The sequence below is a fragment of the Alkalimonas amylolytica genome (genome assembly GCF_900107845.1).
GTDB classification, from domain to species: Bacteria; Pseudomonadota; Gammaproteobacteria; order Enterobacterales; family Alteromonadaceae; genus Alkalimonas; species Alkalimonas amylolytica.
Genome location: NZ_FNRM01000008.1, coordinates 57,672 through 115,342 on the forward strand (window position 1 = coordinate 57,672; position 57,671 = coordinate 115,342).

The window sequence follows — 57,671 nt, forward strand, 5'->3', positions numbered from 1 at the left end:
CGACCGGGTGCAGGCTCAGGGCGGCGGCCTTGGCTGGGATCACGCCAGCGCGCTGCAATTGTATGGCACCTTTACCATGCTGGTGTATGTCACGCCCTTGCTTGGCGGCTGGCTGGCCGATCATATCACCGGCCAGCGGCTGGCGATTATTCTTGGCAGCATTTTGATGGCCATTGGTCAGTTCAGTCTGGCGCTGCCTCATGCCTGGCTACCTGGTTATGAGCTGCATGCTTTTTATACTGGCCTGGGCTTTCTGGTCGCCGGTAACGGCTTGTTCAAACCCAATATCTCCACCATGGTCGGCGACTTGTATCAACCGGGAGATAAGCGGCGTGACGGCGCCTTTACCGTGTTTTATCTGGGCGTAAACCTGGGCATGTTTCTGGCTGGGATCTGTGTTGGTGTGCTGATTGATCAATTTGGTTACCAGTTGGAAGTCGATGGCGAGCTGGTGCAGGTGCGTAACTATCAAGCAGGATTTTTTCTGGCCGGCATTGGCATGTTGATCGCATTAGTGCTGCAAATGACGCTAGCCAAATCCTTCCTCGGCTCCATTGGCATCGAACCGGCAGCAAAAAGAGAGCGCCGCTTGCAGCAAGAGTTGCGCAAAACACCGCTGACCAAACAAGAAGTCGACAGACTGAAAGTGGTGCTGATCATGGGGCTCTTTACCATTATTTTCTGGGCTGGTTTTGAGCAGGCCGGTGGACTGATGAACATCTATGCCGACCGTTTTGTTGATCGTACCCTTGGCGGTGTCGAGCTAAACCCGGCCTATTTCCAGTCGTTAAACCCACTGTTTATCATGATTTTTGCCCCGCTGTTTGCGGCACTTTGGATGAAGCTCGGCAAACATGATCCCAACTCCCCGGTCAAGTTTGCTATGGGCCTGGTGCTGCTGGGCATTGGTTTTCTAATGATGGTAGCGGCCACTCTGCAGTACAGTGAGGATCAACAATCCAGCCTCTGGTGGCTAGTGCTGGCTTACTTGTTTTTTACGCTGGGCGAGCTTTGCCTGTCGCCGATTGGGCTGGCGATGGTCACTCGTCTATCGCCGCTGCGGATGGCCTCGCTGATGATGGGCGCCTGGTACTTTTTTATGGCCGGTGCCAACAAGCTGGCAGGCTTGATTGGTGCCCTGATAGGCTCTGGAGAAGCCGCAACCGACGAAGACATGGTCGCGAATGCCTTTGCTATTTTTGGTGGCTTTACCCTGGCAGCCTTTTTAGCAGCACTGCTGCTGTACCTGATGTCCGATAAGCTGATTCAGTGGATGCACGGTGCCGAGCTCTCTCGGGCAGCTAAAGCATCTGCAGTCGCTATGCCAGAACCCAGCAAAGCACCCTGACATACAATGGAGATCATAAGGACATGGTCTCTAGTACTTATGGGTTAGGCTCTATCCCAATCACCCCTCCTAAGTTCCGATAGCGGGTATATCAAAACAAAGCAAAAATAAAAACTTAATTCAATTAATACAATGACTTGATTACCTTCAGCTAGCAGGCTAAGAAAAATTGTGCCTGATTGTACCCAAGATACCTGCACAAAAAATCACCCACACAGACTATTGTATACAATATTTGATATGCTAAAAATAATACGTGACACTGGCCTTACCGTAAAAATAATAACTAATAAGTAGGAAAATCACCATGAGAATAGCATTTAGATATACAGCTGCGGCCTTTATGGGAGGAGCACTGCTATCAGCAACTGCCGTTGCGCACCCGCACCATCCTCAAGCTGAAGCCAGCTTCCCTTCCCATCCTGAACAACGAATGCAGGAATTAAAAGCTCAACACAGCCATAGCAATACCGAAGTTCAGCACCCGAGGCCACCCCGGCAACTCTCACCAATCGAGTTTCAGCGTATACAGGCGCAGATTGATGCCGAGCGGCGCAACACTCGCCTCCCAGCACACCTGGTGGCAGAGACATCACATCTTTCTGAAACAACGTCGGCGCTGCGACGGCCGGCCTTGCGCAGTTTCAGCATCACAGCTGCCAGCTGCACTCACCCATCGCAATTGCAACACCTAAGTGGTGATGCTCTGGTACAGGCAGTCAAGTCGGCTGAGCTCAGCAGTTGTCTCTACGGTATGTACAATGCGTCTCTGGTAGGCACAGCCCTTTTCTCCGATGCCAACCTTAACAGCATCGTGCACGCCATGCTGCAGCTGCTGGAACACTACGATGCCAGCTCAATGACTGAAAGCTCCGAGTTGGAAAAGCTGGTTACTTTCCTGCGCGCTGTGCATTGGGCTGAATCGTCAGCGGGCAGCAACCGGGTTTATCCCGCCTCGTACAAAAATCACCTGCAGCTCATGTTCGATCAGTACTTTGCCGGCGAGCACTTTGTGCAGTTTAACGGTAGCAGCAGCCGCAATTTTATGGTGCGCTACGAAATGCTGATCCTGATCAGTAGCAGCAACAGCGATCGACTGCGCTACTTACCCCGTTTCAGTGAGGCCATCCAGGGCTATGCCCATACCGTCTCCAGAGCGAACAACTGGGGGGTCGGTTATGAAGAAAGCGGCATGACCCAACTCCTGACCCATTATTTTAATGCGTTAACCAACACAGGCCCGGCATTGGAAGCTACGCTAGTTAATCACCCGGAAATCATCACCAACCTGCGTGATTTTGTGCTCAGCGACGGTCTCTGGTTGGTCGGTCATACCCGTGAGTATCAATGGTCGGATGCAGTCACAGAGCTTGGCCGTTTTCTTAAACTGGGCGGCAGTTTTGCCGAGCAAGTCCGGCCTGCTATGCAACATATACTCAGCAGCTACAGCTTTGATGGTATTGGTGGCAATGGCTGGGTCAATGCACAAAATATGGTCACGTATTATGACGCAGCCAACTGCCATTTGTATGGTGATGCCTGTGACTTTGATTTAGAAACAGCAGTACTATCCGGCCACCATACCTGCAGCGACAGCCTGAAAATCCGCTATCAGGAGCCCATCAGCGCCGCCAACCTGGGGCAAATTTGTCAGGATTTGGCGCTAAAAGAACTGGAGTTTCATCAGGAGTTTGGCACCAGCCCGGACACGCCGGTCGCTAACGATTACAACACCGATTTGGAAGTGGTGATCTTCAGCTCCTCTGGTGATTACCAAAACTATGCCGGCACTTTCTTTAACATCAATACCAACAATGGTGGCATGTACCTGGAGGGAACTCCGTCCGATCCGGGTAATCAGGCACGCTTTATTGCCTTCCAGGCCACCTGGCTGCTGCCAGACTTTGTGGTATGGAATCTGGAGCACGAGTACATCCACTACCTGGATGGTCGCTTTAACCTTTGGGGCGGCTTCTCCGATACACCAAGCAATGCCGTTTGGTGGTCTGAAGGACTGGCAGAGTACCTGTCACAACCGGTCAACTACCCCAATGCGCTGAGTGTGGCCGCCAGCAAGCAGTACCAATTAAGCGAATTGTTCCAAACCACCTACAGCCATGGCACCCCACGCATCTATCACTGGGGCTATCTGGCCAACCGTTACATGATGGAGCAGCAGCGTGATGAAGTAGACAACCTGCTGTTGCCAAGTTTCCGGGCACCGAAGTATGCCATTGTCGAAACCCCTTGCCTGTTCAACTGGGGCTGGCGCGCCAAGCCGGAAGCCGAAGCCAATGGCTGGTACTGGCTGTACGACGACAGCGCCTGGGGTTCTGGGTACTGGGTTTGGACCTGTGGTCAACAACTACCGGATGACATGCCTGAGGTACCGGACTTTACCCCTTACGATGACATCCTGGCACTTTGGGGCACCCGCTTTGATGCCGACTTCCACGACTGGCTGGATTGTCTGGTGGCAGGCCAAGGCATCTGCGAGCGCAATGCGTATCATCCGGCCGATCTGGATCAAAACGGTGTGGTTGATATGCGCGATGTGGAATTGTTCCGCCTGTGGCTGCGACAGGGCCAGGCACTGAGCTCTGAACTTGATTTTGATGGCAATGGCGTGATCGACCAACGCGATGTGCGGGCCATGATGAATTTGTGCGATCTACCGCGCTGCCAAATTGCCAACTAATACGAACTAGTAAAAGGAAGAAGATATGAAAACCTTACTAACTGCTCTGCTACTGACGCTGTCGTTTCACAGCCAAGCAGCCTTGATCAAACTCGAAAGCCTGCACAACAGCTATCAGGTGGGCGACACCATAGAGCTGCAACTGAGTGTCAGCAATCTTAGTACTACCCTAGGCGGGTTCTTCTCAGAGCTTAGTTACGCCAGCAACAGCCTGTCTCTACTGGGCTGGCAGTTTGGTAACGGCTTCGATGATGGCTTTGGCAGCCTGCAATTTGCCGACCACGACGCGCTGGCAGGCCTGTTAGCGCTGGATGAGTATGCCGATCCCTTCGCCGATGAACAGCTGCTGGCTGCCAACCAGGGCACGGGCTTTGTGCTGGCTACCCTGCAGTTTGTGGCATTAAGCGCAGGTGATTTCTGGTTCAGTTTCAATCCGGATTGGAGCGGTGCTCTGAGCTTTGACAATCAGTTTATTGCGGTCAGCTTCAGTGATCTACAACTTCAGGTTCATCCGGCATCTACACCGGTACCAGCACCAGCAACACTCTCATTGCTGCTTGCTGGTTTGTTGTTCCTCAGCGCCCGTAAACGCTGAGAACCGACAGGCATTCGGCAGGCCTGGCTGCCGGATGTCTGTCGCTTACTAAAACCAGGCCCATGATAACTAACAAGAGTTAATTCACAGGAACATCACCATGAAACTACAACGTCAGTACCCCAATAAAATCAACCTAACCATTTCATTGCTCACTCTGAGCTGTTTTGCGGCTATGGCAAGTGAACCGCAAAGCGTAGAGGAAGTACAAAGTTCAACCCCTCAGGTGCAATCAGCACCCAAGGTATCAGACCAACAGCATATTATGGCGCCGGTTGAGCCTAAGCCCATTGAAGCCTTTCGAAACCCGGATGATTTTTACAAAGCCCATACGCTGGACCAAGCCAAGCGCTTTCAGCTGGATACCAGTGAGCTGAAGGCTCAATCAGAGATGGAAGCTCTGAATACTTGCACAAACTCGATGCTGCAAGGCTATGGCAATCAAACAGGTAACGCACTGGTACAGCATATTTTAAACAACCCAAGTACCTGTATTGATGCTTTATTTAATGGTGGCAGCATTGCTTTTAATGCGTTTTCGGCCAACAACATGTACAGCGTAGCTCAGCAAACAGCACAACTGGCGAGCCAATACAACGGCACATCCGGCACCGAGATAGGCAAGTTGTATTACTTTCTGCGAGCCGGCTACTACGTTCAGTTTTACAATCCCCAGCAAATTCCGTCCTACCCCGCTTGGGTAAGAACCTCGGTTCAGTCCGCACTGGATAACCTGGTAAATAATTCCTCTTTTTACACCAACAGTGATTTTAATGGTCGTAATATCATTGATGCGCTCACCCTGATTGACAGCGCAGGCTTAAACGCTCGCTACATTTATGTGATTAAAGAGTGGCTGCAGCGATGGAATCAAAGCTATGCGCAAAACTGGCATATGCGATCTGCGGTAAACTCCATTTTTACCATTTTGTTCCGCGGACACCAAAACTCAGACTTTGTGCAGGCAACCCGCAATGATACCGTACTGATTCAACGATTAGGAACTTTCGCTCGCCGCGATTGGATGCTTAATAGCCAGGCGTCTTTCTTACAGGAAAATGCTGCTGGTGAACTGGCCCGCTTCATTCAGTATTCAAATGCGCCTATCTACAACACTGTTCGTAGCGAGCTGCAATCTTTGTTTAACCGTTACAGCATGAACGGTACTGGTGCTGCTGTTTGGCTAAGAGCCGCAGCATCCGTCGATTTTTACGGTGCTTGTGCCCAGTTTTCAATCTGTGGGTTTCAAGAGCAGCTCGAACAACAGGTATTGAGCATCAATCACAGCTGCAGCCCAAGCATGCGCTTCAGGGCACAGGACATGACCTGGCAGCAGCTGAACCAATCCTGCAATAAAGTACAAGCTGAGGAAGAATGGTTCCACCAATTTTTGGTGACAGACAATCAGCCTGTTGCCAACGACTTGAATGACAGCCTCGAGATGGTGGTATTTGACAGCAGTAATGATTACGGTTTGTATGCAGGGATCTTTTTCGGTATTGATACCAACAACGGTGGCATGTACCTGGAGGGCAACCCGGCAGATCCGAACAACCAGGCCCGCTTTATTGCTTATGAAGCTGAGTGGTTACGTCCTGATTTTGTGATTTGGAACCTGACCCACGAAATGGTGCACTACCTGGATGGCCGCTTTAACATGAAGGGCGGCTTTGCCGATTACCGGATTGGCACCCATAAAACCGTGTGGTGGATTGAAGGCCTGGCAGAGTATGTCTCTAAGAAAAATCGCAATGACCATGCAATTAACCTGGCACGAACCAAACGCTTTGCTTTAAGCGACATTATGGCCAACACCTATTTTAGTGGTACAGAGCGTATTTACCACTGGGGTTATCTGGCAGTGCGCTATATGTTTGAGCGGCAGCCAGAAACCGTCAATCAGATTTTGACGAACTTCAGGACCGGTCAATACGATACCTATTTAAGTGCCATCAACAGCATTGGCAGCTCTTTTGATCAGGATTGGTACAATTGGCTGGAAACGGTTGATAGCAACGATAATCAACCAGAGATCACTATTGGTGGCGGAGGCGGAACCACTCCTCCCCCAGGAAACGAATTGCAACCTGGTGTGCCGGTAACCGGGCTTAGCGCTGCTCAAGGTGAGTGGCTGAAATACACCCTGGATGTGCCAGCCAATCAAAACCGATTAACTGTGGTACAAAGTGGCGGCAGTGGTGATGCTGATCTGTACGTTCGCTTTGGTCAGGAACCGACTTTGCAGCAATACGACTGCCGACCCTACCGCAGTGGTAATAATGAACAGTGTGAGTTCACCAATCCTCAGCAAGGTCGCTGGTATGTGTATACCCGGGGTTATAGTGCATTCAATGGCGTTAGTCTGGTCGCTAACCTGACAGGGCAGCCAACACAACCAGATGCCTGCAGCAGCCAAAACCCGGTAGATTATGTGCAAATTGAAGCAGGCCAACAATACTGTATTGTTGCAGGCCAAAATGGCAACTACAGTTATTTCTATCTTTACAATACGGTTGCCAATGCCCGCTATACCTTTAATCTGTATGGGCAGGGTGATGGCAATGCTGACTTGTATTTCAGTCGCAGCACCTGGCCAACAGCAGCAAATTATGAGTTGCGCTCAGTGTCATCAGGCCACCAGGAGCAAATTACCACAGGGCAACTCCCGGTTGGCTGGGCGTATATAAGTATCCATGCCAATCCGAACCGGCCTCAAACAACACTGGTAGTCACTCAAAACTAACGAGCGTTCTTAAACGAAGCCGTTTTGAAGGCAACTCCCTTTCATAGGGGGTTGCTTTTCAAGTTGGACAAACAACAGTGGGGACGGTATTTGTACAAGCACCCCACATAATAAGCAGGAAGCTCCCGAGGATATGATGACAGGAGAATTTGTTTGATGCGTACTTTTCTTTTTGTTGCCGCTTGTGTTTCAGGCGTCACACTCGCAGGGCAGGAGCCAGAGTCTGCTGCTGCCTCTTTTTGGTCACATCTAAGCCAGCATTGTGGTCAGGCTTTTGAAGGCAGGCGCGTGATTGCCAGGGATGATCGCCCGGATTTATTGCAAGGTGATGAGCGTTTAATTGTGCATTTCAGGTCGTGCACAGATGATGTCCTGGCGCTGCCTTTTCATATTGGCATGACTGATGGCAGCTGGGATCGCTCCAGAACCTGGCTGTATAGTTGGCATGGTGAACAACTTGAATTGCGCCATGATCACCGTTTGCCTTCAGGGGAGCCGGATCATGAAGGCTATACCATGTATGGTGGTGTTTCCATCGAGCAGGGGACGGCGGAAGTGCAACGCTTTTTGTACACAAAGCGCACGGCTGACGATGGTTCGGCACTAGGTTGGCAAATTGAGATTGTGCCTGGTGAGCGTTATACCTATGGCAACTTCCGTGGTGGGGATTGGACCTGGCGGCTTGATTTCGACCTGAGCCAACCACTGGCAGAGGTGCCGCCAGCGCCTTGGGGCCACGAGTAAAGGCTGACCTAACCACCGGTCCTGGATCCGAAGTGATAGATCACACCAATCGATAATATAAACGGATCCTGACCGGCTCAATTTCTTGGGAATTGTCGTGGCCACCACCCGCTGTTCAGCAGCATCAATTAATAGATAAAAAGGAACAGACTCATGAGAGCAGCGATACCCTCTGTCCTTGCCTGCCTGCTGCTGGCCGGGATCGGAGCAGCTACCCCGGTAGCAGCAAAACCTGAAACCGTCGCCGACTGGCTGGTACAAAGCAGCGCTACCGATTGGCGCGATTTAGACCTGGAAAATACCTTGTACCTGGAGCTGCCAACCGGTCGGGTGGTCATCGAGTTAGCCAGCGAGTTTGCGCCTGAGCATATCCGCAATATTAAAGCCTTGGTGCGTGAGGGCTTTTACCGGCAACTCCCCATAGTGCGAGCGCAAGATAATTACGTGGTGCAATGGAATGAGCCCAGCGAAGCGCCCCCTAAAACACTCACAAAGGCCAGTCGCAGCATCGCGGCTGAGTTTAGCGTGACACTTCCCAGCTATTTTACCTTTACACCCTTACCTGATCGCGACGGCTATGCCCCAAAAACCGGCCATGTGAACGGCTTTGCTATGGCGATGGATCCTGACAGCAAACAAGGCTGGTTAACGCATTGCTACGGCGCGGTTGGCATTGCCCGGGGCAATGCGATTGATAGTGGCTCCGGTACGGCCATGTATGTGGTGACAGGTCATGCTCCCAGACATTTGGATCGCAACATTACCCTGGTAGGCACAGTACGTCAGGGCATGCCATTATTATCCAGCTTACCCAGGGGCGAAGGAGCCATGGGCTATTATACGTCAGCGGATCACTATACTTTCATTACAGACATCAGGTTGGCAGCAGACCTGCCACCGGCAGAGCGCAGCACATTGCAAGTACTGCGTATCGATACGCCAACCTTTCAAGGCGTGGTAGAAGCATTGCGCAATCGCGGAGGGGACTGGTACCAAAGGCCCGCAGGGTATATTGAGCTGTGCAATATTGCCGTGCCGGTCCGCGAAGCGCCACAGTCGTAGCCGCTCTGCCTCAGTACCTGCAGCAGCAAATGCAAGTCAATGCCAAGACGCTGGACACCAACCCGAACAGCCTTTCAAGTTGGACAAACAACAGCAAGAGCGTTATTTTTAATAGAAAGAAGTAAAGTGTGCGTCGTGTATGAAGACTATCCTGCTATTATTTGCGGTAGTTGTATCGCTGCTCCCCCTTTCTGTAAGTAGTACCGTCGACGACGGCCTTCAATTCACGGATTTTGAAAAAAAAGTCTGGTCGAAAGTCATGTCCTACCAAACCAATAGACCAGAGGACATCTATGATGCACTTCTGCCTTTAAAAGACGAGGCTAGGTCCCAAAAACAGCTCGAGCTTGTGTCTATGCACCTTTGCAGGCTTTGGGCCATACAGCATCTACACGTTCCCGGTTCAGGAACTTCTACAGGAGATTATGAGTTCTCCGAACTATCTTCAGCGGCTGCGGCATACTATCGCTGTCAGCAGGCAAAACAAGTAAGCTTAAATCAGTTGCATCAAGCTTCCGAGCTATCCCACCTAGCCTACCATAGCTTAAGTGACCACGATTTACCTGCCTTACGTATCTGGATTGCTTACGACTACATTGAAACTGCAACAGAAGCAGGAGCCTTTGATGATGCAATCATGGCTGCACAGCTTTCTATACAAATAGCAAAAGCGAATGATTTAACCGAATGGGAAGGTGAAACGCTTGCACGACTTGCTTTAATCCAGAGTGCCTTAGGGAATTTCGAGCAAGCCTTATCGACCAATAGTGAAGCCATGCAACTGATTAAACAGCCAGATAATCTTTTTGAGACGCGGGCAAACCGGGCTTACATTATGATGACTGCAAACCGCTTAACCGAGGCAAAAGAAATCTACCGTGCTCTTTTGAATCAGCACAAAGGTATCGATGACTTTAAGTATCTTATTGCCGGCATAAACCTTACCGGCATTTATTATTCACTGGGCATGAACGATGAAAACCGCAAGCTAACTAACGAATTACTGGAGTTAGCTACCCACTACCCTGGAAGCTATGTATTGGCCTATACAAAGGTAGCCATGGCCAATACCTTGCTTCAGCAAGGAGACAAGGAGGCTGCAGAGTCAATGTTCCTTGAAGCCCGCTTGTGGTTTGAACAAAACCAGGTGCTTGAACCTTTGTCTCGCTTTTTATCTGACTGGGCCAATAACCTTTATAGATCAGGGTTCTACCTGGAAGCTTTTACTGCACTGCGCGACAGCATGAAGCTAACACAAGACATTGATGCCACCAGGCAAAAAGAAAATGCCACACTAACCAATGCATTGATAACAGCTGAGCAGCAAAAAAGGGAGTTACTTCTTTACGAACAACAACAGCAACAGCGTGAAGCTAAACTGGTGCAAAAACAACTCGAGCTTCGCTTGACACTCAGTATCCTGACAGCAGCATTTTTACTTATTTTTTCAATCGTTATCGCTTATAAACGGGTTCAAAAAACAAATCAGCTCCTTTCAGAAAAAAACGAGCACCTGGATTATGCTAGCAACCACGACCCCTTGACGAATGTTTATAACCGTCGTTATTTTGAGAAATTTTTACTCACTAAAGAAAATTCAGAAGCTAAAGCTCTTGTTCTTCTTATCGATATTGATCACTTCAAAAAGGTAAATGATGTATACGGCCACAAGGCTGGTGATGAAGTCCTGATTATTGTTAGCAAAAGGCTTGCCAGTCGGCTAAGGAATACCGAATGCATTGTACGTTGGGGTGGAGAAGAGTTTCTCATTTTCATTAATAAGCCAGACCAGAAGGAGCAATGCATTCAAATCATTCAAAGAGTTTTGAGTGAGATAAATGCATATCCTATCTACGTGGGTAAACAAGCAATATCAGTCACAATATCATTAGGTTTTATGGTAGTGACTATTGAAAAAATTGCTGACTTCGAAAAAAGCTTAAAAGAAATAGACTCCTTTTTGTATCAAGCCAAACAACAAGGTCGTAATCGCGCTATCGGTTGCCTTGATGAACAAAGGGAAGTGCTGGTTATTAAAAGCAATGCGGCACATCCCTAAGTAAACACTCTAAGCACTACCTACTTTCAGATCGAACCAAAATAGTATTTATTTCATTGGCAGCTTCGAGAATATGCTGTTGCAGCAGCTGGCAGGCACCTTCAATATCTTTGCTCTGACAAAGCTGCAACAAGGCATGGTGTTCTGGATCGGCTTTGGTGACCCCACCAGCTAACAGCAAATGAAAGCGAATGTAACGATCAGAGTTGATCATCAGGTTGTGCACCAGTTCAACGGTTTTGTGGCGACCGGCCGGGCGATAGAGTGTTAAGTGAAACTCGGTATTAAGCTCACTCCAGGAAATGATTTCATCGCTTTTTTCAAAAGCGGCCGTCATTTTCAGTCGCACCCGATCGGCTGCCTTGAACACCTCATCCGTCATCAGCGGAATAGCCCGGCGCAATAAATCACACTCCAGCAAGGCCCGAAGTTCAAATAGCTCGGTCACCTGCTCTGCCGACAAGCGCGTAGCCGTAGCGCCTTTATGGGCTTCAAACTCGACCAGGCCTTCAGCTTCCAGTTGCAACAAAGCTTCACGTACCGGGATCCGGCTCACATTCAGCTCCTCAGCCAGAGCCGCCTGGCGCAATGGCTCGCCAGCTTTGATGCTACCTGACAGGATGCGCTTACGGATTTCTTCAACCACCACCTGAGTGCGGGTTTTATATTCTACGGTCATGCACGTCTCATCTTCTTTCAAGAATGATATGCAGTATATCAAATAAAATGAATGCTGCAGCTTTAGTTATCCGGCAGCAAGACTTGCCTTATTCAGACGCAGGATATATTGTATACAATAAATGATATGGAGGAGCTATGCGATTAGCGAAATTACAGACCCAATTGAGTGCCGGCCAATCGTTGCTGATCACGGAGCCATCAAATATTCGATATCTAAGTAGCTTTACCGGCAGCGCCGCCAGCTTGTTGCTAACGCAAGAACAAGCTTTTCTGATCACCGATTACCGGTATACCGCCATTGCCCAAAGCCAGTGTGCGGGACAACCTCTCACCATTATTTGCCGGGATCGCGCTCACGAGCCGTTCGCCGCCTGTATTGAGCGACTGCAACCAAAACAACAGCAGCTATTTTGTGAATTTGATCATCTGACCGTTGACTTGTTTCAGCAACTGCAGCAATGCATGCCAGCCGTCTCGTTGCAAGCGGCCCCGAACTGGCTGGCGCAGATGCGGGCCTGTAAAGATGCCGGGGAGCTTGCAGCCACCCGGGAAGCCGTGCTGATTGCCGAACAAGCGCTTGACTGGTTGCTACCACAAGTACGATTGGGCATGACCGAGCTGCAACTGGCCACCTTGCTCGAACAAAAGCTCTTTGAGCTGGGTGCCGAGGCCCTGGCATTCCCAACCATCTTGCTGTCGGGGCCACGTTCCGCCTTGCCCCATGGCAAACCATCGGATCGCGTCTTGCAACACGGGGACTGGCTGCTGCTGGATTTTGGTGCTCAGGTTCGGGGCTATCGCTCCGACATTACCCGCACTTATGTGCTGGGGGCTGCCAGTGCCAACCAGCGCGATTTTTACCAGACCGTATTACAGGCCCAGCTGGCAGCACTGGCGGTTGCAGGCCCCGGAGTCAGTGGCCATGACGTCAATGCAGCAGCCCGGCAGGTGCTGGCAGCCTCCCCCTATGCGGACTATGCAGGTGAAGGCATTGGCCATGGTACTGGCCTGGTGCTGCATGAGTATCCGCTGATGCGCGAAGGCTGTGAGGCCCTACTGCAACCCGGTATGGTGGTCACCATAGAGCCCGGTTTGTATCAGTCCGGCTTTGGTGGTGTGCGCATTGAAGATGACATTCTGATTACCGATTCAGGTATCGAAATCCTGACCAAAAGCACAAAGGAGCTAAGCATCTTATGCAATTGATTCAAGCAGACAGCATTCATCAGAGCATGCAGTTTCCCAGCCTTATAGCCAGTTTGCGTCAAAGCTTTGCCGGTGATTTTGGTATGCCGCCACGGCAGCTGTTGCCACTGACAGCAGGGCAAGCAGAAGCCTTTGCCTTGCTGCCTGCCTGGGATGAAAGCGTGATTGGCTGCAAGCTATTTACCTACTTCCCGCAGAACCCGGCCCAAGGCAAAGAGCGCTTGCACGCAAAAATCATGCTGTTCTGCCGGGAAAGTGGCGAGCCGCTGGCACTGCTGGACGGGACAAGTATTACCCTGTGGCGCACAGCCGCTATTTCGGCATTGGCTGGCTCGTATCTGGCCAATCCGGCTGCCAGTACCCTGGTACTTTTTGGCACCGGCAAGCTGGCACCTTATCTGGTGAAAGCCTATATCAGTATCCGGCAGTTGGACGATGTCTACATCGTCGGTCGGGATCTGACTAAAGCGCAGCAATTGGCCACCTCGTTGCAGGCAGATTTGCAAACAGCGCATCCAGGATTGCGTATTCAAGCTGCTGAGCGCTCTGCCAGTTTGCTGCAAAAAGCCGATATCATCTGCTGCGCCACTGCGGCTACTGAGCCACTGTTTCCAGCCGACTGGGTGCAGCCGGGTACTCTGGTAGATGCGCTTGGCAACCACCATGCTGATTGCAGTGAAATTGATACCCGGCTGGTGGTTGATGGCCTCTTGTATGTCGATAGTCGCGCCAATTGCCTGAATGAAGCAGGTGAAATCTTGCTGCCCCTGCAGGCAGGACAAATTCAATTGCAACACATCCAGGCCGAACTGGCTGAGCTATGCAGCAAGAATACCCTCTGCTGGCAAGCCGATCGCATTCAGGTGTTTAAAGCCGTTGGTACAGCGCTGGCAGACCTGGCAGCAGCGCGCTTGATGCTGGAATTATCCTAACAATTTACCAACTGCGGTACTGCCCTACTGCGCCCGGTTCCAGTCGGGCGTTGTTTGCTGCTGCAGATGGCGCAGGAAAAAGTCAAACTGGCGACGCTGTACATAACGGATAGGCCCGCTGGAGCGCCCGACACTGTGTTCACCACCCGGAACAATCAGCAAATCAAAGTCTTTCTCTGCCCGGATCAGTGCATCCACCAATTGCATGGTAGAAGCCGGATCGACATTGCTGTCCTGCTCGCCGTTGATAATCAGCAACTGCCCTTGCAGCAAGTGCGCCTGCTCCACCACCGACGAAGCCGCATACTGAGGCCCCACCGGATAGCCTAACCACTGCTCATTCCAGCTAATTTTATCCATCCGGTTATCAAAGCAGCCGGCATAGGCTACACCGACCCGGTAAAAATCCGGATGAAACAACAAGGCAGCTACTGTGCTCTGGCCACCAGCCGAAGCACCATAAATGCCAATACCGCCCTCAATGCTGTACCAGGGAAAAGTCTCAGCTGCCGCCTGATGCCAGAGAATGCGATCGGGAAAACCGGAGTCGACCAAATCTTGCCAGGCGACATCATGGAACGCCTTGGAGCGGTTGGCCGTGCCCATGCCATCGATTTGCACCACAATAAAGCCCAGATCCGCCAGCGCCTGCATGCCAATCACTTTATCGCCGCCAGAGTGAAAACCAAAAGGCCAGAAGCTCTTTGGCACAAAGCTGTCGTGTGGGCCAGCATAGATGTTTTCAATCACCGGGTACGTTTTGTCCGGGTCAAAATTCTGTGGCTTTACGATTAAACCCCAGATATCGGTTGCACCGTCCCGGCCTTTGGCAACAAATGGCTGTGGCGGTCGAAAGCCAGCAGCGGTCAGTTGGCTGATATCGGCCTGGGCCAAGGTTCGTAGCAAAGCGCCATCACTGCTCTGGCGCAGCTCAGCCACATAGGGCAAATCCACCCGTGAATAGCGCACAATAAAGTGCTGACGATCCGGCGACAGCACCACGTCATGGTGGGCATTGCGCTCTGTAAGTGCTGTCAGGTTGTCGCCATCCAGATCAATACGGAACAGGTGCTCATAGTACGGATCCTGCTGTGGATAATAACCACTGGCGGTAAACCAAATCTGGCCTGCGGTTTCATCGATTGCCAGTACCTGCCGCACCCGCCAGTGACCGCGGGTCAGCTGCTGCAGCTGTTTGCCGCTACGATCAGTACGGTACAAGTGCGCCCAGCCGTCACGCTCCGAGAGCCAGACCACGCCTTGCTCGCCTAGTTGCAATGGCTGATGAAAAGCTGCCCACAGATTGACAAAGGTTGGGCTGTCCTCCGTCACCAACGCAGTGGCCTCAGCATTTTTGGCATCCACCCGGATAATCCGCATCCGCTGATGCCCCCGCTCGGTGTAGCGAAAGGTAAAAGCGCTGCTATCCTGCTGCCAGGCCATTTGGTCAATGCGGTAGGGATTGGCAAAGAGTGCATTTGGGATATCAATGGCAGTTTTGTGTTGCAGTTGCACCAGCACCGGCTGATCCACATCCACGGCATCACCAGGCTTTGGGTACAGCTGCTGAATGACTTTGGGTTCCAGTTGATCCTCGGGAGCCGACAGCACCCGGGTCACATAGCGTGCCGTACCAGGCTGAACCCTGACCAGCACCAGTGCCGAACTATCCGGTGCCCAACGGATCGATTGTGGATCATAAAAGTTGCTGCCATCCCCATCGTCGGTCTGAAACAGCAAACGGCCCTCAGCATCCAACAGCAACAGATTATGACCACGCACCTGAGCCTGGTAGCGACCATCCGGCGACCAAACCGGACTATCATCCGCATCTTGCTTTAGATCCCGCACCACGCCAAAGGCGCTGCTTTGCCGTGGCGCTGTAATATCCCGGCAATCTGCCGTGTGCAACTGACACTGCCACCGCGCATTGTGCAGGTAAAAGGTAATGGCCTCCCCCCGGTCGGCGTACTGAAACTGTTCAAAGGGAAGATCCCTGGCCTGGTAGCTTTGTCCGGTTACCGCCGATAAACCACTTGCCAATTTGTTATGATCAAACGCCAGTTGCGGTGCTGAGTCCCGCAACGACTGACGGAAAAAATAAAAGCCCCCATCTACACTTAGCTTGTAATGAAAAGCATCACCATCTTCGGTCCAGGTGGGTGCCAGCATCAAATCCCGGGTGAGTGGCAACCAGTGATCACGTAAATCCAGGGCCTGCCCGATGCTGGCTCTATCAGGCGCGGCCAGGGCTGAGAACCCTATACAAAACAGAGCAGCGCTGAGCAATCGACTGAGTATCCTGGTATCTTTCAGCGAAGTGTCCTTCATGGTCGTCGTTATCTCGTTAAAGGTCCTGGTAGCTTCAAACAATAGGGAATATTGTATACAAAATCAAGTCAATTATCAGCGAGCAGCCGAATGACTATACAACCAGCTTCATTTTTATACAAAAACACCTGGTGTTGAGGACGTTAAAGGATGAAACTTTTATGAATCGGAATGAGGAAGATAATAAATACATTAAATAACAATGATTTAATTTTATAGTGAGTTTCTAACTGCTTTAAAAACTGCTTGTCAACATCCGAACAATACGATAAGTTGTATAGCATTGAAGCCATACAACATAGAGCAAGCGATGAGCCTGAACCTCATTCACCACCACCATCATCATTACTGAGCCGTCCGGCTTTGTCGGAGGGCTGATGTTTGGTTCCTCCGGTGGCAGCTTGCATAAACCCCGGGAGAACCCGGGGTTTTTCATTCTTATTTTCGGAGCACCACCATGACGTTCAATCAACATTCCAGCCGCCTGCGCATCGCCATGCAAAAGTCCGGGCGTTTGTCACAAGAATCACAGGCCTTACTTGGCAGCTGCGGACTAAAAATTAATCTGCGTGAACAACGGCTGATCGCCCATGTCGAGAACATGGCCATTGATATTCTGCGGGTGCGTGATGACGATATTCCCGGCCTGGTGATGGATGGTGTCTGCGATCTGGGCATCGTTGGCGAGAACGTGTTGGAAGAAGAGTCGCTGCAGCGCCAGCTCGATAACGAGCCGTGCGATTATGCCGTGTTAAGCCGGCTGAATTTTGGTGGCTGTCGTTTGTCCATTGCCGTGCAACAAGAGTCTGCCTACGATGGCCCAGCCAGTCTGAACGGCAAAACCATTGCCACCACTTACCCGCGTTTATTGAACCGCTATTTGAAACAGCAAGGGGTTCAAGCCCGAATCGTCACCTTAAAAGGTTCGGTCGAAGTAGCCCCTCGGGCCGGCCTGGCCGATGCCATCTGCGATCTGGTGTCCACCGGCGCGACGTTAGAAGCCAATGGCTTAAAGGAAGTCGAAGTCATTTACCGCAGCAAGGCCGTGCTTATTCAGCGCAAAGATCTGGCAGACGCTGCTCAGTTGAAGCTGATCAACACCCTGATGCCACGCATCAATGCGGTGATGCAGGCCAATGAAAGCAAGTACATCATGTTGCACGCCCCAAAAGCCAGATTGGACGACATCATCGCCCTGCTGCCCGGCGCGGAAAACCCGACTCTGCTGCCCCTGGCCGGCAATGACGATCAGATGGCAGTGCATGTGGTCAGCAGCGAGACCCTGTTCTGGGAAACCATGGAGCAATTAAAATCGCTTGGTGCCAGCTCCATTCTGGTACTGCCGATTGAGAAGATGATGGAGTAAGGCATGACGCAGTGTCTGAACTGGCAGCAACTCAATGCTGACGAACAAGCCGCCGCTTTGGCCAGGCCCAGCCTGCCCGATTCAGCAGCACTAAAAACGACGGTAGCTGGCATTATTGCCGAAGTGCGTCGCGATGGCGATGCAGCCCTGAAGCGCCTGAGCGCACAATTTGATGGGCTGGCCGACAATGCCTTGCTGCTGTCCAAAGCACAGCGCACAGCATTAATCGCCCAGCTTAAGCCGGAGCGCAAAGCCGCCATTGAGCTGGCCTATGGCAATATCCGCCGTTTTCATGCTGCCCAACAACCGACCGATATTCAGGTGGAAACCACGCCGGGCGTGTTTTGCGAGCTGCGCCAGCGGCCAATTGGCTCGGTCGGGCTTTATATCCCTGGCGGCAGTGCGCCCTTGCCATCCACCGTGCTGATGCTGGGCGTACCGGCGCAACTAGCTGGCTGTCCACGCACCGTGCTGGTGACGCCTCCGGGCAGGCCTGCGGCTGCGGATATTGCTCCGGAAATTGTCTATGCCGCTGAGCTGTGTGGTATTCAGCAGATTTTCACCATAGGTGGCGCTCAGGCCATTGCCGCCCTGGCTTATGGCACCGAGAGCATTGCCAAGGTTGATAAAATTTTTGGACCAGGCAATCGTTATGTGACCGAAGCCAAACAGCAAGTCAGTCAGGATGCCGCTGGTGCCATGATTGATATGCCGGCCGGCCCTTCCGAAGTGCTGGTGCTGACGGATGACAGTGCCAATCCGGCTTTTGTCGCAGCCGATTTGCTGTCACAGGCCGAGCACGGCCCGGACTCACAAGTACTGTTAGTCAGCACCAGTCAGTCGTTGATTGAGCGGGTGCTGCAGCAGGTCGAACAGCAGCTGAAGATCCTGCCGCGCGCTGATATTGCCCGTCAGGCACTCAGCCACAGCCGGGCCATTTATACGCCCGATCTTGCCACAGCCGTAGCGGTGACCAATGCCTATGCGCCGGAACATTTGATTGTACAAACCCAGGATGATGAAGCACTGCTGCCACAATTTAACAGTGCCGCCAGCATTTTTGTCGGCCCCTGGACGCCGGAGTCCGCTGGTGATTATGCCAGCGGCACCAACCATGTGCTGCCGACTTATGGCTACAGCCGTACCGCCTCCAGCCTGTCGCTGACGGATTTTTTCCGTCGCTTTACCGTGCAAAAACTCACGGCTGCCGGCATGCGTGCCATCGGTCCGGCCATTGTCACCCTAGCCGAAGCCGAGCAGCTGGGTGCTCATGCGCTAGCGGTGTCTCTGCGCTTACAACAGCTCGATTTACAACAACCTGACTTACAGCAGCAGGGCTCAACACAAGGGGAGTCTTTGAATGAGCGTTAAGATATCTGAACTGGCCCGCACCTGCGTGCAAGCCATTGTGCCCTATGCATCAGCCCGGCGCAGCATGAGCGGCGGCGCCAGTTGGCTCAATGCCAATGAAAATGCACTGGCAACCGACTACCAGCTAAGCGGGCAGTTTAACCGCTACCCATCCTGCCAGCCAGCTGCCCTGATTGAAGGCTATGCCCGCTATGCCGGTGTTGCCCCCGATCACGTACTGGTTAGTCGCGGTGCCGATGAAGGCATTGAGCTGCTGATCCGCAGTTTTTGTGAGCCGGGCGAAGATCGCATTGCTATCTGCCCGCCGACCTACGGCATGTATGCCATCAGCGCCGAGAGCAATCAGGTGGCTTCGGTGATCGTGCCGCTGCAACCGGATACCAGCCTGGATGTCGAAGCCTTGACCCAGGTAGAAGCCAAACTGGTGTTTATCTGCAGCCCGAACAACCCAACCGGCGATCTGATCCCGCGTCAGCAAATCCTGGCGGTGCTGGAGCACTTTCGCAGCAACGCCCTGGTGGTCGTGGACGAAGCCTACATTGAGTTTGCCATGCAGGCGTCTGTAGTGGATTTACTGCAACAGTATCCCAACCTGGTGATCCTGCGGACCTTATCCAAAGCTTTTGCATTGGCCGGCTTGCGCTGTGGCTTTACCCTGGCGGCCCCGGAGGTGATCAATGCCTTAAAGCAAATGATCGCCCCCTACCCTATTGCCGAGCCAGTGGCGCAAATTGCCGTGCAGGCGTTATCGCAGCAAGGCATTGCCCGCATGCAGCAAAGCGTCGCCACTATCAATCAACTGCGCACTGCATTCAGTGCCTTTGCCAGCGAGTTGCCAGGTGTTTCACGGGTTTGGCCAAGCCAGGCCAACTTTGTGCTGCTGCAGGTGCCGGATGCCGCGGCTTGTGTCAGCGCGCTGCAACAGCAGGGCATTTTGATCCGCAACCAGTCAGCGCAGCTGGGTTTGTCCGAAGTGGTACGGGTCTCGATTGGCAGCCCGGATGAAATGCAAGCGCTGCAACAGGCCATGCAGGACTATTTTTGTAACCCGGGTGTCCGCACCCCCATTTCACAGGAAACAACGGCATGAGTGGCCAACCGATCCTTTTTATTGACCGCGACGGCACCATGGTGGAAGAGCCCGCCATCGACAAGCAATTAGACAGCCTGGAAAAACTGGTGTACGAACCTGGCCTGGTGCCCGCTCTGCTGAAGTTACAGGCAGCCGGTTACCGACTGGTGATGGTGACCAATCAGGATGGCCTCGGCACGGACAGCTTCCCACAGGCTGATTTTGATGCCCCTCACAACAAAATGATGCAATTGCTGAACTCGCAAGGCATCCAGTTTGACGATGTGCTGATTTGCCCGCACTTTGAACACGAGAACTGCAGTTGCCGCAAGCCCAAACTAGGCCTGGTCAAAGATTACCTGCAACAAGGCAAAATCGATTTTACCAACTCCTACGTCATTGGCGATCGGCACACCGATGTGCAACTGGCTGAAAATATGGGTCTGCCTGCCTTTTTGTACCAGCGCGACAGCCTGGGCTGGAGCGAAATCACCAAACAGCTGTTAAGCCGTGGCCGCACTGCAACGGTGGTGCGCACCACCCGCGAAACCGATATTCGCGTGACGGTGGATCTGGATAACCCAGGCAACAATCGTTTTGATACCGGTGTCGGCTTTTTCGACCATATGCTGGAGCAAATTGCCACCCACGGTAACTTTTCGCTGCAGGTCGAGGTAAAAGGCGACTTGCACATCGATGATCACCACAGCGTGGAAGACACAGCGCTGGCACTGGGTCAGGCGCTGAAACAAGCCCTTGGCAACAAGCGTGGCATCAACCGCTTTGGCTTTGTGCTGCCAATGGATGAGTGCCGGGCTGAGTGCGTGCTGGACTTATCTGGCCGGCCGCTGTTTGTTTTTAACGGCAAGCTCGGTGACGGCATGGTCGGTGGCCTGACTTTGGAGATGGTACCGCATTTTTTCCGCTCCATCAGCGACGCCATGCTGATGTCGCTGCACCTGAGCATTACCGATGGCAATAAACACCACCAGGTTGAAGGCTTGTTCAAGGCCTTTGGCCGGGCCTTGCGCCAGGCCATTGCGGTCAGTGGTGAAGCCCTACCCAGCTCCAAAGGGGTGCTGTAATGAGTGCTTTGGTGATTGTCGATACCGGCTGCGCCAACATCAGCTCGGTGTATTTTGCCTTTAAACGCCTTGGCGTAGACGCCTTGATTAGCAAAGATCCGCGTGCCATCAAGGCTGCCAATCGTATTGTCTTGCCTGGGGTTGGCAGTGCCCGCCAGGCCATGCAGAACCTGCAGCAACGCGAACTGATAGAAAGCCTGCAGGCAGTGCAGCAACCCATGCTGGGCATCTGCCTTGGTATGCAGCTGCTGACTGCCCACAGCATGGAAGGGGATGTGCCCTGTCTGAACCTGATCCCAGGCGAAGTGCTGCCCCTGCTGGCCGATGGTCTGCGTCTGCCCCATATGGGCTGGAATACGCTGCACAGCATTGCCGAACACCCGTTAATGGCTGGCATTGATGGCAGCGACTACTTCTACTTTGTGCACAGTTTTGGCGTGGCCGCGAATCGCTACAGCCTGGCGCTGTGCGACTACGGCAACGATTTTTCGGCGGTGATTGCCAAAGGCAATGTAGCCGGAGCTCAATTTCACCCGGAGCGCTCTGGCAAAGTCGGTGCCCGTTTATTGCAAAACTTTATGGAGTGGCAACCATGATTATTCCTGCCATTGATTTAATCGACGGCCAAGTAGTAAGGCTGTATCAGGGGTCCTACGACCAAACCACCGAATACAGTTTCAGCCCGCTCACCCTGCGCAATCAATACGCTGCTGCCGGCTCACCCATTTTGCATGTGGTGGATTTATCCGGTGCCAAAGACGCCAGCACGCGCCAGTTAGCCTTGCTGACCGAGCTGATGACCGAAACTCCGCTGCAAATTCAGGTCGGCGGCGGTGTGCGCTCGGAGCAGGATGTGCAAGAGCTTTTGGCAGCGGGAGCCAGCCGGGTGGTGATTGGCAGCCTGGCCATTCGTCAGCCCGAGTTGGTGCAAAGCTGGCTGAAAAAGTACGGCGGTGAGCGCATCGTGCTGGCGTTGGATGTGGCCATTAACGCTCAGGGGGAGAAAACCTTGCCCAGCCATGGCTGGATTGAAGCATCCAATGTCACCTTAGAGCAGGTACTGGATGGCTTTATTGCCGCCGGCGCCAGGCATGTGCTTTGCACCGATATCAGCAAAGATGGCACCTTAAGTGGCTCCAATGTCGCCCTGTATCAGGAGCTGACCAAGGCCTATCCGCAAATCGCCTGGCAAGCATCCGGTGGCATTGGCTGTCTGGCCGATATCCGGGCCCTGCGTGGCTCTGGCGTGGCCGGCGTGATCCTGGGACGCTCGTTACTGGAAGGCAAGTTTACCCTTGAGGAGGCCATTGCATGCTGGCAAAACGGATAATTCCCTGCCTGGATGTGCGGGATGGTAAAGTAGTGAAGGGAGTACAGTTTCGCAACCACGAAGTGGTGGGCGATATCGTGCCCCTGGCCGAGCGCTACGCCAAAGCCGGTGCCGATGAACTGGTGTTTTACGACATCACTGCCTCGAGCGATGGCCGGGTGGTCGATAAAAGTTGGGTGCAACGCATCGCCGAAGTGATCGACATTCCGTTTTGTGTGGCCGGTGGTATCAAAAGCGTCGAGGATGCCGGCCGCATTCTTGAAATGGGTGCTGATAAGATTTCAGTCAACAGCCCTGCCCTGCTTCGACCCGAGCTGGTTCGCGAGCTGCACGATACCTTTGGTCAGCAGTGCGTGGTGGTGGGTATCGACAGTTTCTTTGATGTCGCCAGTGGTCAGTACCAGGTGTATCAGTTTACCGGCGATGAAAGCCGCACCCAAAAGACCCGCTGGCTGACCAGCGACTGGGTGCAGCAGGTGCAGCAACTGGGCGCCGGGGAAATTGTACTGAACTGCATGAATCAGGATGGCGTGCGCAAAGGCTACGACATTGCCCAGCTGTCGGCCATTCGCGCTTTGTGCCAGGTGCCTTTGATCGCCAGTGGTGGCGCCGGTGCTATTGGCCATTTTGCCGAGGTGTTCCAGCAAGCCGATGTCGATGGCGCCCTGGCGGCCAGTGTGTTTCACAAAGCGGTGATTGAAATTGCCGATTTAAAGGCGCAGCTGATTGCTGCTGGGGTGTCGATTCGGCCTTGATACTTATTAAAGCAACAAGAGCAGACTGCAGGCCTCGGTGCAGGGATAACCGGATGGTGTTTTTCCGGGAACCTGAGACGCCCGGACGGCGTCTCAAGAGCGCCCAGGGATGGGTTTATAGCGTTTCCCGGAAAAATCACCACTGGTCAGCCCGGCTAGAATGCATTGGTGTTGGCAACAAGAGCAGACTGCACACGGAGACGCCGTGAATACATCCCTGTAGGCTCTGCTTTGGCATCCATGCCAAAGAAGCTCCGCTTAGCAGCCAGCTCCTGTTGCTCGCAGACCTCGGTGCAGGGATGGCCGGGCTACAGAGCACACTACGACTAAACACAACAGATACTGAGAAACGACCATGAATAAAGACACCATCAGCCAACTAAAATGGCCCGACACCGGCCTGCTGCCAGCCATTGTTCAGCACGCCATCTCCGGCAAAGTGCTGATGCAGGGCTATATGAATCAGCAAGCGCTCAGCCACACCCTGAGCAGCGAAAAAGTTACTTTCTTCAGCCGCAGCAAACAACGGCTCTGGACCAAGGGCGAAAGCTCAGGTCATACCCTGGACTTGGTTGCGATTAGCAGCGACTGCGATGCCGATAGCATTCTGGTGCTGGCCATGCCCAAGGGCCCTACCTGCCATGTTGGTACCGAAACCTGCTGGCACGATAACAGCAGCAACAGCCCACAGCTGAGTTTTTTGTACGACTTAGAGCAGGTGATTAAAAGCCGTAAAGATGCCGATCCAGCCAGCAGCTACACCGCCAGCTTGTTTGCCAAAGGCGTGAAGCGCATCGCGCAAAAAGTCGGTGAAGAAGGGGTTGAGTCGGCCCTGGCGGCCATGGCCGGCGATAAAGAAGAGCTGGCCAATGAAGCGGCCGATTTATTGTTTCACCTGCTGGTATTGCTACAAAGTCAGCAACTGGAGCTCAATGATGTGTTGAAGATCTTGCAGCAACGGCACAAATAAAGCGGCAAGAAGCGGTACAGTGGCAAGCAAGTGATACAACCGCAGGGCTCTCAGCTCTGAAATGGTTGCATAATGCTATAGCTCAAATAGTTTGTCTGCGCTAGAATTCATTAGACATGACTAAAAAACAGCCACACCTGCATCGTGAGGCAAACCTTATTCAGATGCTGGATCCACTTTCCAGTGACTGGAATCAGGCATTGCCAACACCGGATAACTCGGCTACCCATGAATTGGTAGCCGCAGCGGATTTTTCGCAATTAAATACCTTGTTTGAGAATTTTCTGGAAGTGATGGGGATCCCCATTGCTTTACTGGATTTACAGGGCAAGGTTCTTGCCTCGTCACGCTGGCAACGTGCCTGCATGCAGTTTCACCGCCAAGCCCCTTCTACCTTAAGTCGCTGCCTGGAAAGCGATAAAGATTTGGCCCTGCAGCTTGAGCAAGGCAAGAACTACTCTGTCTATCGGTGCCGAAATGGTCTGATTGACTGTGCCACCCCCATCATGTTGGAGGGGCTTCATATCGCCAATCTATTTATTGGCCAGTTTTTTACAGCTGAACCCGATCTGGATTTTTTCACCCAACAAGCAGAGCAGGCTGGCTTTAACATCGAGGACTACCTGTCTGCTATTCGGGAGGTGCCTATTGTCGATGAAGCCAAGCTGCCTGCCATACTGAACATGCTCTCTGCCCTGGCCCTGCAAATTAGCCAGCTCAGTTTACTGAACAGCCGCTATCAACAAAGCTTGGTGCACACGGAGCAGCTGGTGGCACAGCGCACGCTTGAGCTGACCATGCAAAACGACATTCTTGGTCAAATCAGTGAAGGTGCAGAGCTTTCTGCCGTACTGCACCATTTGGTACTTCAGGTAGAAGAATTGCATCCTGGCGCCATCTGTTCCATTTTGCTGCTGGATAATGATGGTATCACTTTGCGCCATGGTGCGGCCCCTTCCTTACCCGACACCTACAATCAGGCCATTGATGGTGTGCAGACAGGCCCAGGGGTAGGCTCATGCGGTACAGCAGCTTTTAGCGGCAAGACGGTGATTGTCAGCGATATTAAGAGCCACCCCTACTGGCAGCCTTATCTGACATTGGCAGAACTGGCTGGCGTGAAAGCGTGTTGGTCTGAGCCGGTGAAAAATGCCGAAGGCAAAGTGTTAGGCACTTTTGCCATTTACCATCGGGAGCCTGCAGCGCCATCAGAAGAATTGCTCAGTAAAATCAAAAGCTACAGCAAACTGGCTGAGCTTGCTATCAGCCGCAGTTTAAACAGCCAGCAAATTCGGCGACTGGCGTTTTACGATAGCTTAACCGGCCTGGCCAATCGACGGCTGCTGGAGGAGCATTTGCTGCAAGCCATCGCAGTCAGTCAGCGCAGCCAAAAATTTGCCGGCCTGATGTTCATCGATCTGGACAACTTTAAACCGGTCAATGATCTCTTTGGCCATAAGGTTGGTGACTCCTTGCTGGTGGAGGTCGCCAGCCGACTGCAGCAGGCCGTGCGAAGTGCCGATACGGTGGCCCGTTTTGGCGGCGATGAGTTTGTGGTTCTTATCCGGGAAATGGATGCTGACGAATCCAAAGCCCGGCTGCAGCTGGAACACTTGGCCGAAAAAATTCAACAACGGCTGCAGCACCCCTACCCCTTACCCAAAGCCAGAATGCATCAATGCAGCAGCAGCATTGGTCTGGTCCTTTTTAAAGGAGAAAGCAGTGGCGATGAGTTACTGCGCCAGGCGGATTCAGCCATGTATGCTGCAAAAAAGCAGCAAACACAAACCAGTTGGTATGAATAAAAAGCAGCGGCTGCTAAAAACGAAAGGTGACCTTAGCTGGTCACCATAATAAAACCGCTGACTGTGGCGCCAAAGTTTACTGCTTTAAACGCCACAGCAATACTGGCAGACCAAGCAACATCAAGATCAAGGTAGCCGGCGCTGGAACCGGGGTCGGCTGTTCTGCCGGTGGAGGGATAAAAGTTTGTATATTTAGCTGCATAGCGCCTGCCCAAACTCTGGTTGATTCCAGGGTCGCCCCATCACCTATCTGAAATAACATGTTAGGCGCCAACCAGTTGCCTTGAATATTGCTGGTACCAATATTTGCAGCAGCGAGATGACTGTATTCATCGGCAGTATTATATCGATGAAAATTGAAAAACACCTTATTTGGGTTAATGCCATGCAGCAGAATACCCCCCCCATCCATTAAAAAATAATCAGCAACATTGAAAACAAAAATATCATCTCCACTGCCATAGATTTCTACCGTTTGATGAGCCATCAGAACTGGATTTAACTGAAAAACATTCAAACCGCCTGAGCCATGGTAGCCATGCAATGATTGAAGACTTGTTTGCTCCCCCCCCAGCGCCTCAAGCTGCTGGGACAAACGAAGTAGTTGCTGATTAAGCTCGCTGAATTGATGCTCTTGCCACTGCTGCCAACCACCGTCGAGCTGGACACTATCCCCTAACACGCTGTGCATTCCTGCAGCATAACCATGGATATGACTACCAGCGCCAAACTCAGGATTTCGGGCAGCGACATTGCCATGGACATCACTCTCAGAACCAAAACCTAAATAGCCTGCTTGAGCGCTGTGGCCACTTGCCCCAGCGAACAATGCGAAGTCACTGAGCATAGCTGTATCAAAGACGCTAGCTGAAGACGTAGCTGTTGTTATAGATAAAACTACCGCACACAATCCCTTTAAAAGCCTCATAGAGGATCTCCTTTTAAACCATAACACCTAACGCCATTAGACAGCGCTGTCATTTGATCAAATGATAAACAATACCCAGATTAAATCCAACATATTTTGTTGAAATATTAAGCTATCCTTGGTTGCTATTTAACTTTCAAGCAACTGACCAGCTAAGCGCACAAAGTCTGATGACGTTAAAATCCCCAGCAGTTGCTCGTTTTCATCCACTACTGGCAGGCAACCATGCTTATTTTTTAAAAAATAACTGATGACTTCAGCCAGCGACTGCTGTGGCTGCACGGTCGCAAAGTCGGTATCCATCAGCTCACCAATAATTTGCTGTTTTTCTTTGCGCTCCAGCGCACTGGTGCCGTATTTAGCCAGCAGCCCCATCACGGTGGCAATCATCTTTTTTTGCGTTAACACACCAACCAGCTTGTCTTGTTCATCCAGCACCGGGATATGGCGGATATTTTTAGTACGCATCAGGTCATGCGCATCTTTGAGCGTTTGGTCACGGCGAACAAAAAGTGGGTTGGCGGTCATCAGCTCAGCCACATGTTTTGCAGTCATCATTCAAGCTCCCTAAGCATCCCAGTCATCAGCATAGCCAAATTAGCACAGACTTTCCCGAAGCAGATCAAACTTTTGCTTCTTCTGCTACACCACTCGCCTTTTTGTTTGTTGTTTTAGTCAGACTGCTACCAAGGGAAGCGGTGATCACCATGGCAATCGCCAGCCACTGCCAGAGGCTGAGAAATTCCGACAGCAACAACAAGCCAGCCATAGCAGCGACAGCGGGCTCTACACTCATCAGTACACTAAAGTTTTTCGAAGGTAAACGCTTTAGTGCCACCATTTCCAGAGAGTATGGCAGCGCACTGGACATCACCGCCACCAGCAGCGCGAGCGGCAGGATCTGCCATTGAAATAAGTCGGCACCGGCACTAACTACCCCAATGGGAAAAAGATAAAGTGCTGCTATGGTCATGCCCAGCGCCACCGTTGCCCCCCCAGGCGCCAAATTACCTGCTTTTTGACCAAACAAAATATAACCAGCCCAGCAACCTCCGGCGGCCAGTGCCAGCATCACGCCAACCGGGTCCAGCGCATCAGCACCGCGCATATCCGGCATTAACAAAAGGACTCCAGCCAGCGCAAAAGCCACCCAAAGCACATCCAGTTTGCGCCGTGAGGATAACAAGGCAACTGCCAGAGGACCGGTAAACTCCAGCGCAACGCCTACCCCCAGAGGAATCCTTTCAATCGCCATGTAGAACAAGATATTCATACCACCGAGACAACCACCATAAATAATCAGCGCTTGCCATTGGCGTCCTTGCGGCCAGTGCCGCCACGGCCTGAATACCAGCCATAAAATCAGGGCGGAAAAACCAACCCGCAGAGCGGTGGTCCCTTGCGGACCAATGACCGGAAAAAGTTGTTTGGCGATGGAAGCTCCGGATTGAATGCAGATCATGGCCAGCAGTACACTAACGATGGCAACAAGTAAGGTGCTCAGCTCGGTCTTTTGCATGTATTCATGATCTCAGAGACGGAATGACGAGAAAAGGGACATTATACTAAACTTCCGTTGTCAACACGGTATGGTTTTAGCAAACATTTTGGCTCCCCCAGTGTTTTGAAGACTTTCTTTAGCTTAGCAGGTACTGCGTCTTTCATTTTGCAACTACTTATGTTGTATTAGCTTTAAGCCTACCGACAAGGTAATACTATATGCTGACAACGTCTTCCTGGTGGCTAAAAAATATGGCGGAAACGTTTCTCTGGCTTGGACTACCGGCCAGAGATTTATTTGAGCAAGCCAATATCCCGTTCCGAACCCTGGAAAATGCCTCCAACCGTTACCCACAAGACAATGTGACCCAATTGTGGAAATTGGCCGAGCAAGCCAGCAAGGATGTCAGTATCGGCTTAAAAGCAGGCAACAACCTGAGCATCAGTACCATCCCTGTGGTTGGCTTTGCCTTGCTGGAGTGTCAAAACGCAGAGGCAGCCATGGAGCTGCTAATCCGCTACCAAAAGGCCATTGGGGATACATCGAGTGTCAAACTACTCGCCAGTTCGTCATCACAGGCCCAGCTGTTATTCGAGCTGAATGCCGATGGGCGTCCACTGTCCAGGCACAGTTATGAAGCTGCGATGGCATTTAGCATCAAGTTGGCTCGAACCATCAGTGGGCATGAGTGGGCACCCTTGCAGGTCCAACTGATGTCAGCCCAGCCAGATGAGCAAACTGCACAACTTCACCGGACGATTTTTCACTGCGATGTCCTCTACAATCAATCCAATTACAGCCTGATGTTTACCAGGGAAATAAATACCAGACAAACCAGGGCCTACCTTCACCAGGCACAAAACAGCGATCATCGACCGCTGACCCGGCTCATCCAGTTGATGTTGGAGGAATCCTTACCATCCGGTGAAGTGAAGCGGGAGTTTTTCGCCAAACGACTGCATATCAGTGAAAAGACTCTACAACGTAAACTGCAAGGTGAAGGGAGTTGCTTTACCGATTTAGTGGATGAGGTGCGAAAAGCGCGTAGTGCAGCATTGCTGACAGCTTCGCATCTATCCATCACTGAAATTGCCTTTCTTTGTGGTTTTAGTGAACTGAGCGCTTTTCATCACGCCTTTAAGCGCTGGTTTCAGCAAACACCAGGGCAATACCGGCAGCAAAACGCAAACAGGGCTGACTAACCGCCAGCCCTGCCTGTTTTATTCAAAGTTATAGCGAAACTCAAGACCAAGTTGTCTTGGCTGACTTTGGTAACAGCGTGCCATGGAGTCACCTGTTGTCGGGTCCACCAGACCTAAGGTGGTATTCAGTGGTTGATAGGTCACTGCCTGACAGTACCCCTTATCCAACAGATTTTTTGCAAACAGCGTGAGATCCCATGCACCTAAATCATCAGAAATACCAAGACGAAGATTCACCAGGCCATAACCAGGGCGCATGGTTGAAGGGTTATTATCCGTTACCCCAGAAGGCCGACGCTTGCCAAGGTACTGATACTCGCCCCGTACAAACCACTCTTTGTTTTGACCAAAATAATCTCGCCACTCCATCGAGTTGGAAAATTGCCACCGGGGCGAAAAGTTATTCGGGGTTCCTGTTAGATCCTGCTGTATATTGGAAGGAAAGCCGGGCAAGTTGGTACCATCCCTGTAGTCCAGAAACTTGGAATCCAGATAACTGCCACTCAACATAACAGATAAGTTATTGGTTGCGTAAAGATTAGCATCCACCTCAACCCCTTGCTGGCGAAGCTCAGCAGCATTTAAAACCACGAAAGTCACACCATCAAACCGGCGATCCTGAAAATTTTTAAGGTTGGTACGAAACAGGGTTGCGTTCACTGTACCTAAGCCTAAAAACCAGGACTTGAATCCCCACTCCAGGTTGGTAACCGTTTCAGAGTCAAAGACTCGCTTGTCCCCCAGCACTTCGGAGCCAGACTCGGTATTAAAACCACCACCTTTGTACCCGGTGGAGGCAGTCAGGAAGGTCATAAAGTCATTGGTTGGCGCATAACGCAGAGTGGCCAGCCAGGTCACTTGATCGTCTTTAAATGCAAGCTCAGAACTTTCATTCACCCGAAGGTTAATGCCAAAGGGATTTGTGGCTGTGCGCGGGCCGGCAATATTGTTTCGGACATCATTGACGAAGTAGCCTGTTTTATCATCATTGGTGTAACGCACCCCGACAATGGCAGATACCTGGTCTGTGATATCATAGGTTCCTTGCGCAAAAACCGACATACTTTTCACATCCTGAGAAAAATTACTCAGAATCGCCTGCGTCTGGGGTCCATTTAAACAAGCTCCAGCCGCTGCTCCCGCGGTATTTAGCGCATTACCAAAGGCCGTTGCTGTATCGACCCCACCGGACAGGTTGGCTCTAAACACTGTATTCCAGACATTGTTGTGTAAGGCCAGGGAACAAAAGTCCGCCCCCAAATTAAACCACTGATCAATATCGTATGATTCCTGATAGTAGTAGAGTCCGGCAACATAGTTAAATGGGCCATCGAATGAAGAGAGCAATTGAAGCTCCTGCGAAAAGGTTTGTGCTGCATAGTCAGTCACCCGGGGCAGCAATTCTGCAGGTAAGCGAATGGGCGTTTCATAGGTGAAGTTATTCCACTTTCGCATGGCAGTGATGGAGCGGTAGCTGTATTGCCCGTGATCCCAGGCTACATCGAGCGACAACCCCCGCTGTTCATCCACTGCATCGTCCTCGTGGATCTGATTTAATCTGCGGTCAAACTCATTCGACACATTGGGGAGCGGTCCGGTAAAGCCATTAACCAGTTTATCCGGCGTTATCTCCGGATCCAAAATAAACGAAATCGCACTCAAATATCTCGGCTGCACAGAGTCTGCAATCACACTGCTGGCACTGCCATTATTGTTAATTCGCTTCCAGTCAGCCCGCAAACTTGCATCCGCTTTCCCTATTGGAAAAACCAGCGAGCCTCTTACCCCAATGTCCTGCCAACGTCCAATATCCGTTTCAGAATATTCGCTATAGGCAAAGCCATCTTGCTTGGAGTAGTGCATCGACATTCGCCCAGAAACCGATTCATTTAAGGCCCGGTCCAGGGTAACTCCGCCATAACGCAAAGAGTCCGAGCCAATGCCAGCCCAAACTCTGGTGGTATTATCACCAGCGGCTTTTGCGGTGCGTATATTCAATGCGCCCATGGAGGCATTGCGTCCAAACAAGGTTCCCTGAGGGCCCCGCAGCACCTCCACTGCCTCAATATCTTCAAGCTTGCCAACAATAGCCCCAGGCCGTGGAATATAAACACCATCAATAAAAACAGCGACGCTTGGTTCCAGGCCATTCGAACCGGACGTCCCTACCCCACGGATGGCAATGCGGTTACTCGCTACCTGGCTGGAACGCGTCAATGTCAGGTTTGGAACATAGGCGCCTAACTCCTGCATATCGGTAATACCTGCCCTCTCAATAAAGTCCGCACCGTAAGCACTCATTGCAATGGGTACTTCCTGTATACTTTCGGTTCGCCTGGTGGCTGTAACCTGTATCACCTCTACTTGCTTGGCTTCATCTACTTCTTCAATTTGATCTATCGCTTGTCCTAGAGCTGCGCCTGAAACCAGAATTACAGACAGAGCTGACATATACGTATAATTATGTTGCACTTGCTTTCTCCTTTGAAAGTTCTGCATGCTCGCTTTGCTACCACTAAGTAGGTAAAGCAAGTACAACCCTAGTCAGTCCACGCACTATAATCTTGGTTTTAAAGTGCGATTTATTGCTTCAACAGGACTTTACCGATCACCAAGGCCAAAGAGACAACGCCAAGGGGGTCTCATGGATGTCAGAGCACACCAGGAATCCGTTGGGAAAGTGCTGCTGCTTCAGCCGCACAATCCCGGTTTGGCCCTGAATTTTTTGCACGGGCCCTCGCCAGCTCTTGTCGCGCCACTTCGACGTCCTCACGGAACTCAGGTACAGACTGCAGTCGCGCAACAGTTGCCGCCCCCAAATGACGCCCCTGCAGGATGTCGCTTAGCCAGTGCACATTGCACACCAATCGACTCTCGCCATAACTTCTGCCACGCATCAGCACAGCATCGGTAGAGTCAGGTGCAACTTCAGCCAGTACCAGTGCTGCTGCCCACCCCAGTGCTGTATGACCTGACGGGTAGGAGCCACTGCGAGGTCCACGCAACTGATCTTCATCGTCCGGCGAACAGGTACTCTGTTTCAGCGCCATAAAAGGACGTGCCCGGCTGTAATGGAACTTGGCTGCATTGGTGGAGTTGACAGCATCCATCATGGTTCGCTGCAACAGTTGGAATAAACGGGGGGTATCCTCAGCCGTGATAGCTACCCCCAATGCGCAATCAAAAGTGCCAAGCGCATGAGCACGATCCAAGTCAGCATCACTTGCCGCCAACTCCCAACGAGGAGAACCACGCAATGCTTTTGCATCGAGCTGGATTTGTTGATCCAAAGCAAAAGCAGCAGAGTCTCCAGCCGGGTAAGGAGGCAACAGTGCCATGCTGCTTGGAAGCTCATCCTTGGTCAGATAGCCAACAAAATAGCCTGGCATGGCTTCTGGCACATCGCGCATGCCTATCCGCTCACCGGCTGGTGCCTCGGATGGCTTCGGTATCTGAGTACAACCCGATAAGATGAATGCAGCTAAAATGCAAACAAAGGATATTTATAATAATGTTGCACTTTCTTTCTCCTTTAAAAGTTTTGTAGGCTTACTTTATCCAGCCGGAGATAAAGCTCATGCAACACTAATCAGTCTCTGGATTCTCGTCTTGGCTTTAAAGTGCGATTTATTGTTTCAGCAGGACCATTTCAAACGACTGAAGCATCCATGCGAACAAAACATTGTCCTCAGACATCAAGCAAAAACACCGAATAGCTAGTAAGCTGTCATCAATAATTCATCAAAAAATGTTAGGTGTCAGCTATGACAACAGCCCACAAAGAGAAGAGGTTCGAAAGCTTCAAAGAATTTTATCCGTTTTATTTGCAGGAGCATTCAAACCGGGTGTGTCGCAGGCTGCATGTGGTAGGTAGCACCCTGGTGCTGCTGGTGTTGTTTACTGCGGTGTTAACTAGTCAATGGATTTGGTTATGGGCCTTACCGGTGTTCGGTTATGGCTTTGCCTGGGTCGGTCATTTCTTTTTTGAGAAAAACAAGCCGGCGACCTTTAAGTACCCACTTTACAGTCTGCTGGGTGATTGGGTGATGTATAAAGATGTGCTGACAGGGAAAATCCCCTGGTAATCAGGCTTTGGTTGCCTGTTTTGGCTGCAGGGCAAAACGCAACACATCCTTCCAGGACACAATGCCGAGCAAACGCTGTTCAGAATCAACCACCGGCAAGCAGCCGATGTTGTATTGCAACAGCAAGTTAGCTGCATCTTTGATACTGGTTTTATCGTTGACGGTAAAGACCGGTGACGTCATCACATGCCGCACCTTGCGACTGCGGATGTAATTCTCGACACTGGTTTCAAAAGCAGAGTCCATCACCGGGCTGAGCGCCCGGAAATAGTCTTTCACTGAAATAATACCTTGCAACCGACCCGAACTATCCACCACCGGCAGGTGTTGAAACTTTGCTGCCGAAAACACTTCGCGCAGCGAGGATAAACTGGCATCCTCGGTAGTAGTCAGCACTTTGCGGCTCATAATAGCACCAATCCTGCTCATAGCCCTCCTAAGCATAAACCGGATGCTTAAGCATCCGGTTTATCAAAGCCTTCGATGGTGACGCCGGACAATAAACCAGAGCCACGGGTATCGTTGCTGCGCAGTTTGATCATTAGACGCAGATCATTCGGTGAATCAGCATGGTGCAGTGCATCGGCATAGCTGATTTGACCACGCTCGTACAGGTCGTACAGCGCCTGATCAAAGGTCTGCATGCCAAGCTCACGCGATTTCGCCATCAACGCTTTGATTTCCCCGACCTGCCCACGGGAAATTAAATCCGCTACCAGTGGCGAGTTCAGTAAGACCTCAATGGCAGCTACCCGGCCGGTCCCATCCGCTGTAGGCACCAACTGCTGCGCCACAATAGCACGCAAATTCAACGATAAATCAAACAACAGCTTCTGATGCATTTCTTTCGGCACCAGGTGCATGATACGATCAATGGCCTGGTTGGCATTGTTGGCGTGTAAGGTAGCCACACACAAGTGACCGGTTTCAGCAAAGGATAATGCATACTCCATGGTTTGCATATCCCGCACCTCACCGATCAGAATCACATCCGGTGCCTGACGCAACGAGCTTTTTAACGCTGCGGAAAAAGACTCGGTATCGATGCCGACTTCTCGCTGAGTAATAAGGCTTTTATGGTGCTCGTGCACAAACTCAATGGGGTCTTCAATAGTCAGAATATGGCCCTTGGCATTGCGGTTACGATAGCCCAGCAGCGCCGCCAAAGAGGTAGATTTACCGGTACCAGTACCACCAACAAAAAGCACCAACCCTCGTTTGGACATAATGATTTCTTTTAAAATAGGCGGTAAACCCAGGTCGTCGGCATTAGGAATATCCGTTACAATGCGCCGAACCACCATGCCAGCCTGATCACGCTGCCAAAATGCCGATATCCGAAAACGACCAGCCTGATTGGCGATAGCAAAGTTACACTCTTTGCTGGTAACAAACTCCTGCTTCTGCTTTTCCGTCATCGCCGACACTACCAGCTGAAAAGAGTCGTCTTCCGATAAAGGCTGTTCAGCAATGGGCAACAATTCACCATTAATTTTAGCGGCCACCGGCATGCCTGCCGTGACAAACATATCCGAGGCACCTTTATCCACCATAACTTGCAAAAATTCGGTCAGTTGCATACGGTCTCCTTACATCCGCCCCATGGTACCAAAGGTGTTCTTATCCTGCGCTTTGCTTTGAGCATCTTTTTGCGACACCATGCCACGATTCACCAGATTGACCAGACACTGATCCATGGTTTGCATACCGTGCGAAGCACCGGTCTGGATCACCGAGTACATTTGAGCAATTTTATCTTCCCGGATCAGGTTACGGATGGCGGGTACCCCTATCATAATTTCATGGGCTGCAACCCGGCCGCCGCCAATTTTTTTCAGCAGGGTTTGCGAAATAACGGCCCGCAACGACTCCGAGAGCATGGAGCGAACCATGTCTTTTTCTTCACCTGGGAACACATCAATGATACGGTCAATGGTTTTTGGTGCCGAGGTGGTGTGCAAAGTACCAAACACCAGATGACCAGTTTCCGCTGCAGTCATCGCCAGTCGGATGGTTTCCAGATCCCGTAATTCACCAACCAGAATCACATCGGGATCTTCCCGCAACGCCGAGCGCAGCGCATTGCTAAAGCTATGAGTGTCGCGGTGCACTTCCCGTTGGTTGATCAGCGACAATTTATTCTGATGCACAAATTCTATCGGATCCTCGATGGTCAAAATATGATCGTGGCGCGTGGTATTGATGTAATCAATCATGGCCGCCAAGGTGGTACTCTTACCCGAGCCCGTTGGCCCGGTAACCAACACCAGGCCACGTGGATTTTCCGAAATCGTTTTAAAAATATCCGGCGCTGCCAAATCATCCAGTGTTAGTACATCGCTTGGAATAGTACGAAACACGGCGGCCGCACCACGGTTTTGTACAAAGGCATTGACCCGGAAGCGGGCCAGATTCGGCACTTCAAAAGAAAAGTCCGTTTCCAGATTTTCTTCGTATTCTTTTCGTTGCTTATCAGTCATAATTTCATACACAAGGGCATGAACTTCTTTATGATTCAAGGCAGGAATATTGAGTTTTCGGACATCGCCATCCACCCGGATCAGTGGTGGAACCCCGGCAGACAGGTGTAAATCCGATGCTTTGTGTTGCACACTAAATGCCAGTAACTCAGTAATATCCATGACAATTCTCACTTAGTACGATTGAATGTATGAATACCATAGCAGAACGCTTGCAAAGCGCCTACCAACAAATTGCACAGCAATGCACTAAGCTTGGTTCAAACCCGGCTGATGTGCAATTAATTGCGGTGAGTAAAACCAAGCCGGATGCCGACATTTTGTCCGCCTATCAAGCCGGACAACGCCATTTTGGTGAAAATTATCCGCAAGAGATGGCTGAAAAGGTTGCCGCACTGTCGCAGTTCAAGGAGATCTGTTGGCATTTTATTGGCCCTTTGCAATCAAATAAAACCCGGCTGGTGGCAGAGCATGCGACCTGGTGCCATAGCCTGGACCGGCTCAAAATTGCCAGTCGCCTGTCCGCACAACGACCTGAGTACTTGCCCCCCTTGAAAGTATTGCTGCAAGTGAATATCAGCGGCGAAGTGAGCAAAGCGGGCATCAGCCCGGACCACGTCATCCCATTGGCAACAGAAGTAGCAGCTCTGCCGGGTCTTGAACTCAAAGGGTTGATGGCAATCCCGGCTCCCACCGAACTAAAACCGGTTGAGCCTGCATTTGCCCGTATGCAGCAATTAAGTCAGGTGCTTAGAGCCAACTTTCCCCAGGCAAGCGAACTGTCGATGGGGATGAGCGATGACTGGCAGTTGGCTCTAAAATATGGCGCAACTATGATACGATTAGGTACCGCAATTTTTGGCGCAAGGAATTATGAAAGACATGAATGACAACATGGTTGCCTTTATTGGTGCCGGTAATATGGCACGCTGCGTGATTGCAGCCATGGTCAAATCGGGTTATCCGGCCAGCAATATCATTGCCAGCAACCGCACCGAACCTAAACTAAAGGCTTTAGCCGCCGATTATGGCATTCAGACCACGCTGGATAATCTGACTGCCGTGCAAAAAGCCGATGTCATTGTGCTGGCGGTAAAGCCGCAAATGATGGGCGATGTCTGTGGGCAACTGATTGAGCAGGCACCTGAAATTAAAGAAAAACTCTTTGTCACCGTAGCCGCCGGTTTACCGGTTAGCCGTTATGAAAGCTGGCTTGGCGAAGTACGTTTAGTACGCAGCATGCCCAATACCCCATCCCTGGTTGGGCTGGGCGTGACCGGCCTTTTCCCCAGCCGCTGCTCCAATTACGAAAAAGCCTTTGTCGATGCTATGTTCAAAGGCACCGGCATGACGGTTTGGTTAGACAACGAAGCTGAGATCGATCATGTGATTGCCGTCACTGGCAGTTCACCCGCTTATTTCTTCTACTTCATGCAAGCTATGCAACAAGAAGCCGAAGCGTTAGGCTTTGCCCCGGAGCAAGCCAAAAAAATGGTGGCACAAACCGCTTTGGGTGCAGCTACCATGGCACTGGAAAGCGAGCATAGCTTTGCCGAATTGCGTGCTCAGGTGACCTCCAAAGGCGGTACTACCCATGAAGCGGTCACCAGCTTTGCCAGTGCCGGTTTGGAGCAGATGGTCAGCCAGGCCATGCAGGCCGCCATTCGCCGGGCCCGTGAGATGGCGCAGACACTTTGATTGATAGGATAAAAAACTTTTGGGGACGCTATGAATAACGCGCTGTTGTTTTTAATCAATACCGGCTTTAACCTCTACCTGATGGTGGTGGTGCTCAGACTTTGGTTGCAGTTGGCCCGGGCGGATTTTTACAATCCTTTCAGTCAGTTTATTGTGAAAGCAACCAATCCCTTGGTTTTGCCTTTACGCAAAGTGATCCCCAGCCTTGGACCGCTGGATACCGCCACCCTGGTGCTGGCCTGGCTGGTAGCTGTCATTAAGATGTTGCTGTTGCAACAACTGCTGTTAGGCGGCATAGCCCCAGGCCATGCCCTGGTTGCCGGCGTGCTGATTCTGCTGAAAGAAAGCCTTAGCCTGATGTTTTGGATTTTGGTGATCCGAGCCATTCTAAGCTGGTTCAGTCAGGGGCGTAATCCGATTGAACAGGTCATGCACCAGCTGACAGAGCCTTTGCTGCGTCCGATCCGCCGGGTGATCCCGCCCATGGGAGGGCTGGATTTGTCGGTGCTAGTGGCGCTGATTGCGCTGCAATTTGTGCAAATTCTGCTGGGCGATCTGTTGCGGGGCTTCTAGGCCACCGGCTGCCGTGCTCCTGCTGCCGGATTGACTATACTTACTCTATTCATTGCCATCGTAAAGCGGCACAGATTACCGTTTTACGATGGGCTCGAACCACTGTGAACACCCTACTGTGTCCACAGCACTGTTAACTTATTTAATGAGGTGTGCGATGAAATTCTGGCTTGCCTGTCTTTTGAGTCTGCTGGCCTGGTCGGTTCAGGCAGAACAAAAACAAACCCTGGGGCCCTGGGATGTGCATTATCTGGCATTTAATGCCACTTTTTTAACCCCGGAAGTGGCCCGCAGTTACGGCATCGAACGAAGCCGTTTTACCGGCATTGTGAATCTATCGGTACTAAGCAGCGAGGATCAGAGTGCTCAGCAAGTGAATGTCACCGGCACAGCCCGTAACTTGCTTGGACAACAACGTACCCTGCGTTTTCAGCAGGTACGGGATGGCGCTGCGATCTATTACTTTGCTCCGCTGACCATTCGTAATGAAGAGTTATGGCGCTTTGATATCCAGCTGCAGCAAGGCAATGAGCAGCAGCGTTTGCGTTTTGAACACACTTACTACATTGATTGAGACCCCATGAAACAACTTGTTTTAGCCACTGGCAATCAAGGCAAAGTGAAAGAGCTGGCTGCCATACTGGCTCCTTTTGCCTGCACCGTAAGCCCACAAAGTGAATTTAAACTGACCGACGCTGATGAGACTGGCCTTAGCTTTGTTGAAAATGCCATGATCAAAGCACGTCATGCCGCGCTTCATACAGGTTTGCCCGCTATTGCCGACGATTCTGGCCTGGCTGTCGATGCTCTGAAAGGCGCGCCTGGGATTTATTCGGCCCGCTTTGCCGGCGAAGGGGCCAGCGATGCTGATAATGTGAACAAACTACTGCACGCACTCAATCAGGTACCGACGCAACAGCGGCAGGCGCAGTTTCATTGTGTGCTAGTGTTTATGCGCCATGCCGAAGATCCGACGCCTATCATCAGTCATGGTAGCTGGCAGGGCATCATCCACCATCAGCCGCAAGGCCAGGGTGGCTTTGGTTACGATCCGGTGTTTTTTCTGCCAGAGCTCAATTGCACTGCTGCAGAGCTTCGTAAAGAGCAAAAACAACAACTAAGTCATCGCGGTCAGGCGCTGCGCCAGCTGCTAGGCCAGCTGCAACAACAGGGGTACCTGTTCTCTTGAGCCTGCAACTGCCCCCCTTATCGCTGTACATCCATATTCCCTGGTGCATCCAAAAATGTCCTTACTGCGACTTTAACTCCCATGCCGTCAAACAGGGGGTTCCGGAGCAGGAGTACATCAGCCATTTGCTGGATGATTTAAATCTGGATTTAGCATGGGTGCAGGGACGTGAGATCCACAGTATTTTTATTGGCGGCGGCACCCCCAGTGTGTTTTCAGCCGCCGGTATTGCACGATTGCTGGCTGGAGTACGCAGCAGCGTGCAACTTGCTAATGCCTGTGAAATTTCCATGGAAGCCAACCCAGGTACTTTTGAAGCCGAACGCTTTGCCGGTTATGTTGCTGCTGGTGTCACCCGTTTCTCTATCGGTGTGCAAAGTTTCCAGCAACAGCAGCTGACCGCTTTAGGTCGCATTCACAACAGCGAAGAAGCCAGCCGGGCTGCCAGGCTGGCAGCTGAGTTACCCCTTCGCAGTTTTAACCTGGATCTGATGCATGGCTTGCCTGGCCAAACGCTTACCGATGCCCTGGCCGATTTGCAACAAGCCATTGCTTTAAACCCGCCTCACTTGTCCTGGTACCAACTGACCATTGAGCCCAACACCGCCTTTGCCTCAAGGCCACCGATTTTGCCTGAGGATGAACTGCTGTGGGAGATCCAGGAGCAAGGCCATCAATTGTTGCTGGCAAACGGTTACCAGCAGTATGAAACCTCGGCCTATGCCAAAGCTGGCCATGCATGTCAGCACAACCTGAATTATTGGCGCTTTGGTGATTATCTGGGCATTGGCTGTGGGGCCCATGGCAAAGTCACCCTAGCAGACAAGCAGGCGGTGCTACGCACAACCAAAGTCAAACACCCTAAAGGCTATATGGATTTAAGTCGTCCTTACCTGGATGAGCAGCGGCTGGTAACTGCAGATGAATTGCCATTCGAGTTTTTTATGAACCGGTTTCGATTACTGGAACCCTGCCCCGTCAACGACCTTACCGCACGCACCGGCCTACCGGTCGAAAGTGTCTCGGCAGCCTTGCAACAAGCCTCTAAGCTGGCATTGATAAAGCAGGATGAACAACACTGGCAAGTCACCGCCAAAGGTGCCCGCTACTTGAACGACTTGCTGAGCCTATTTATTTGAGGAACCATGATGACAACCCCATTTCGCCTGACTAGTTTAGCCCTCGCCATCAGTCTGAGCGTGCTGACTGGCTGTGAACCGGCCAATCAAAGCAGCAACGCGGCCAGCGCAACGAGCAGCAGTCAGCAAAGTAGTCAACTGACTGAATCACAACGTGCCAATGCTATCTTTGAGCAAATTTTTGACGAGGAGCTGGCGACCAACCCGCTGCGTCAAACTCAACTGGGCCTGAAAACCAACAATGATCGCTGGCAGGATCTCTCGGAACAGCGCCGTCTGGCCGACTTGGAACTGACACGCCAGCATCAGGCACTGCTGAGCAGCATCGATAGCTCGGCACTCGACGCACAAAGTTTACTCAGCTATCAGTTGATGACGCAACGACTGCAACAACAGCTGGATAATGACCGCTGGCACTTATACAGCTATCCGGTCAATCAGATGCGAGGCGTCCATACCACGGTGCCCGTCACCTTGTTGAACCAGCACCGGATAGACAATGAACACGATGCCAAAGCCTACATCAGCCGGCTGAACGCTGTGCCCACGCTGTTTGCACAATTGATTGAACAGCTGGAGAAGCGCGCCGAAAAAGGCATCATCATCCCTCGCTTTGTTTTTCCTTATGTGCTGAATGACAGTCGGAATGTGATCAGTGGTGCCCCTTTTGATGATGGTGACGATAACCTGATCTGGGCCGACTTTCAGCGCAAAGTGGCGGCTTTGCCTTTATCAGCAGACGAACAACAACTGCTGCTGAATGAGGCCGAGCTGGCCTTGATCACCAGTGTAAAACCGGCTTACCAGCAACTGATGACTTATTTAAAGCAGCTGGAACAACGCGCCGGGGATGAAGATGGCGTCTGGCGACTGCCTGATGGCCAGGCTTTTTATCAACATGCTTTAAACCGCATGACCACCACCCATCTAACTGCCGAACAAATCCATCAAATTGGCCTGGATGATGTTGCACGTATTCACCAGGAGATGCGCCATATCATGCAGCAGGTAGAATTCAGTGGCTCGCTGACTGAGTTTTTTGAGTTTATGCGCACTGATCCACAATTTTACTTCCCGGATACCGATGAAGGACGCCAGGCATACCTGCAACAGGCCACCGACGTCATCGACCATATGCGGACCCGCCTGGATGAGTTATTCCTAACCCAACCCAAAGCCGAGATGGAAGTAAGAGCGGTAGAGCCATTTCGTGAACAATCAGCTGGAAAAGCTTTTTACCAACGGCCATCGATGGATGGTAGCCGGCCAGGCATTTACTACGCCAATTTGTACCGGATGAGCGATATGCCGATCTATCAACTGGAAGCTCTGGCCTACCATGAAGGTCTGCCCGGTCATCATATGCAACTGGCCATTCAGCAAGAGCTGGAAGGGATCCCGCGTTTTCGCCGCTTTGGTGGTTATACAGCCTACACCGAAGGCTGGGGACTTTACACCGAATTGCTGCCTAAAGAAATCGGTCTGTATCAGGATCCCTACTCCGACTTTGGCCGGTTAGCGATGGAGCTGTGGCGCTCTGCCCGGCTGGTGGTCGATACAGGCATTCACCACAAAGGCTGGAGCCGTGAAAAAGCCATTGCCTATCTGGTTGAAAATACTCCAAATCCGGCTGGCGATGCGCAAAAAGCCATAGAGCGTTACATCGTCATGCCGGCACAAGCCACCGCCTACAAAATCGGCATGATCCGTTTGCTGGAGTTGCGTGAAAAAGCGATGACACAGCTCGGTGAGGATTTTGATATCCGCGAGTTCCACGATGTCGTGCTACGCAATGGCGCTGTACCGCTGGATGTGCTGGAAAAACTCATTGATGCTTATATTGCTGATAAAAAGCAATAACGGCATAAACCATTCTGTAAAGGCGGGTGAAAACCCGCCTTTTTTTATCAATAATCGCTTGGCCTGAGCCTCAATTCCGTTTATAACATAAATGAAGCCTAAGGCATGGAATGTAATCGTTAATTTCTTAAAAAGGGACAAAAAAATTACATCAGGGTCAAGATCATAATGAAAATAACAGAAAATCGAGTACCTTTAAGCACGGGATCCCCAGTTCAGGATTACAGCATCGTCAAAGCGCTGCAATACAATGATATCAGCATTACCTATCGGGCTTTGAGTTCAGCCAGCAACCGTTTGGTGACACTGCATGAGTTTTTCCCCAGCGCACTTGCAAGCCGCCGCAGCAGTTTCAGTGAAATCAGTGTCAGCGATGTCAGTAAAACAGAAGCCTTGCAGGAGAGCATTGAACGATTTTCTCAGGTAATTCAACAACTTACAGACTGCAATCATCCTGCATTAAACCGGACTCTGGCTTGTCTGCAACATGGGGGCACAGTGCTCAGTGTTCACGAACGCATCGACAGCCCAACCCTGCTAGAGAAACTTGAACAGGATCCATCTCAGAGCTTCCCGGAGGATGACATCCGTGCCCTGCTCTTGCCATTGTTGGATGGCTTACAACACCTGCATAGCAAAGGTATCGTGCACCTTGGAATTCAACCAGAAAATATCCTGGTACGCGAGCCACTCGTTCCTGTGTTAAGCCATTTTTGCCAGTCTCAATTGATTGGCAGCAGCAACACCTTGGCCACCATCCTGGCTCTTGAGTCCGTATCGCCATACCTGGCACCCGAGCTACTGTCTAAGAAAACGCAGGTAACGGCGGCCAGTGACTTTTACGGGCTAGGCATGACATTGTATCGCCTGATGACTGGCATGGAGCTGCCCTATGCCCAGGACCGGCTCAATGCAACGCTGGACCATGAAGCTGATCCATTGCCCCCACTACGGGAGCAAAGCAAAGGCTATAGCCAGGGTCTCTATAATCTGGTGGAGTCCTGCGTGCGCCTGCGACAAAAGGACCGGCCGCAAAGTGTTGCTGAAGTTTTAGCAAGGCTGGATGATACGACCCAAACGCCAGCCGTCGTTGAGGCAGCTCTAAAGGCCCCAGCACCAGCCAAAGCACTTAAAGCAGAAGCTGTATCAAAAAAGCAAACAACTATCCGCTCAACGAAAACGGCAAGCATGCCAGAACCAAGCCCGACGCATGCTGCAACACCACCTGAACCGGAAGTGGAGGCAGGCAGTTTTTCACGGCAATGGCGGCTTGGCGCAGCTGCCATCGGTGCTCTTTTGTTGATGGGCGTAACCTACGTCATCAGCAAGCCATCAGCTTCGGATCGACAATTACTGACAGAGCATCACAGCATGGAACGCCTGGCCCAGATGGAGTCACAGCGGCTGGAAGCCACCCGTGCTATGTACCAGTTGGTTGCCATCCCGACAGGCAGCTTCACCATGGGCTGTACGCAGGCAAACTGCCCGGAAGCTGAGCTGCCAGTCAGAACCATTGAAGTGCCTGGTTTTGAGATGATGGCGCATCCAGTTACCTTTGCGATGTGGGATGCTTGTGTTGAACAGGGCGGTTGCAAACATCGGCCTCGGGATGAAGGTTGGGGGCGTGGTAATCGACCTGTGATCAATGTGAGCTTCAATGAAATCACCATGGAGTTTATACCATGGCTGAACCAGGCTGCACGTCAACAATTCCGCTTACCATCAGAAGTAGAATGGGAATATGCCGCTAAGGCAGGCAGCCAGAATCCCTATCAATTTGGTCAAAATATCACGTGCGAGCAAGCTCGATTTGGACGGCGTAGTGGTGGTGAGTGCGGTACTCAGCTCGATGGGACCACAGCAGTAATGTCATTTCCGCCCAACCAGTTTGGCTTGTTCGACATGCATGGTAATGTGTGGGAATGGACCATGGATTGCTGGAATCCAAACTATCAGCAAGCCGCAAACTCGGTAGCACCGGCTCTATCAGGGAATTGCGTTCGGCGCGTGCAGCGGGGTGGAACCTGGCTATCAAGCCCAGCAGAGTTAACCGCAACCTACCGTACCAGCCATGACGCCACTATTCGTCATCGCAATAATGGCTTTCGCCTGGTGCAAAGTACCAACTAAAAAAACACTCAGGCCCGGCAACGGGCCTAGTTCTTTTGCACCACCAGATCATAGGCCAGCAATTGCGGCAGACGCTGCTGCAGTTGCGACTCGATTTCATTCAACTCTTTCAAGCGCTGGCAAAACAGAGCTGTTTTCTCCTCCAGCAAACTGGCTTTTTCATCCAGCCCTGAGTTGATGCGGTCAACCAGGTGGCCCACCGCATCCCACTGTTGTGGATCGGTTTGTTCAAAGTTGGCATCGGTATGCTGTAAGGTATCGCGTAGCGCCTCCCAAACAGCACCAAAGGAATGACGGGCCAGATTATTGAGTTGCGGCTTTAGTTCACCATTTAAAAAGTGCTCCAGCTCGTTCAAGCTTTGTGGTGCCAGATAAAAGTGATCGCCACTTCGGACAAAACGTGACATCAGCTGAAAGGTGGTTTCACGGATCAGATCATTCCACTCGGCCTGCTGCGAACGACTACCTACACCAGATAGCATGCGCTCCATCGAAGATAAGCCTAACTCGACCCCATCTACTGCAATACCAACAATTTCAGGTACAAACTTGCGCAGACCCTGGCTGTATTCTGTGACCAGAGCGGTATCTGCCTCACTCAAATCCTGCCACTCACCCTGAATAAACAACTGGGCATCATGATTGATTTGCATCAGCGTTCGGTCATTACTCATGATACGAATTTGCTCAGGGGAAATCAGCAAACCATAACCAAACCCCATATTGCAATCACGAGCCTGAACCGACCAAACACAGATCAACAGGCTGAAAATTACCAGACGCATCACGACTTAATCCTGCTTACACCGACCTAACTTAGATGGTAGCTTATTCCAGCCATTTACTCAGCACAATCAAACGCAGCCAGGTATCTACTCATCGGAAAGTCGGACAAAGCGAACGTAGAGTTGCTGCTCTTTGCCTTTGCGGTTGTTTTTACCACTGTACATTGCGATGGCCCAAGCTTCAACTGGCATGGCCTGCACCGTGGTACTGGTCCAGATATTTTCACTGTTGGTATTGGGAAAAACGCTCAGCCGAATCGCTGGATCGACACACTGACGCTCAACAATACTCATGGCTTCTTTCACATCCGGCACACGCCAAACTGCGGCAGGTACAGACAGGGTAGTGCTTTGTTGCAGAGCTTCCTGCCACGTCAACCGGATAGCGGCACCATCACAACGCTGTTCAGCATGATTCCAGCTCTGTCCATACAAACAACGCTGCCAGATCAGTCCCTTACTTTGTTGATGTACCTGCCCGCCAGGCAAGGCAATAAAATCATCACTTTGGGTAGAGGCTGAAATTTCAGGAAAACACACCTGGCTCGCTTGGACAAAGCCAACACTGAGCAGCGCGCTTAACAACACGAAATAGCGCATAGACACTCCTTAAGGACTACGTACCAGGCGCACATAAGCACGGCTGTCAGCACGTTTGGGTAATGAGTTATCGTTGCCATCATCCATGCTAATCACCCAGGCGGCATGAGCACCACCACCCTCGGCACTGCTTTGACGGGTCCAGTAATAACGATGTGATAAAACCGTTGCAGCCGGCTCATGCCGGAAAAGCGCTGGGTCCAAAACTTCTGTCTGGCCGAAATCCACCAGACTATTTAGCTCTGTGACCGTCGGTAAGCGCCAATTAGCTCCTCCACAGTACAAACTGGCATTCACAGCGGCCACATAGGTTGCAGTGCCACAATCGCTATTGCTGGGACAACCACTCTGAGCAGGAGCCGCTTGCCCGGCATTACCACCGTTGCCATCGGCCGTACTGGTCCAACTGTAATAATTGCTGGCTGAGCGCAGCGATGCCGTTGACAGGCTTGCGGCCACAGGCTCTTTAAGCTCCCAGATTAAGCCGGTGACGTTATCACGCAGACAGACGAAATCGGTCGCATCACGCGGTAACTCATCACCAAAGGCATCCAGCTTGCTAAAATCAAAGCCAGCCCGGCCGACACCTATTTTGTTCAGAAAAGGAGCAACTGAATCGCGACCAAAGTCTGCATCCTGCCGAGGATAGGCCTGATCGTCACAGGGAATGACTGCCAGTTGATCGTAGCAACGACTTTGTCCGGTATCCACTTGATAGTGCAGTGCCGATGGATGCACAGTTAACCGTAACTCGGCCGAGGCACTGGCACCACTGCCATCTTGTACCTGTAACTGGAAACGCAACTCAGGCTGCAACCGGCTATCCGGTACGATGAAATCTGTCTTACAGGCCATGACATCGGTTAAGGAGGCGCTATTCCCTGCAACTTGGCTCCAGCTACAATGAACACCACCACGCAGAGAAGCAGAATGACTACCATCCAACCAATGACGCTTAAACTCCATCACCGTTTGATCCGGACCCGGATCGGCATAGATTCCCGCCGTATTGCCTTGTACCCACACCTCAATGTCAGCCTGATCACTCAAGCCAGCAGCATTTTGCACGGTGAGTTCGAACAGGAAGCGGCTATCAGTCGCCAGCAACGGCGCTTTTAGCTGCAACTGCTGCTGAGACAAATTCATACCATCCAACCAGTAGATATCACCTGCAAGTTGTTGCCAGGAAAAGGAAAGGCTTTGCCCTTCCGGATCGAAGGAGGAACTGCCATCAAGCAGCACCGGCTCACCGGTAGTCGCCAGTTGCCCGGTAGTCAGAGAGCTTTGGATTAAGGCAACCGGCTGTGACACCCTAGGTAGAACCTGCACTTGCAGTCGGTCCGTTAGCAAACGGCCATCCATTAAACGGTAACGGACTTCAAAGATAAAGAGGGCTTGAGTGATCTGTTCTGGCAACACCAAGGAGACCTCCGCACCCGCATGAGGAAAGCCAATGAGTGCGGGGCCGCTCAGCTGATGCCAGCTGAACTCACCGCCAGAAGGATCACCGCGGGCGGCCAGTGTTAATACTGCACCTGCGTGTAGAGTTTGATCCGGACCAGCATTCACACTGGCCAAGCTTTCAGCTTCCGACCCCTTACCCCCACAGGCAGTCAGCAACAGCACACTTATCAGCAGTATCCAACGAATGTTTTTCATGATATTTCTGTCATTCCGGTATTAACGACTTGGGCGACCATGACGTGCAGCCGTTCTTCTGACAAAAATATAGCAAGCTTCAGGCCAATCGGCTCAATGCGAAAGAAAGGAATTACAGCGGCTCAATTTCTGGCTTACCCCCTACGATATGAACTCGTGATGGCCCATACTCTCGCCGGCTACGAACCACTTCTTTATCAAACTGCACTTCGACAGCAGAGAAAAGCTCGTTACGGGCAACCACCTCGGCCTTACTTAATAACTCTTTACGTTGCTCTTCCAACTGGCGGATATCGGCAATGAGCTCTGTGGCTGTACGGCGATATTCTTCAAACTCAGTTGCCAGCTCTTTCAATCTTGCCTCGATAGCAGGACTCCCCTCCAGTTTCTTAAACTGATCAATTTTCTCCTTGACTGCGGCCATATCTGTTTTAAGGCCAGTCACACTGGCACGCAACACCTCTTGCTTTTCCACGATAGGATCAACCAAACGATTCAGGCGAATAAGGATGGAGCTGATGGACAAAGCCCCCAAACTGCCGGCATAAATTCCCTGATCCAGATAAAAACTACCACCGATAATTTTACCGGTTGGTTTTTCCTCAGGACCTGCAAATACTGTATGTGCTTCAACCGCACTATGAACCAGCTGCTTATTCACATACAAATTACCACCACAGCTAAAACGCGCATATTGCGCCATATTGCATTGCACATCGCCTTTAGCCTTCACCACTGTGCTGTAGTCACTCTCTGCATCTGGATTGGAGATTTGATGCCCAATCACAGCACCCTGAATGGTAACATCGCCACCCGCTTCAAGTAAGGTTCCTTCCATGATGCCTTTGACAAAAATATTACCACCCGCGATGACTTTCATGCCTTCACGAACATCACCATTTACCACCACAGAGCCTTTAAAGATAATGTGGCCTGTGCTGTTATCTACCTCCTTCACACTAAAGACTTCATCCACAGTGGCACCGGATTCAATTACACGAGGCAAGCCATCACGCGTGGCTTTTAGCAGATCAGGATCCTCGGCCGATAAGCCAACCCCCTCCCCCAAGTTCCACTCTACAGTTAGCCCAGGCATGGCTGGCATCGGCTCACCAGTAACGGTCATACCTTCTTTACCGCTCGTAGGCGGATGGCGGCGCATAAGAGGCTCGCCCGGAGCAATCGACGGGATTACGCCAAAATCACGCAAATCAGCTTTTTTATCATCCGGGTTAATGACAGGCCGGTTACGACGACTCTCCATCGCAGGAATCAACGGCTCAAATCGAGAATTCTCCCCTTGGGTCACTGTCCGCCCTTGAGCAATTGTATGCTTTAACTTGGCGCCAGGTTCTGCTTTACTGGCCTGACTTACCAGATGAATAATGTTATTTTTGATAAAGCCAAACACAATGCCTTCTTTTTGTGCTTCTTTTACCAATGCATTCGCTGAAATAGGATCCCCACCAAAAGCCGCAGTAATGTGCGCGCTTGCCGACATCTTATCTTCGGCAATGCTAAAGCTAAGTTCTGCCGGAATTTTTTCAGCCACTAGATAAGTGAGCTCTTTACTGGCAGCAGCTTGCAGTTTCTCTTTAACTTTTTGTTGTTCTTGTTCGTAATGTGCCAACAGGTTTTTAATCTGCTCTGGTACCAACTTACAACGACCAAAACCAGCCTGTTGTAACTGCTGTTGCAACAACTCTTTCGTTAGGGATGATGCAGTAACAGAGACCACCGCATGTACCTGCAGTTCTTTTTCTTTAAAACTAATAACGGGCTCACTCACAGGACTATGGCACCATGCAAGACATAATACTGCTAATGAAACAAAAAATCAGTGGAAAGGCAAGCCCTGTACCTGTTAAAGCCAGGGCAAAAGCGGAAATCAGATGTAATTATCCTGATGCACCCGAATAAACAGGTTGGTATTGGCTTTGCTATAGTCGATTTTGTACTCTTTGTTATTTAGTGCCTGAACAAACAATAAGGTCTTACATTCACCAAACACTTCGGTGCTGGAAATATCCACAAGCTCCAGATAGCGCTCTTTGGCTTCGGCCCGGTTGGCAGGGACAGCTTCCGTAAAAGGTTTGACGCCATGACGGGTCACGATCAAAGGCGGATCCTCATCATCATTGACAATCACCAAATCCACTTTTTTTAACTTATGAATAATGGTATTTCGACCACTTACCAAGAATGCTTTTTCGTAATTATTCATGCATAGCCACCTGACTTCTCAGTACTAATTTAGTTTCATTATGATACAGCCACACTCAACTGTCTAGCTTAAGACTCGGCGTTCAACTGCTGCAGTCGCATCAGATTTACCTCTTTGCAAAACTGCTCCGCAGGAACATCAATGCAGTTCACGGGTATAAACAATTCGAAACCAGAAAACTGCCCGAGTTTCTGCATCCGATTGGCAAACATCGCCCGCACACCATCGTACTGCTTTTGCGGAGTGGAAAACCTGTCTTTTTCTGCCAGCCATTCGGTGGCGCACTGCCCCTGCGGACACTTTTCTTTCAATACCGCAAACCAAAGCGCACGTTGCTCCATCATCAACTTAATGGCCAGACGCAGTGGCAAGTGTTGCAAAAAAGCATGCATATCAGTCACTTTAAACGCGATGTAATTGACTTCGTGCGCCAAATCAGGCTGTGGGCTGCAGTGAGAAAATGCCTGCCAGGGCAATAACCAGCTGCCTCTTTTATGATGGTAACGTACCCCGGTTTCATCACACATAATACCATGCAGTGGCTCCGCCAATTTTGCCCAACCGGTATAGATCCCAAGCGAAGCGGCAATAAAGCCAATAGCCAGCATTGGATTGGCCTGTTCAACAAAAAGCCAGGAGTAAAGCACCAGCAGCACAAAGGCGGCTCCGCTGATCAGCATGGTTTTAGCACCACCTTCATTACCGCTGGCTTTGTAAGCTTTGACAGTGACTGTTGCACCAGCCTGTTCCGACATCATGGTTTTTCCTTACTTTCACCTGATGACAACTATACTGTATTTGCTTTGGGCATGCTATTTCGCTGTCGCGAGCCCCAGAATGGATTTTATACGACCAATACCGCATGCACTGCGACAATACGAAATCCAACTGGCACTAATTTACATACAATAGCCATGCACTCGTATTTATCTTAGCTCTGGAGTTATTGTGGTCAAAAAACATTCCGCTATCGTCCTTTTCTTGCTGGCAGCATTGCTGTTGTTTGCGGGGTACTTGTTTTATCAGACACAGCAAGAACCTAACGGACAGCGCCCACCGGCCCGTGCAGTTGCTGTTAAAACCACTGAAGCGGCAATACAACCATTAGCCAGACAAGTGAATGCTTTGGGAACCGGGCTTGCCAATAATTCGGTGCAACTGATCGCATCCAGCAGCGAGTACCTGACTTACCTGAACGTCATAGAAGGTCAAAGTGTGCAACGCGGCGATGTGATCGCCCGTTTAAATGACGTTGAACAACGCGCCCGGGTTGCAGAGCTGCAAGCACAATTAACCGAACAACAGCGCCAGTTGGAGCGTTTAAAAAATCTGGCTGCTACCCAGGCCACAGCTCAGTCCATGCTGGATGAGCAACAAACCCGCGTCAATACCACTCTGGCGCAACTGGAAAGCGCTGAGTCACGGTTGCGGCAAATGACCATCCGCGCACCTTTTGATGGTGTGCTGGGTTTGCGCTCGGTCAGTCAGGGGGCTTACATCAACAGCGGTAGTGTCATTACCACCCTGGACGACATTTCAGTACTTCGGGTCGAGTTCAATGTACCGGAACGTTTTATTGCTGAGCTGTCGGTTGGTATGCCGGTAACCATTGGCAATGTCGCTTACCGCAATGTGGACTTTAAAGGTGAGATAAAAGCCATTGACCCCCGTATTGACCCAGTGACCCGCTCAGTCCGGGTGCATGGCGTGGTAGATAACCAGGACTTACGCTTACGTCCGGGCATGCTGTTGAATGTACGGGTGACACTGACCAATCAGGATGTGCTGATGGTGCCGGAGAATGCCCTGGTACCACTGCAAAACCGGCAATATGTCAACAAAGTAGGTACCGACAACAAGGTCACCCAAATTCAGGTGCAGATTGGTGAACGTATTCCGGGCTGGGTTGAAATTGTCGATGGTTTGTCTGAAGGCGACGAAATCATCATCGAGGGCGTACAGAAAGTACGTACTGGCGTCACTATTAGTCGGGTGGAGTAACCTATGCTGTTATCAGACTTATCGGTGAAGCGCCCGGTCTTTGCTACCGTCGTCAACTTGCTGCTGCTTACCTTTGGCATCGTCTGCTTTACCATGTTGCCACTGCGTGAGTATCCGAGCATCGACCGGCCTGTGGTTAGTATTAGTACCGTTTACCCGGGCGCCTCGGCAGAAATTGTTGAGTCACGCATTACTCAATTACTGGAAGACCGAATCAGTGGCGTGGAAGGCATCAAAAGCATCAACTCTACCAGCCGCAATGGTCGCTCGAATATTACCATTGAGTTCAACATCAGCCGGGACATTGATGCCGCCTCCAATGATGTACGTGAGCGGGTATCCAGAGCGCTGAACAATCTGCCGGATCAGGCCTTTCCACCTGAGGTCTTCAAAGCCAGTGACGATGATGATGTAGTAGTCTGGTTTGTGCTGAACAGTACCAACATGACCTCACTTGAGCTGACCGACTATGCCGATCGCCACATTGTGGAGCGATTCTCGGTGGTGGACGGTGTAGCTAATTTACGCCTTGGTGGCTCCAGACGCTATGCCATGCGTATTTGGCTGGATCAGGAGGCCATGGCATCGCGCCAGGTGACCATTCAGGATATTGAGAATGTGTTGCGCAGTGAGAACGTCGAATTGCCGGCTGGTAACATTAAATCCATTGACCGCGACTTTACCGTGCGGGTGGCCCGGACTTTTTTAACTCAGCAGGATTTTAGGAATCTGGTGATTAAACGCGGTGCCAACAACTATCTGGTTCGACTTGGCGAAGTAGCTCATGTGGTGCTGTCGTCTGAAGATGAAGAGAGTGAGTTCCGCAGTGATGGCCGCAATGTGCTTGGTATAGGTATTGTGAAACAATCCACCGCCAACACCCTGGAAGTGGTCCGCAATGCCCGCGCCGAGATGGAGCGGATCAAGCAAAACCTACCACCTGGCACCACCATTGAGCCAGGTTATGATTCCTCGTTGTTTATTTCCGAGTCGATCAAAGAAGTGTACCGCACCCTGGCCATCGCCATGAGCATGGTGGTGCTGGTGATTTATCTCTTCCTTGGCAATGTTCGCGCAACCTTTATTCCTGCCATCACGGTGCCGGTGGCACTGATCTCCGCAGTGACGGTACTTTATGTACTGGGCTTTTCCATCAACCTGTTGACCTTGCTTGCGATGGTGCTGGCCATAGGCTTAGTGGTGGATGACTCCATCGTGGTGCTGGAAAATATTTACCGCCGGATTGAGCAAGGTGAGCCACCATTATTAGCCGCCTATCGCGGCGCCCGTGAGGTTGGTTTTGCTGTTATTGCTACTACACTGGTGCTGATTTCAGTCTTTGTGCCTCTGGTCTTTATGGAAGGTCAAATTGGACGCTTATTTACCGAATTTGCCCTAGCTGTCGCGGCTGCGGTGGCATTTTCGAGCATTGTAGCTCTGACACTGTCTCCCATGCTGTGCAGTAAAATCCTTAGCCACCGTAAGCGTGAAAGCAAGCTCGGCAGCTGGCTGCATATTGGCTTTCAGAAGCTGGAATCCGGTTATACCAACCAGCTCAAGGTGGTTACCCAAAGCCGCTGGCCGGTAATCGCTCTGGTGGTAATTTGTATGATCTCCAGTTTCATGCTGTTGCGCTTGCTGCCATCCGAGTTGGCTCCTTCTGAAGACAGAGGTACCTTTTTTGTCAGCATGAATGGTGCCGAAGGTGCCAGTTACAGCAGCAACAGCCGCAACATGAGCCTGGTAGAAGACATTTTGCTCCCTTACTACGAGCGGGGTGAATTCAACCGTTTGCTGATCCGGGTGCCTGGCTGGGGCAATAATGGCGGTATTGCCATTGTTGGTTCAGAAAACTGGCACAATGACCATCGCCGCACCGAAGAGTTAATGAACGAAGTACGGATGAAGCTGAATGAGCTGCCGGATATCCGCGCCTTCACCTTTATGCGCAGTGGCCTTGGCGGCGGTGGTGGTGGTGGCCGACCTATCCAGTTTGTGCTACAAGGCAATACCTATGAAGATTTGGCGCGCTGGCGTGATATCGTGCTGGAAAAAGCAGCAGAAAACCCGAACTTGCTGATGCTGGATCACGATTACCGCGAAACCGTTCCGCAGGTGCTGGTAGATATCGATGTGGAGCGGGCGGCTGATCTCGGCGTCTCCATCGGGGCTATCGGTCGCTCGCTGGAAGCCATGCTGGGCGGACGCCGGGTGACCACTTTCCTGGATAGAGGCCGTGAATACGATGTGCTGCTGGAAGGTTGGGATGATGATTTCCGCTCGCCATCGACCATCAGTAATGTGTACATTCGCTCCAGTACATCCAATCAGTTGATCCCACTGGACAACCTGGTGACCTTGCGCGAAGAGGCAACAGCATCCAGTTTAAATCGCTACAACCGGATGCGCGCCATTACCATTAGTGGCAACATGGCGCCTGGTTACAGCCTGGGTGAAGCACTCGCCTACCTGGAAAACATTGTGCGCACCGAGATTGACGACTATGTCAGCATCGATTACAAAGGGGAGTCTCAGCTATACCAGGAAAGTGGTGATGCCACCTTACTGGTCTTCTTGCTGGCTTTGCTTATCACCTACCTGGTGCTGGCGGCACAGTTTGAAAGCTTCATTCACCCGCTGGTAATCATGATCACGGTGCCACTCGGTTTGGTCGGTGCTTTAGCGGGCCTCTACTTCTCTGGTATGACCCTTAACATCTATAGCCAGATAGGTCTGGTGATGTTGATTGGCCTGGTAGCGAAAAACGGCATTTTAATTGTGGAGTTCGCCAACCAGTTAAGAGACGCGGGTGTGGCGTTTGAAGAGTCTGTGCGGCGTGCTGCGGTGCAGCGTCTGCGCCCCATCACGATGACCGCTTTTACCACCGCCATGAGTAGCCTGCCACTGATTCTGGCTTCAGGGCCAGGTTCTGAAAGCCGGATGGTGATTGGTACCGTCATCTTCTCTGGGGTAGCGTTGGCAACACTACTGACGCTCTATGTGGTTCCGGTGATGTACATTGCACTGGCTCGCAATACCGGCTCACCAAAACGACTGGCCAGAGAGCTGGCAGCCCTGGAGGCTGAGGCCGGACCAGAAAAACGTTAAGCGGAATAACCAACAACGGGCCGGTAATGCGGCCCGTTTTCACGTATGATAGCTGCATTCATTCCATTGAGCGAGTCAGACTCATCACCAGCATTCCTATCACCAACCTAGCCACATCAGAGATTTCATGCGAGCAGTGTCAGGCCTGTTGCTGCCGGCTGGAAGTGCTGCTTATCACCGATACTGGGGTGCCCAAACAGTACATAGCGGTGGATCAATGGGGAGGTGAGACCATGGCGCGTCTGTCGGATGGCTGGTGTGCAGCATTGGATAGAGCCAGCATGCGCTGCACCATTTACGAACAGCGCCCCTGGATTTGCCGTGAGTTTGAAATGGGCTCCTACGAGTGCCAACAAGAACGATCAGCCTAGGTTCACGCAGATTGTCCGCAAACAGCATCTAAGCCCAACCAAATCAGAAAGGTAATGGCTGGCCATCCCAGTTCAGCAGCAAACCCGTTTGCTCAGGCTGCAAACGTGCAGCAACCTGAGCCAAGCGCTTGGCCGTACTATCCGGACTTTGCAATTGTGCCGCTGGCACTCTGGCCTGAAAGGGCGCCGATAACTCCGATGCGGTGGTGCCTGGGTGGACTGTGACTATAGTCGCCGTTTTATTGCGCCGCTTTAACTCAATGCTGGCCGTTTTAACCAGCATATTCAACGCCGCTTTACTGGCCCGGTAACTGTACCAACCACCGAGCTGATTGTCTGTGATACTGCCCACTTTGGCGCTAAGCACCAGCACTTTCACTTCAGGCTGGCGAAACAAATACGGCATCAACGCCTGCAGATATCTGGCAGGTGACAGCAAGTTCACAGCAAGCGACTGCTGAAAGTGCTCGTCAGACAACTGGCTGATGGCTTTTTCTGGCACCATCGCATCCTGGTGCAACCAGCCCTGGCACAGGAAAACCACATCAGGAGTTTTGGCCAGGATTTGTGCTAACACAGCATTGAGGCTAGCACTATCCTGCTCATCCACCGACTGCCAGTGCAGCCAGCCCTGCCCTTGCGCCCAGGGTGGCGCAGCCTTGCGACTAAGGGCCGTCACCCCATACCCTAAAGCACCATAGTGCTGAATGAGCGCCGAGCCAATAGCGCCGCTGCCACCAACAATCAACGCATCAGACATGAAACACCGCCTTAGCGGCCTGTTGACCGGCCAGCCAGGCATTTTCAACCCGCCCTCCCAAACACCAATCCCCGGCGACCACACAGGGGAAACGACGGCTAATCAACACACCAGGAGCCCCCTGCTCTGCATCGACAATGGCATAGAGCCAACGCTGATGCAGGCTTTGCGTTACCAGGACATCTTGTTGAAACAGCAAGGATAACTCAGCCTGCGCCAACAAGCTCAGCTCATCTGCCCTTGCCGCTAGCTGCTGCTGACTGAATTCAGGATTGAAATGCAGCACCCAGTGCTGGCTGTCGGACTGTCGCCCAGGCTTATCGCTGTTGCAGGCCACCCAGCTGACTGGCCGGTCTTTGACAAAAACAGCCGTTGCCGGATGTGCGATGGGCTCTGATAACGCCAGGGCTATAGCATGACACGGCTGCAGCATACTAACGGGCACTTGCTGGCGCAAATCTTCATCCTGTGTCAGAAGCTCGCTGGCCTGCGCTGGCGGCAGTGCCAGTACCAGGGCATCAAAGCCACTGAAGCTACGACCATCCTCAGCCTGCAACTGCCAGCCTTGCTGGTACGACATAGCCTGGATGCGGCAACTAAGTGTGATTGCCTGCTCCGGGAGCCCAGAGCGCCAGGGACTGTGCATGGCCGGCAAGCCAACATAGCGCTTGATATCATCAGCGGATGGCTGCAAGTGCCCTTCGGCAAAACTATAGAGCTTGGCTGGCCAGGGAGCGACCAGTTGCTGTTGTTGCCAACGTTCAACCTGCTCTCGAAACGCTACGTGACGTGCCGTAAAATACTGAGCACCTAAATCGACATGGCCACCAAAAGCTCGTTTGGCCGAGGCGCGACCAGCTGTGGCCCTGCCTTTATCAAACCAGTGCACCTCGGCACCTGCTGATAGCAGAGCCTGGCCACAGCTCAAGCCGGCAACGCCGGCACCTACAATTGCAACACGCATAGACATTTCCATTCATCCAATTGAGCTGGTGTACGTATACTAGAAGCGCTACGATCAGCTTAGCATTGCAAAAGGAGTGAGTATGACTACCCAAACCGCTACATTCGGCGCCGGCTGTTTTTGGTGCCTGGAAGCCGCCATGAATCAGCTGAAAGGGGTTGAAGCCGCCATCAGTGGCTATATGGGCGGCCATACGCAAAATCCCACCTACCAGCAAATTTGCACCGGCCAGACCGGCCATGCCGAAGTAGTTCAGGTCCG

51 protein-coding genes (2 of these 51 cut by a window edge) are annotated in these 57,671 nt (G+C 51.5%); 32 read left to right on the plus strand and 19 right to left on the minus strand.

All coding sequences use genetic code 11. From position 1 onward, the window contains the following. The 7 genes from BLW37_RS14795 to BLW37_RS14825 form a co-directional block, all read left to right on the plus strand. Nucleotides 1–1,348, plus strand: the 3' portion of a protein-coding gene (locus tag BLW37_RS14795) for a peptide MFS transporter (protein WP_091344232.1). 131 nt of this gene lie to the left of the window's left edge; only the last 1,348 of its 1,479 coding nucleotides appear in the window; its start codon lies beyond the left edge, outside the window; the stop codon is at nt 1,346–1,348. Between the two features lie 307 nt (nt 1,349–1,655). Further along, a complete protein-coding gene (locus BLW37_RS14800; RefSeq protein ID WP_091344236.1) occupies nt 1,656–4,046 on the plus strand; it encodes a collagenase in 2,391 nt (796 codons plus the stop codon). 25 nt (nt 4,047–4,071) lie between these two features. Then, entirely contained in the window at nt 4,072–4,641 is a 570-nt protein-coding gene (locus BLW37_RS14805) for a PEP-CTERM sorting domain-containing protein (RefSeq protein ID WP_091344239.1), read from the plus strand. Between the two features lie 100 nt (nt 4,642–4,741). Continuing rightward, nucleotides 4,742–7,384, plus strand: a complete 2,643-nt coding sequence (locus BLW37_RS14810; protein WP_091344243.1) for a M9 family metallopeptidase — start codon at nt 4,742–4,744, stop codon at nt 7,382–7,384. Nucleotides 7,385–7,540: 156 nt separating this feature from the next. Next, nucleotides 7,541–8,128 carry a hypothetical protein gene (locus BLW37_RS14815; RefSeq protein ID WP_091344245.1) on the plus strand — a complete coding sequence of 196 codons (588 nt, stop codon included), beginning with the start codon at nt 7,541–7,543 and terminating at the stop codon, nt 8,126–8,128. A gap of 153 nt (nt 8,129–8,281) precedes the next feature. Continuing rightward, the gene (locus BLW37_RS14820; RefSeq protein ID WP_091344249.1) at nt 8,282–9,190 is read left to right on the plus strand and encodes a peptidylprolyl isomerase; all 909 of its coding nucleotides are present in this window, start codon (nt 8,282–8,284) and stop codon (nt 9,188–9,190) included. Between the two features lie 139 nt (nt 9,191–9,329). Further along, nucleotides 9,330–11,249 carry a diguanylate cyclase domain-containing protein gene (locus tag BLW37_RS14825; protein WP_091344252.1) on the plus strand — a complete coding sequence of 640 codons (1,920 nt, stop codon included), beginning with the start codon at nt 9,330–9,332 and terminating at the stop codon, nt 11,247–11,249. A gap of 16 nt (nt 11,250–11,265) precedes the next feature. Here BLW37_RS14825 and BLW37_RS14830 read toward each other — a convergent pair whose 3' ends face one another. Then, a complete protein-coding gene (locus BLW37_RS14830; protein WP_091344257.1) occupies nt 11,266–11,928 on the minus strand; it encodes a GntR family transcriptional regulator in 663 nt (220 codons plus the stop codon). A gap of 137 nt (nt 11,929–12,065) precedes the next feature. On the opposite strand from BLW37_RS14830, the gene BLW37_RS14835 reads away from it, so the two are divergent. Together BLW37_RS14835 and lhpI are read left to right on the plus strand one after the other, a co-directional pair. Beyond that, the gene (locus BLW37_RS14835; RefSeq protein WP_091344259.1) at nt 12,066–13,136 is read left to right on the plus strand and encodes a M24 family metallopeptidase; all 1,071 of its coding nucleotides are present in this window, start codon (nt 12,066–12,068) and stop codon (nt 13,134–13,136) included. Beyond that, on the plus strand, nt 13,127–14,068 hold the full coding sequence (gene lhpI, locus BLW37_RS14840) for a bifunctional Delta(1)-pyrroline-2-carboxylate/Delta(1)-piperideine-2-carboxylate reductase (protein WP_091344262.1): 942 nt from the start codon (nt 13,127–13,129) through the stop codon (nt 14,066–14,068). Before BLW37_RS14835 ends, lhpI begins: the two co-directional genes overlap by 10 nt. 24 nt (nt 14,069–14,092) lie before the next feature. Here the strand turns inward: lhpI and BLW37_RS14845 are convergent, their stop codons facing one another. Further along, entirely contained in the window at nt 14,093–16,399 is a 2,307-nt protein-coding gene (locus BLW37_RS14845; protein ID WP_091344264.1) for a DPP IV N-terminal domain-containing protein, read from the minus strand. Nucleotides 16,400–16,634: 235 nt separating this feature from the next. Further along, nucleotides 16,635–16,874, minus strand: coding sequence for a hypothetical protein (locus tag BLW37_RS18640; RefSeq protein ID WP_139243732.1), 240 nt, complete (start codon nt 16,872–16,874; stop codon nt 16,635–16,637). Between BLW37_RS18640 and hisG the strand changes: the two genes are divergently transcribed. From hisG to BLW37_RS14890, 9 genes are all read left to right on the plus strand, one after another. After that, nucleotides 16,857–17,765, plus strand: a complete 909-nt coding sequence (hisG, locus tag BLW37_RS14850; protein WP_091344268.1) for an ATP phosphoribosyltransferase — start codon at nt 16,857–16,859, stop codon at nt 17,763–17,765. The two genes, BLW37_RS18640 and hisG, sit on opposite strands and share 18 nt — an antisense overlap. 3 nt (nt 17,766–17,768) lie before the next feature. After that, the gene (gene hisD, locus BLW37_RS14855) at nt 17,769–19,136 is read left to right on the plus strand and encodes a histidinol dehydrogenase (RefSeq protein ID WP_091344270.1); all 1,368 of its coding nucleotides are present in this window, start codon (nt 17,769–17,771) and stop codon (nt 19,134–19,136) included. Further along, a complete protein-coding gene (gene hisC / locus BLW37_RS14860) occupies nt 19,126–20,226 on the plus strand; it encodes a histidinol-phosphate transaminase (protein ID WP_091344273.1) in 1,101 nt (366 codons plus the stop codon). Before hisD ends, hisC begins: the two co-directional genes overlap by 11 nt. Further along, nucleotides 20,223–21,293, plus strand: coding sequence for a bifunctional histidinol-phosphatase/imidazoleglycerol-phosphate dehydratase HisB (gene hisB / locus BLW37_RS14865; RefSeq protein ID WP_091344276.1), 1,071 nt, complete (start codon nt 20,223–20,225; stop codon nt 21,291–21,293). The genes hisC and hisB overlap by 4 nt, the downstream gene beginning before the upstream one ends. Then, nucleotides 21,293–21,889, plus strand: a complete 597-nt coding sequence (hisH, locus tag BLW37_RS14870; RefSeq protein WP_091344279.1) for an imidazole glycerol phosphate synthase subunit HisH — start codon at nt 21,293–21,295, stop codon at nt 21,887–21,889. The genes hisB and hisH overlap by 1 nt, the downstream gene beginning before the upstream one ends. Further along, nucleotides 21,886–22,623 (plus strand): 1-(5-phosphoribosyl)-5-[(5-phosphoribosylamino)methylideneamino]imidazole-4-carboxamide isomerase, encoded by a 738-nt coding sequence (gene hisA, locus BLW37_RS14875; protein ID WP_091344281.1) that lies wholly within the window; start codon nt 21,886–21,888, stop codon nt 22,621–22,623. The genes hisH and hisA overlap by 4 nt, the downstream gene beginning before the upstream one ends. After that, entirely contained in the window at nt 22,605–23,378 is a 774-nt protein-coding gene (gene hisF, locus BLW37_RS14880; protein WP_091344284.1) for an imidazole glycerol phosphate synthase subunit HisF, read from the plus strand. The genes hisA and hisF overlap by 19 nt, the downstream gene beginning before the upstream one ends. Nucleotides 23,379–23,733: 355 nt before the next feature. Further along, nucleotides 23,734–24,348: a bifunctional phosphoribosyl-AMP cyclohydrolase/phosphoribosyl-ATP diphosphatase HisIE gene (hisIE, locus tag BLW37_RS14885; RefSeq protein ID WP_091344286.1), complete on the plus strand. Its 615-nt coding sequence runs from the start codon at nt 23,734–23,736 to the stop codon at nt 24,346–24,348. Nucleotides 24,349–24,464: 116 nt separating this feature from the next. Then, complete coding sequence (locus BLW37_RS14890; RefSeq protein WP_091344288.1) at nt 24,465–26,153, plus strand: PocR ligand-binding domain-containing protein; 1,689 nt, start codon at nt 24,465–24,467, stop codon at nt 26,151–26,153. A gap of 76 nt (nt 26,154–26,229) precedes the next feature. Here the strand turns inward: BLW37_RS14890 and BLW37_RS14895 are convergent, their stop codons facing one another. From BLW37_RS14895 to BLW37_RS14905, 3 genes are all read right to left on the minus strand, one after another. Beyond that, nucleotides 26,230–27,108, minus strand: coding sequence for a hypothetical protein (locus BLW37_RS14895; RefSeq protein WP_139243733.1), 879 nt, complete (start codon nt 27,106–27,108; stop codon nt 26,230–26,232). Between the two features lie 102 nt (nt 27,109–27,210). After that, nucleotides 27,211–27,636, minus strand: a complete 426-nt coding sequence (locus BLW37_RS14900) for a CBS domain-containing protein (protein ID WP_091344484.1) — start codon at nt 27,634–27,636, stop codon at nt 27,211–27,213. A 67-nt stretch (nt 27,637–27,703) separates the two neighbouring features. After that, nucleotides 27,704–28,600: an EamA family transporter gene (locus BLW37_RS14905; protein WP_091344291.1), complete on the minus strand. Its 897-nt coding sequence runs from the start codon at nt 28,598–28,600 to the stop codon at nt 27,704–27,706. Nucleotides 28,601–28,800: 200 nt separating this feature from the next. On the opposite strand from BLW37_RS14905, the gene BLW37_RS14910 reads away from it, so the two are divergent. Beyond that, nucleotides 28,801–29,784, plus strand: a complete 984-nt coding sequence (locus tag BLW37_RS14910; protein WP_091344294.1) for an AraC family transcriptional regulator — start codon at nt 28,801–28,803, stop codon at nt 29,782–29,784. An 18-nt stretch (nt 29,785–29,802) separates the two neighbouring features. Here the strand turns inward: BLW37_RS14910 and BLW37_RS14915 are convergent, their stop codons facing one another. Further along, nucleotides 29,803–32,283 (minus strand): TonB-dependent receptor domain-containing protein, encoded by a 2,481-nt coding sequence (locus BLW37_RS14915; protein WP_091344297.1) that lies wholly within the window; start codon nt 32,281–32,283, stop codon nt 29,803–29,805. Nucleotides 32,284–32,435: 152 nt separating this feature from the next. Next, the gene (locus tag BLW37_RS14920) at nt 32,436–33,194 is read right to left on the minus strand and encodes an acid phosphatase (RefSeq protein ID WP_091344299.1); all 759 of its coding nucleotides are present in this window, start codon (nt 33,192–33,194) and stop codon (nt 32,436–32,438) included. 354 nt (nt 33,195–33,548) lie between these two features. Here BLW37_RS14920 and BLW37_RS14930 point away from each other — a divergent pair, with 354 nt between their 5' ends. After that, nucleotides 33,549–33,869, plus strand: a complete 321-nt coding sequence (locus tag BLW37_RS14930; protein WP_091344303.1) for an Mpo1-like protein — start codon at nt 33,549–33,551, stop codon at nt 33,867–33,869. Here BLW37_RS14930 and BLW37_RS14935 read toward each other — a convergent pair whose 3' ends face one another. Genes BLW37_RS14935 through BLW37_RS14945 form a run of 3 tightly spaced genes read right to left on the minus strand, consistent with a single transcriptional unit; the run spans nt 33,870 to nt 36,511 of the window. Next, the gene (locus tag BLW37_RS14935) at nt 33,870–34,298 is read right to left on the minus strand and encodes a CBS domain-containing protein (protein WP_091344306.1); all 429 of its coding nucleotides are present in this window, start codon (nt 34,296–34,298) and stop codon (nt 33,870–33,872) included. 26 nt (nt 34,299–34,324) lie between these two features. Further along, on the minus strand, nt 34,325–35,449 hold the full coding sequence (locus tag BLW37_RS14940) for a PilT/PilU family type 4a pilus ATPase (RefSeq protein WP_091344309.1): 1,125 nt from the start codon (nt 35,447–35,449) through the stop codon (nt 34,325–34,327). A gap of 9 nt (nt 35,450–35,458) precedes the next feature. Further along, on the minus strand, nt 35,459–36,511 hold the full coding sequence (locus BLW37_RS14945; protein ID WP_091344312.1) for a type IV pilus twitching motility protein PilT: 1,053 nt from the start codon (nt 36,509–36,511) through the stop codon (nt 35,459–35,461). 29 nt (nt 36,512–36,540) lie between these two features. On the opposite strand from BLW37_RS14945, the gene BLW37_RS14950 reads away from it, so the two are divergent. From BLW37_RS14950 to BLW37_RS14985, 8 genes are all read left to right on the plus strand, one after another. Beyond that, nucleotides 36,541–37,239, plus strand: coding sequence for a YggS family pyridoxal phosphate-dependent enzyme (locus BLW37_RS14950; RefSeq protein ID WP_091344314.1), 699 nt, complete (start codon nt 36,541–36,543; stop codon nt 37,237–37,239). Next, nucleotides 37,232–38,047: a pyrroline-5-carboxylate reductase gene (proC, locus tag BLW37_RS14955; protein WP_245785755.1), complete on the plus strand. Its 816-nt coding sequence runs from the start codon at nt 37,232–37,234 to the stop codon at nt 38,045–38,047. The genes BLW37_RS14950 and proC overlap by 8 nt, the downstream gene beginning before the upstream one ends. Nucleotides 38,048–38,077: 30 nt before the next feature. Beyond that, nucleotides 38,078–38,620 carry a YggT family protein gene (locus BLW37_RS14960; protein ID WP_091344317.1) on the plus strand — a complete coding sequence of 181 codons (543 nt, stop codon included), beginning with the start codon at nt 38,078–38,080 and terminating at the stop codon, nt 38,618–38,620. Nucleotides 38,621–38,777: 157 nt separating this feature from the next. Next, nucleotides 38,778–39,194, plus strand: a complete 417-nt coding sequence (locus tag BLW37_RS14965) for a DUF4426 domain-containing protein (protein WP_091344319.1) — start codon at nt 38,778–38,780, stop codon at nt 39,192–39,194. Nucleotides 39,195–39,200: 6 nt separating this feature from the next. Then, complete coding sequence (locus BLW37_RS14970) at nt 39,201–39,809, plus strand: XTP/dITP diphosphatase (protein ID WP_091344322.1); 609 nt, start codon at nt 39,201–39,203, stop codon at nt 39,807–39,809. Between the two features lie 2 nt (nt 39,810–39,811). Next, on the plus strand, nt 39,812–40,948 hold the full coding sequence (gene hemW / locus BLW37_RS14975; RefSeq protein WP_171907647.1) for a radical SAM family heme chaperone HemW: 1,137 nt from the start codon (nt 39,812–39,814) through the stop codon (nt 40,946–40,948). 6 nt (nt 40,949–40,954) lie between these two features. Continuing rightward, complete coding sequence (locus BLW37_RS14980) at nt 40,955–42,808, plus strand: DUF885 domain-containing protein (protein ID WP_091344329.1); 1,854 nt, start codon at nt 40,955–40,957, stop codon at nt 42,806–42,808. A 168-nt stretch (nt 42,809–42,976) separates the two neighbouring features. After that, a complete protein-coding gene (locus BLW37_RS14985; RefSeq protein ID WP_091344332.1) occupies nt 42,977–44,938 on the plus strand; it encodes an SUMF1/EgtB/PvdO family nonheme iron enzyme in 1,962 nt (653 codons plus the stop codon). A gap of 26 nt (nt 44,939–44,964) precedes the next feature. On the opposite strand, the gene BLW37_RS14990 is transcribed toward BLW37_RS14985, so the two are convergent. From BLW37_RS14990 to BLW37_RS15015, 6 genes are all read right to left on the minus strand, one after another. Further along, entirely contained in the window at nt 44,965–45,723 is a 759-nt protein-coding gene (locus tag BLW37_RS14990) for a DUF2884 family protein (protein WP_091344335.1), read from the minus strand. 87 nt (nt 45,724–45,810) lie between these two features. After that, complete coding sequence (locus tag BLW37_RS14995) at nt 45,811–46,323, minus strand: Lcl C-terminal domain-containing protein (protein WP_091344336.1); 513 nt, start codon at nt 46,321–46,323, stop codon at nt 45,811–45,813. Nucleotides 46,324–46,332: 9 nt separating this feature from the next. Then, a complete protein-coding gene (locus BLW37_RS15000; protein ID WP_091344339.1) occupies nt 46,333–47,982 on the minus strand; it encodes an Lcl C-terminal domain-containing protein in 1,650 nt (549 codons plus the stop codon). 112 nt (nt 47,983–48,094) lie between these two features. Continuing rightward, nucleotides 48,095–49,771 (minus strand): flagellar assembly protein A, encoded by a 1,677-nt coding sequence (locus BLW37_RS15005; RefSeq protein ID WP_245785752.1) that lies wholly within the window; start codon nt 49,769–49,771, stop codon nt 48,095–48,097. A 99-nt stretch (nt 49,772–49,870) separates the two neighbouring features. Further along, nucleotides 49,871–50,206, minus strand: a complete 336-nt coding sequence (locus BLW37_RS15010) for a hypothetical protein (protein ID WP_091344341.1) — start codon at nt 50,204–50,206, stop codon at nt 49,871–49,873. Between the two features lie 68 nt (nt 50,207–50,274). Beyond that, on the minus strand, nt 50,275–50,964 hold the full coding sequence (locus BLW37_RS15015; protein ID WP_091344344.1) for a DUF2982 domain-containing protein: 690 nt from the start codon (nt 50,962–50,964) through the stop codon (nt 50,275–50,277). Between the two features lie 190 nt (nt 50,965–51,154). Between BLW37_RS15015 and BLW37_RS15020 the strand changes: the two genes are divergently transcribed. From BLW37_RS15020 to BLW37_RS15030, 3 genes are read left to right on the plus strand one after another with little or no spacing between them, the layout of a single operon-like run. Further along, a complete protein-coding gene (locus BLW37_RS15020; RefSeq protein WP_091344349.1) occupies nt 51,155–52,207 on the plus strand; it encodes an efflux RND transporter periplasmic adaptor subunit in 1,053 nt (350 codons plus the stop codon). A gap of 3 nt (nt 52,208–52,210) precedes the next feature. Beyond that, a complete protein-coding gene (locus tag BLW37_RS15025; RefSeq protein ID WP_091344352.1) occupies nt 52,211–55,315 on the plus strand; it encodes an efflux RND transporter permease subunit in 3,105 nt (1,034 codons plus the stop codon). Nucleotides 55,316–55,341: 26 nt separating this feature from the next. Beyond that, the gene (locus BLW37_RS15030) at nt 55,342–55,686 is read left to right on the plus strand and encodes a YkgJ family cysteine cluster protein (protein ID WP_091344357.1); all 345 of its coding nucleotides are present in this window, start codon (nt 55,342–55,344) and stop codon (nt 55,684–55,686) included. A gap of 43 nt (nt 55,687–55,729) precedes the next feature. Here BLW37_RS15030 and BLW37_RS15035 read toward each other — a convergent pair whose 3' ends face one another. After that, entirely contained in the window at nt 55,730–56,446 is a 717-nt protein-coding gene (locus BLW37_RS15035) for an SDR family NAD(P)-dependent oxidoreductase (RefSeq protein ID WP_091344359.1), read from the minus strand. Further along, on the minus strand, nt 56,439–57,410 hold the full coding sequence (locus BLW37_RS15040) for an NAD(P)/FAD-dependent oxidoreductase (protein ID WP_171907642.1): 972 nt from the start codon (nt 57,408–57,410) through the stop codon (nt 56,439–56,441). Before BLW37_RS15040 ends, BLW37_RS15035 begins: the two co-directional genes overlap by 8 nt. A gap of 82 nt (nt 57,411–57,492) precedes the next feature. Here BLW37_RS15040 and msrA point away from each other — a divergent pair, with 82 nt between their 5' ends. Further along, a protein-coding gene (gene msrA, locus BLW37_RS15045; protein WP_091344364.1) for a peptide-methionine (S)-S-oxide reductase MsrA crosses the window boundary here: on the plus strand, nt 57,493–57,671 show its beginning. Its footprint extends 361 nt past the window's final position; the window shows 179 of its 540 coding nt (coding positions 1–179); the start codon lies at nt 57,493–57,495; its stop codon lies beyond the right edge, outside the window.

Coding starts and splice junctions, on each gene's coding strand:
- hisC (WP_091344273.1), top strand. CDS start 19,126: ATGAGCGTTAAGATATCTGAACTGGCCCGCACCTGCGTGCAAGCCATT.
- BLW37_RS15030 (WP_091344357.1), top strand. CDS start 55,342: ATGCGGCCCGTTTTCACGTATGATAGCTGCATTCATTCCATTGAGCGA.
- BLW37_RS14950 (WP_091344314.1), top strand. CDS start 36,541: ATGAATACCATAGCAGAACGCTTGCAAAGCGCCTACCAACAAATTGCA.
- BLW37_RS15000 (WP_091344339.1), bottom strand. CDS start 47,982: ATGAAAAACATTCGTTGGATACTGCTGATAAGTGTGCTGTTGCTGACT.
- BLW37_RS14835 (WP_091344259.1), top strand. CDS start 12,066: ATGCGATTAGCGAAATTACAGACCCAATTGAGTGCCGGCCAATCGTTG.
- BLW37_RS14805 (WP_091344239.1), top strand. CDS start 4,072: ATGAAAACCTTACTAACTGCTCTGCTACTGACGCTGTCGTTTCACAGC.
- BLW37_RS14980 (WP_091344329.1), top strand. CDS start 40,955: ATGATGACAACCCCATTTCGCCTGACTAGTTTAGCCCTCGCCATCAGT.
- BLW37_RS15015 (WP_091344344.1), bottom strand. CDS start 50,964: ATGATGTCGGAACAGGCTGGTGCAACAGTCACTGTCAAAGCTTACAAA.
- hisF (WP_091344284.1), top strand. CDS start 22,605: ATGCTGGCAAAACGGATAATTCCCTGCCTGGATGTGCGGGATGGTAAA.
- BLW37_RS15035 (WP_091344359.1), bottom strand. CDS start 56,446: ATGTCTGATGCGTTGATTGTTGGTGGCAGCGGCGCTATTGGCTCGGCG.
- BLW37_RS15010 (WP_091344341.1), bottom strand. CDS start 50,206: ATGAATAATTACGAAAAAGCATTCTTGGTAAGTGGTCGAAATACCATT.
- BLW37_RS14810 (WP_091344243.1), top strand. CDS start 4,742: ATGAAACTACAACGTCAGTACCCCAATAAAATCAACCTAACCATTTCA.
- BLW37_RS14800 (WP_091344236.1), top strand. CDS start 1,656: ATGAGAATAGCATTTAGATATACAGCTGCGGCCTTTATGGGAGGAGCA.
- BLW37_RS14900 (WP_091344484.1), bottom strand. CDS start 27,636: ATGACTGCAAAACATGTGGCTGAGCTGATGACCGCCAACCCACTTTTT.
- BLW37_RS14935 (WP_091344306.1), bottom strand. CDS start 34,298: ATGAGCAGGATTGGTGCTATTATGAGCCGCAAAGTGCTGACTACTACC.
- BLW37_RS14845 (WP_091344264.1), bottom strand. CDS start 16,399: ATGAAGGACACTTCGCTGAAAGATACCAGGATACTCAGTCGATTGCTC.
- BLW37_RS14820 (WP_091344249.1), top strand. CDS start 8,282: ATGAGAGCAGCGATACCCTCTGTCCTTGCCTGCCTGCTGCTGGCCGGG.
- BLW37_RS14995 (WP_091344336.1), bottom strand. CDS start 46,323: ATGCGCTATTTCGTGTTGTTAAGCGCGCTGCTCAGTGTTGGCTTTGTC.
- BLW37_RS14965 (WP_091344319.1), top strand. CDS start 38,778: ATGAAATTCTGGCTTGCCTGTCTTTTGAGTCTGCTGGCCTGGTCGGTT.
- BLW37_RS14890 (WP_091344288.1), top strand. CDS start 24,465: ATGACTAAAAAACAGCCACACCTGCATCGTGAGGCAAACCTTATTCAG.
- hisIE (WP_091344286.1), top strand. CDS start 23,734: ATGAATAAAGACACCATCAGCCAACTAAAATGGCCCGACACCGGCCTG.
- BLW37_RS14910 (WP_091344294.1), top strand. CDS start 28,801: ATGCTGACAACGTCTTCCTGGTGGCTAAAAAATATGGCGGAAACGTTT.
- BLW37_RS14990 (WP_091344335.1), bottom strand. CDS start 45,723: ATGCGTCTGGTAATTTTCAGCCTGTTGATCTGTGTTTGGTCGGTTCAG.
- BLW37_RS15040 (WP_171907642.1), bottom strand. CDS start 57,410: ATGCGTGTTGCAATTGTAGGTGCCGGCGTTGCCGGCTTGAGCTGTGGC.
- proC (WP_245785755.1), top strand. CDS start 37,232: ATGAATGACAACATGGTTGCCTTTATTGGTGCCGGTAATATGGCACGC.
- hisH (WP_091344279.1), top strand. CDS start 21,293: ATGAGTGCTTTGGTGATTGTCGATACCGGCTGCGCCAACATCAGCTCG.
- BLW37_RS14920 (WP_091344299.1), bottom strand. CDS start 33,194: ATGCGCGATGTGCCAGAAGCCATGCCAGGCTATTTTGTTGGCTATCTG.
- lhpI (WP_091344262.1), top strand. CDS start 13,127: ATGCAATTGATTCAAGCAGACAGCATTCATCAGAGCATGCAGTTTCCC.
- BLW37_RS14815 (WP_091344245.1), top strand. CDS start 7,541: ATGCGTACTTTTCTTTTTGTTGCCGCTTGTGTTTCAGGCGTCACACTC.
- BLW37_RS14940 (WP_091344309.1), bottom strand. CDS start 35,449: ATGCAACTGACCGAATTTTTGCAAGTTATGGTGGATAAAGGTGCCTCG.
- BLW37_RS15025 (WP_091344352.1), top strand. CDS start 52,211: ATGCTGTTATCAGACTTATCGGTGAAGCGCCCGGTCTTTGCTACCGTC.
- BLW37_RS18640 (WP_139243732.1), bottom strand. CDS start 16,874: ATGTTGATTGAACGTCATGGTGGTGCTCCGAAAATAAGAATGAAAAAC.
- hisD (WP_091344270.1), top strand. CDS start 17,769: ATGACGCAGTGTCTGAACTGGCAGCAACTCAATGCTGACGAACAAGCC.
- BLW37_RS14960 (WP_091344317.1), top strand. CDS start 38,078: ATGAATAACGCGCTGTTGTTTTTAATCAATACCGGCTTTAACCTCTAC.
- hisG (WP_091344268.1), top strand. CDS start 16,857: ATGACGTTCAATCAACATTCCAGCCGCCTGCGCATCGCCATGCAAAAG.
- BLW37_RS14930 (WP_091344303.1), top strand. CDS start 33,549: ATGACAACAGCCCACAAAGAGAAGAGGTTCGAAAGCTTCAAAGAATTT.
- BLW37_RS14945 (WP_091344312.1), bottom strand. CDS start 36,511: ATGGATATTACTGAGTTACTGGCATTTAGTGTGCAACACAAAGCATCG.
- hisA (WP_091344281.1), top strand. CDS start 21,886: ATGATTATTCCTGCCATTGATTTAATCGACGGCCAAGTAGTAAGGCTG.
- BLW37_RS14830 (WP_091344257.1), bottom strand. CDS start 11,928: ATGACCGTAGAATATAAAACCCGCACTCAGGTGGTGGTTGAAGAAATC.
- BLW37_RS14825 (WP_091344252.1), top strand. CDS start 9,330: ATGAAGACTATCCTGCTATTATTTGCGGTAGTTGTATCGCTGCTCCCC.
- BLW37_RS14915 (WP_091344297.1), bottom strand. CDS start 32,283: ATGCAGAACTTTCAAAGGAGAAAGCAAGTGCAACATAATTATACGTAT.
- BLW37_RS14985 (WP_091344332.1), top strand. CDS start 42,977: ATGAAAATAACAGAAAATCGAGTACCTTTAAGCACGGGATCCCCAGTT.
- BLW37_RS14970 (WP_091344322.1), top strand. CDS start 39,201: ATGAAACAACTTGTTTTAGCCACTGGCAATCAAGGCAAAGTGAAAGAG.
- hisB (WP_091344276.1), top strand. CDS start 20,223: ATGAGTGGCCAACCGATCCTTTTTATTGACCGCGACGGCACCATGGTG.
- BLW37_RS14905 (WP_091344291.1), bottom strand. CDS start 28,600: ATGCAAAAGACCGAGCTGAGCACCTTACTTGTTGCCATCGTTAGTGTA.